General features: G+C 44.0%; 49 protein-coding genes (1 of these 49 running past the window's edge). 23 read left to right on the top strand and 26 right to left on the bottom strand.

Features of this window, described 5'->3' with window-relative positions; all coding sequences use genetic code 11:
• From aroC to A3G19_RS06335, 3 genes are all read left to right on the top strand, one after another.
• Positions 1 to 1,025, top strand: partial view of a chorismate synthase gene (gene aroC, locus A3G19_RS06345; protein WP_015654759.1) — the 3' portion only. 49 nt of this gene lie to the left of the window's left edge; only the last 1,025 of its 1,074 coding nucleotides appear in the window; the start codon falls outside the window, past its left edge; it ends in the stop codon at positions 1,023 to 1,025.
• 53 nt (positions 1,026 to 1,078) lie between these two features.
• Entirely contained in the window at positions 1,079 to 2,545 is a 1,467-nt protein-coding gene (locus A3G19_RS06340) for a PhoH family protein (protein ID WP_294871283.1), read from the top strand.
• Positions 2,546 to 2,640: 95 nt separating this feature from the next.
• Positions 2,641 to 3,159, top strand: coding sequence for an outer membrane beta-barrel protein (locus A3G19_RS06335; RefSeq protein WP_294871279.1), 519 nt, complete (start codon positions 2,641 to 2,643; stop codon positions 3,157 to 3,159).
• 99 nt (positions 3,160 to 3,258) lie between these two features.
• Here A3G19_RS06335 and A3G19_RS06330 read toward each other — a convergent pair whose 3' ends face one another.
• The 4 genes from A3G19_RS06330 to folE all read right to left on the bottom strand — a co-directional run bounded on the left by A3G19_RS06330 (position 3,259) and on the right by folE (position 7,487).
• Positions 3,259 to 4,233 carry an iron-sulfur cluster assembly scaffold protein gene (locus A3G19_RS06330; RefSeq protein ID WP_294871277.1) on the bottom strand — a complete coding sequence of 325 codons (975 nt, stop codon included), beginning with the start codon at positions 4,231 to 4,233 and terminating at the stop codon, positions 3,259 to 3,261.
• A gap of 11 nt (positions 4,234 to 4,244) precedes the next feature.
• The gene (locus A3G19_RS06325) at positions 4,245 to 5,459 is read right to left on the bottom strand and encodes a NifS family cysteine desulfurase (protein ID WP_294871274.1); all 1,215 of its coding nucleotides are present in this window, start codon (positions 5,457 to 5,459) and stop codon (positions 4,245 to 4,247) included.
• Between the two features lie 129 nt (positions 5,460 to 5,588).
• On the bottom strand, positions 5,589 to 6,896 hold the full coding sequence (gene fliI, locus A3G19_RS06320) for a flagellar protein export ATPase FliI (RefSeq protein WP_015654763.1): 1,308 nt from the start codon (positions 6,894 to 6,896) through the stop codon (positions 5,589 to 5,591).
• Between the two features lie 3 nt (positions 6,897 to 6,899).
• The gene (folE, locus tag A3G19_RS06315; RefSeq protein WP_015654764.1) at positions 6,900 to 7,487 is read right to left on the bottom strand and encodes a GTP cyclohydrolase I FolE; all 588 of its coding nucleotides are present in this window, start codon (positions 7,485 to 7,487) and stop codon (positions 6,900 to 6,902) included.
• A 152-nt stretch (positions 7,488 to 7,639) separates the two neighbouring features.
• Here folE and tig point away from each other — a divergent pair, with 152 nt between their 5' ends.
• From tig to A3G19_RS06285, 6 genes are all read left to right on the top strand, one after another.
• A complete protein-coding gene (gene tig, locus A3G19_RS06310) occupies positions 7,640 to 8,935 on the top strand; it encodes a trigger factor (RefSeq protein WP_015654765.1) in 1,296 nt (431 codons plus the stop codon).
• A 5-nt stretch (positions 8,936 to 8,940) separates the two neighbouring features.
• Positions 8,941 to 9,537 carry an ATP-dependent Clp endopeptidase proteolytic subunit ClpP gene (gene clpP, locus A3G19_RS06305; RefSeq protein WP_294871271.1) on the top strand — a complete coding sequence of 199 codons (597 nt, stop codon included), beginning with the start codon at positions 8,941 to 8,943 and terminating at the stop codon, positions 9,535 to 9,537.
• Between the two features lie 10 nt (positions 9,538 to 9,547).
• Positions 9,548 to 10,588: a diguanylate cyclase gene (locus A3G19_RS06300; RefSeq protein WP_015654767.1), complete on the top strand. Its 1,041-nt coding sequence runs from the start codon at positions 9,548 to 9,550 to the stop codon at positions 10,586 to 10,588.
• 7 nt (positions 10,589 to 10,595) lie between these two features.
• Positions 10,596 to 11,111, top strand: a complete 516-nt coding sequence (def, locus tag A3G19_RS06295; protein ID WP_294871268.1) for a peptide deformylase — start codon at positions 10,596 to 10,598, stop codon at positions 11,109 to 11,111.
• Between the two features lie 89 nt (positions 11,112 to 11,200).
• Positions 11,201 to 12,709 carry a YifB family Mg chelatase-like AAA ATPase gene (locus A3G19_RS06290; RefSeq protein WP_294871267.1) on the top strand — a complete coding sequence of 503 codons (1,509 nt, stop codon included), beginning with the start codon at positions 11,201 to 11,203 and terminating at the stop codon, positions 12,707 to 12,709.
• Between the two features lie 2 nt (positions 12,710 to 12,711).
• Positions 12,712 to 13,347, top strand: a complete 636-nt coding sequence (locus tag A3G19_RS06285) for an arylesterase (RefSeq protein WP_294871264.1) — start codon at positions 12,712 to 12,714, stop codon at positions 13,345 to 13,347.
• A gap of 7 nt (positions 13,348 to 13,354) precedes the next feature.
• Here the strand turns inward: A3G19_RS06285 and A3G19_RS06280 are convergent, their stop codons facing one another.
• Positions 13,355 to 14,434, bottom strand: a complete 1,080-nt coding sequence (locus tag A3G19_RS06280) for a YeiH family protein (RefSeq protein WP_294871261.1) — start codon at positions 14,432 to 14,434, stop codon at positions 13,355 to 13,357.
• A 159-nt stretch (positions 14,435 to 14,593) separates the two neighbouring features.
• On the bottom strand, positions 14,594 to 17,836 hold the full coding sequence (locus A3G19_RS06275; protein WP_294871258.1) for a DUF748 domain-containing protein: 3,243 nt from the start codon (positions 17,834 to 17,836) through the stop codon (positions 14,594 to 14,596).
• A 185-nt stretch (positions 17,837 to 18,021) separates the two neighbouring features.
• On the opposite strand from A3G19_RS06275, the gene A3G19_RS06270 reads away from it, so the two are divergent.
• The 5 genes from A3G19_RS06270 to A3G19_RS06250 all read left to right on the top strand — a co-directional run bounded on the left by A3G19_RS06270 (position 18,022) and on the right by A3G19_RS06250 (position 21,798).
• On the top strand, positions 18,022 to 18,354 hold the full coding sequence (locus tag A3G19_RS06270; protein ID WP_294871255.1) for a hypothetical protein: 333 nt from the start codon (positions 18,022 to 18,024) through the stop codon (positions 18,352 to 18,354).
• Between the two features lie 121 nt (positions 18,355 to 18,475).
• Positions 18,476 to 19,495, top strand: a complete 1,020-nt coding sequence (locus tag A3G19_RS06265) for a ribonucleotide-diphosphate reductase subunit beta (protein WP_294871252.1) — start codon at positions 18,476 to 18,478, stop codon at positions 19,493 to 19,495.
• Positions 19,482 to 20,216, top strand: a complete 735-nt coding sequence (locus A3G19_RS06260) for a nitrilase-related carbon-nitrogen hydrolase (protein ID WP_294871249.1) — start codon at positions 19,482 to 19,484, stop codon at positions 20,214 to 20,216. The genes A3G19_RS06265 and A3G19_RS06260 overlap by 14 nt, the downstream gene beginning before the upstream one ends.
• Positions 20,213 to 20,860 (top strand): protein-L-isoaspartate(D-aspartate) O-methyltransferase, encoded by a 648-nt coding sequence (locus A3G19_RS06255; protein WP_015654776.1) that lies wholly within the window; start codon positions 20,213 to 20,215, stop codon positions 20,858 to 20,860. The genes A3G19_RS06260 and A3G19_RS06255 overlap by 4 nt, the downstream gene beginning before the upstream one ends.
• Positions 20,857 to 21,798 carry an RsmB/NOP family class I SAM-dependent RNA methyltransferase gene (locus A3G19_RS06250; RefSeq protein ID WP_294871247.1) on the top strand — a complete coding sequence of 314 codons (942 nt, stop codon included), beginning with the start codon at positions 20,857 to 20,859 and terminating at the stop codon, positions 21,796 to 21,798. Before A3G19_RS06255 ends, A3G19_RS06250 begins: the two co-directional genes overlap by 4 nt.
• Here A3G19_RS06250 and A3G19_RS06245 read toward each other — a convergent pair.
• Together A3G19_RS06245 and A3G19_RS06240 are read right to left on the bottom strand one after the other, a co-directional pair.
• Complete coding sequence (locus tag A3G19_RS06245) at positions 21,793 to 23,775, bottom strand: NACHT domain-containing protein (RefSeq protein WP_294871244.1); 1,983 nt, start codon at positions 23,773 to 23,775, stop codon at positions 21,793 to 21,795. The genes A3G19_RS06250 and A3G19_RS06245 overlap by 6 nt on opposite strands.
• On the bottom strand, positions 23,762 to 24,907 hold the full coding sequence (locus A3G19_RS06240) for an ATP-binding protein (RefSeq protein WP_294871242.1): 1,146 nt from the start codon (positions 24,905 to 24,907) through the stop codon (positions 23,762 to 23,764). Before A3G19_RS06240 ends, A3G19_RS06245 begins: the two co-directional genes overlap by 14 nt.
• Positions 24,908 to 25,034: 127 nt before the next feature.
• Between A3G19_RS06240 and A3G19_RS06235 the strand changes: the two genes are divergently transcribed.
• Positions 25,035 to 25,496: a low molecular weight protein-tyrosine-phosphatase gene (locus A3G19_RS06235; protein WP_294871239.1), complete on the top strand. Its 462-nt coding sequence runs from the start codon at positions 25,035 to 25,037 to the stop codon at positions 25,494 to 25,496.
• Positions 25,497 to 25,547: 51 nt separating this feature from the next.
• Here the strand turns inward: A3G19_RS06235 and A3G19_RS06230 are convergent, their stop codons facing one another.
• From A3G19_RS06230 to purB, 3 genes are all read right to left on the bottom strand, one after another.
• Positions 25,548 to 25,919, bottom strand: coding sequence for a hypothetical protein (locus tag A3G19_RS06230; RefSeq protein ID WP_294871236.1), 372 nt, complete (start codon positions 25,917 to 25,919; stop codon positions 25,548 to 25,550).
• Positions 25,910 to 28,276: a ribonucleoside-diphosphate reductase subunit alpha gene (locus tag A3G19_RS06225; RefSeq protein WP_015654780.1), complete on the bottom strand. Its 2,367-nt coding sequence runs from the start codon at positions 28,274 to 28,276 to the stop codon at positions 25,910 to 25,912. The genes A3G19_RS06230 and A3G19_RS06225 overlap by 10 nt, the downstream gene beginning before the upstream one ends.
• 150 nt (positions 28,277 to 28,426) lie before the next feature.
• On the bottom strand, positions 28,427 to 29,755 hold the full coding sequence (gene purB / locus A3G19_RS06220) for an adenylosuccinate lyase (protein ID WP_015654781.1): 1,329 nt from the start codon (positions 29,753 to 29,755) through the stop codon (positions 28,427 to 28,429).
• A gap of 170 nt (positions 29,756 to 29,925) precedes the next feature.
• Between purB and A3G19_RS06215 the strand changes: the two genes are divergently transcribed.
• Positions 29,926 to 30,840 (top strand): RluA family pseudouridine synthase, encoded by a 915-nt coding sequence (locus tag A3G19_RS06215; RefSeq protein WP_294871233.1) that lies wholly within the window; start codon positions 29,926 to 29,928, stop codon positions 30,838 to 30,840.
• Positions 30,841 to 30,845: 5 nt separating this feature from the next.
• Positions 30,846 to 31,766, top strand: coding sequence for a pseudouridine synthase (locus A3G19_RS06210; RefSeq protein WP_294871231.1), 921 nt, complete (start codon positions 30,846 to 30,848; stop codon positions 31,764 to 31,766).
• Positions 31,767 to 31,835: 69 nt separating this feature from the next.
• Here A3G19_RS06210 and A3G19_RS06205 read toward each other — a convergent pair whose 3' ends face one another.
• Together A3G19_RS06205 and ruvC are read right to left on the bottom strand one after the other, a co-directional pair.
• Positions 31,836 to 33,560: a lysophospholipid acyltransferase family protein gene (locus tag A3G19_RS06205; protein WP_294871228.1), complete on the bottom strand. Its 1,725-nt coding sequence runs from the start codon at positions 33,558 to 33,560 to the stop codon at positions 31,836 to 31,838.
• Positions 33,561 to 34,154: 594 nt separating this feature from the next.
• Complete coding sequence (gene ruvC, locus A3G19_RS06200; protein WP_015654785.1) at positions 34,155 to 34,655, bottom strand: crossover junction endodeoxyribonuclease RuvC; 501 nt, start codon at positions 34,653 to 34,655, stop codon at positions 34,155 to 34,157.
• Positions 34,656 to 34,762: 107 nt separating this feature from the next.
• On the opposite strand from ruvC, the gene dnaA reads away from it, so the two are divergent.
• From dnaA to queF, 5 genes are all read left to right on the top strand, one after another.
• The gene (gene dnaA, locus A3G19_RS06195; protein ID WP_015652444.1) at positions 34,763 to 36,091 is read left to right on the top strand and encodes a chromosomal replication initiator protein DnaA; all 1,329 of its coding nucleotides are present in this window, start codon (positions 34,763 to 34,765) and stop codon (positions 36,089 to 36,091) included.
• Between the two features lie 195 nt (positions 36,092 to 36,286).
• Positions 36,287 to 37,354: a DNA polymerase III subunit beta gene (gene dnaN / locus A3G19_RS06190; protein WP_015652445.1), complete on the top strand. Its 1,068-nt coding sequence runs from the start codon at positions 36,287 to 36,289 to the stop codon at positions 37,352 to 37,354.
• Positions 37,355 to 37,522: 168 nt separating this feature from the next.
• Positions 37,523 to 39,838, top strand: coding sequence for a DNA topoisomerase (ATP-hydrolyzing) subunit B (gene gyrB / locus A3G19_RS06185; RefSeq protein WP_015652446.1), 2,316 nt, complete (start codon positions 37,523 to 37,525; stop codon positions 39,836 to 39,838).
• Positions 39,839 to 39,847: 9 nt separating this feature from the next.
• Positions 39,848 to 41,233, top strand: a complete 1,386-nt coding sequence (locus A3G19_RS06180; protein ID WP_294871227.1) for an EAL domain-containing protein — start codon at positions 39,848 to 39,850, stop codon at positions 41,231 to 41,233.
• Between the two features lie 38 nt (positions 41,234 to 41,271).
• Positions 41,272 to 41,661 (top strand): preQ(1) synthase, encoded by a 390-nt coding sequence (gene queF, locus A3G19_RS06175; RefSeq protein WP_294871224.1) that lies wholly within the window; start codon positions 41,272 to 41,274, stop codon positions 41,659 to 41,661.
• A gap of 47 nt (positions 41,662 to 41,708) precedes the next feature.
• On the opposite strand, the gene A3G19_RS06170 is transcribed toward queF, so the two are convergent.
• The 5 genes from A3G19_RS06170 to A3G19_RS06150 all read right to left on the bottom strand — a co-directional run bounded on the left by A3G19_RS06170 (position 41,709) and on the right by A3G19_RS06150 (position 49,351).
• Positions 41,709 to 43,634 carry a TonB-dependent receptor gene (locus tag A3G19_RS06170; RefSeq protein WP_294871222.1) on the bottom strand — a complete coding sequence of 642 codons (1,926 nt, stop codon included), beginning with the start codon at positions 43,632 to 43,634 and terminating at the stop codon, positions 41,709 to 41,711.
• A gap of 55 nt (positions 43,635 to 43,689) precedes the next feature.
• Positions 43,690 to 45,258 carry an ATP-binding protein gene (locus tag A3G19_RS06165; protein WP_015652450.1) on the bottom strand — a complete coding sequence of 523 codons (1,569 nt, stop codon included), beginning with the start codon at positions 45,256 to 45,258 and terminating at the stop codon, positions 43,690 to 43,692.
• Complete coding sequence (locus tag A3G19_RS06160) at positions 45,255 to 45,782, bottom strand: YfiR family protein (protein ID WP_294871221.1); 528 nt, start codon at positions 45,780 to 45,782, stop codon at positions 45,255 to 45,257. Before A3G19_RS06160 ends, A3G19_RS06165 begins: the two co-directional genes overlap by 4 nt.
• The gene (locus A3G19_RS06155; RefSeq protein WP_294871218.1) at positions 45,779 to 47,482 is read right to left on the bottom strand and encodes an EAL domain-containing protein; all 1,704 of its coding nucleotides are present in this window, start codon (positions 47,480 to 47,482) and stop codon (positions 45,779 to 45,781) included. The genes A3G19_RS06160 and A3G19_RS06155 overlap by 4 nt, the downstream gene beginning before the upstream one ends.
• A 111-nt stretch (positions 47,483 to 47,593) precedes the next feature.
• Positions 47,594 to 49,351 (bottom strand): GGDEF domain-containing protein, encoded by a 1,758-nt coding sequence (locus A3G19_RS06150; RefSeq protein ID WP_294871216.1) that lies wholly within the window; start codon positions 49,349 to 49,351, stop codon positions 47,594 to 47,596.
• Positions 49,352 to 49,476: 125 nt separating this feature from the next.
• Between A3G19_RS06150 and A3G19_RS06145 the strand changes: the two genes are divergently transcribed.
• Positions 49,477 to 50,196, top strand: coding sequence for a hypothetical protein (locus A3G19_RS06145; protein WP_015652454.1), 720 nt, complete (start codon positions 49,477 to 49,479; stop codon positions 50,194 to 50,196).
• Positions 50,197 to 50,272: 76 nt separating this feature from the next.
• Here A3G19_RS06145 and A3G19_RS06140 read toward each other — a convergent pair whose 3' ends face one another.
• The 8 genes from A3G19_RS06140 to A3G19_RS06105 all read right to left on the bottom strand — a co-directional run bounded on the left by A3G19_RS06140 (position 50,273) and on the right by A3G19_RS06105 (position 57,621).
• Entirely contained in the window at positions 50,273 to 50,737 is a 465-nt protein-coding gene (locus A3G19_RS06140) for a hypothetical protein (protein ID WP_294871214.1), read from the bottom strand.
• A 43-nt stretch (positions 50,738 to 50,780) separates the two neighbouring features.
• Positions 50,781 to 51,530 carry a UDP-2,3-diacylglucosamine diphosphatase gene (locus A3G19_RS06135; RefSeq protein WP_041192353.1) on the bottom strand — a complete coding sequence of 250 codons (750 nt, stop codon included), beginning with the start codon at positions 51,528 to 51,530 and terminating at the stop codon, positions 50,781 to 50,783.
• A 104-nt stretch (positions 51,531 to 51,634) separates the two neighbouring features.
• The gene (gene pstB / locus A3G19_RS06130) at positions 51,635 to 52,420 is read right to left on the bottom strand and encodes a phosphate ABC transporter ATP-binding protein PstB (RefSeq protein WP_015652457.1); all 786 of its coding nucleotides are present in this window, start codon (positions 52,418 to 52,420) and stop codon (positions 51,635 to 51,637) included.
• A 2-nt stretch (positions 52,421 to 52,422) separates the two neighbouring features.
• Positions 52,423 to 53,265, bottom strand: a complete 843-nt coding sequence (gene pstA, locus A3G19_RS06125) for a phosphate ABC transporter permease PstA (RefSeq protein WP_015652458.1) — start codon at positions 53,263 to 53,265, stop codon at positions 52,423 to 52,425.
• Positions 53,265 to 54,113, bottom strand: a complete 849-nt coding sequence (gene pstC, locus A3G19_RS06120) for a phosphate ABC transporter permease subunit PstC (RefSeq protein ID WP_015652459.1) — start codon at positions 54,111 to 54,113, stop codon at positions 53,265 to 53,267. Before pstC ends, pstA begins: the two co-directional genes overlap by 1 nt.
• A gap of 45 nt (positions 54,114 to 54,158) precedes the next feature.
• Positions 54,159 to 55,544 carry an HD domain-containing protein gene (locus A3G19_RS06115; protein ID WP_294871212.1) on the bottom strand — a complete coding sequence of 462 codons (1,386 nt, stop codon included), beginning with the start codon at positions 55,542 to 55,544 and terminating at the stop codon, positions 54,159 to 54,161.
• Positions 55,541 to 56,953, bottom strand: a complete 1,413-nt coding sequence (locus A3G19_RS06110; RefSeq protein WP_294871211.1) for a HAMP domain-containing sensor histidine kinase — start codon at positions 56,951 to 56,953, stop codon at positions 55,541 to 55,543. The genes A3G19_RS06115 and A3G19_RS06110 overlap by 4 nt, the downstream gene beginning before the upstream one ends.
• Positions 56,947 to 57,621, bottom strand: a complete 675-nt coding sequence (locus tag A3G19_RS06105) for a response regulator transcription factor (RefSeq protein WP_294871321.1) — start codon at positions 57,619 to 57,621, stop codon at positions 56,947 to 56,949. Before A3G19_RS06105 ends, A3G19_RS06110 begins: the two co-directional genes overlap by 7 nt.
• Between the last annotated feature and the right edge of the window lie 50 nt (positions 57,622 to 57,671).

Genomic DNA, 57,671 nt, shown 5'->3' with positions numbered 1-57,671 from the left:
ACGGCAAAGCGATCGGCTGTGTTCTCGACGGTGTCCCTGCCGGACTCGAAATCGATGAAGCGTTTATTCAAAGCGAACTCGATCGCCGCAAACCGGGGCAGAACGAGTTTGCTACCGCACGCAAAGAAGAGGATAAAGTTGAGATCCTCAGCGGCGTATTCGAAGGATTTAGCACCGGAACACCGATAGCGATGGTGATCTACAACACCGACCAAAAGAGCGGTGATTACAGCAATGTCAAAGATATTTTTCGTCCGGGTCATGCAGACTTTACCTATTTTCACAAATACGGTCTCCGCGACTATCGCGGCGGCGGACGCTCATCAGCACGCGAAACGGCGGCGCGCGTTGCGGGAGGAGCGATTGCGAAACTCATGCTCCGTTCTTTGGGGATCGAGTTTGCCAGCGGTATCAGTGCTATCCACGGCATCGAGGCACAAAGTCTGGATTTCTCGTATCCAAAAAACAGCCCTATCTATGCCCTTGACGCGAGCGTAGAAGAGGCTCAAAAAGCGGCAATTTTAACGGCTAAAAATGCTCATGATTCGGTCGGAGGCGTTGCTACGGTCAAAATTTCACATCTTCCTATCGGCTTAGGACAGGGGCTTTATTACAAACTCGATGCAGTGTTGGCAGAGGCAATGATGGGAATCAATGCCGTCAAAGCGGTCGAAATCGGCGAGGGAATTCACAGTGCTGAACTCCTCGCCAGCCAAAATAACGACCCAATCACTCCAGACGGTTTTAAAACCAATCACTCCGGTGGCATTTTAGGGGGGATGAGCAACGGGGATGATGTCATCTTGCGCGTTCACTTCAAACCGACCCCGTCGATTTTCATCGACCAAGAAAGTATCGATACCCATAATGAGTCTATCAATGTCTCTCTCAAAGGTCGTCATGATCCCTGCGTCGCTGTACGCGGTTCTGTCGTTGCCGAATCCATGGCGGCACTTGTCGTTGCCGATATGCTACTGCTCAACATGGGTTCAACAATGAACGGCGTAAAAAACTACTACGTATAAATATTTAAGCTTTCTTTCACTACCATAAAGAATTCCTATAAAAAGGGTTCTTTGTGCTGAGTACGACTCAAAACTGCTATCTCCTTGACACTTCCGTTATTTTAGATGATCCCACCAACATTTTACGAATCAGTGATGAAAATCACAACGGTATCGTTATCACTAACATCGTTTTGGCTGAACTCAACAGTAAAAAAGACGATATGCGCTCCGAAGCGGGCTTTCAGGCTCGGGAATTTTTCCGCCTTGCTGATGCTGCATGGGGCGAGCCGATCAGTTTTATAGAGCTTCCTGAGTGTGTTCGCAAGCATGTTGATATGGATGCATGTAAAAATGACCGTTACTACCGGTTAGCCCTCAATTATGATCGCTCCCTCCACGGAGGTGAGGCGAATCTCATCGACCTCTTTATCGTCCACCGTGAAAATTACCGTATATCTCACAATTTTTCAGAGCCGAAAGGGATCAACGATGCCAAAATCGGTGAAATTGCCGATGATTACGACCTCACCCTCCTTAGCAATGATATGTCGTTTCGTATTGCCGCAGAAATTCGGGGTATCCGTACCCAGAGTATCCGCAACAGCAGTGTCGAAGCACCGGAACAAATCGATTTTACTTACACGTATGAGTATGAAGAGACTCCGGCAATCCCTGAGGGTATCGAACACCATAATTTTGACCAAATCACTTTTGTCCAAAAGGCACTCAGCACCACCTCTGAGATGTATGAAACGGGAATCCAACGTCACGCATTCAGCTTCAATAACCAAATCGAGTGGTGTGATTTCGATCGACGTTTCGGGGAACACTTCAACGAAGAGTTTGTCCGTCCTCTGAATCTGGAGCAAAAGTTTTATTATGCGATGATGACCCATCCGCAAAACTATGTTAGCGTTGTCTCCGGTTCAACCGGATCGGGAAAAACCCTCGTTGCCCTCCAAGCTGGGCTGGAACTGGTCGAAGAGGGAATTGTAGAGGGGATCGTCTATGCCCGTAATACCGTGACTTCGAACGATCAGCAAGCGGAACTTGGATTTCGAAAAGGGGATGAGGAGCAAAAGCTCGGCTTTTTCATGTATCCCCTTTATGCTGCCGTCAACTTTACGATTGAGCACCAAAGCAAACGCTCCATCGATGCACGCGTCGAGTATACCGGCAATACAAACTCGGTGAAACGGGAAAACGCCACTGAAGTGTTTATGAAAAAATACAATATCGAGGTCATGGATATCGCCCATATGCGCGGTACTACCATCTCACGTAAGTTTGTTATTATCGACGAAGCACAAAACATGACCAATGCCACTCTCAAACTGATTGGAACCCGCATGGGAGATGAAACACGCCTCGTGGTCATGGGTGATCCGGGACAAATCGACCATCCGTTCCTCTCCAAACGCCGTAATGCATTGGTAAGTTTGCTCAATAAAGCACAGCACAACAACTTTATTGCAGGGATTCAGTTGCGACATACGATCCGTAGTCAGGTTGCGGATTGGTTTGATAAAAATTTCTAATAACATAAAAAAATGTAAAATACACTGTATTATTTAAGTTTCTTTCTGTTAATATTTGCGCAGCCAATTTATTGGACTATTTTTGGAGCAATTACATGAAAAAACTTGCATTACTTGGATTACTTAGTGTTGCCGTGATGGCCAATGAAAGCGGATTTTATCTCGGTGGTGATATCAGCAAAACGAAAGAGGAAGACAAAACATCAACCGGAGTCGTTTTTACCAATAAAAGTACAGCATATGGTGTTAATCTAGGCTACTATTTCGATGCAAATTCTCGGGCTTATGCATTTTACCAATACATCAGTAAAGGAGATTTTATTCAACCCACCGATGCTTATGGAGTAGGATATGATTATCTATTCGGAAATTCTCCATTAAAACCGTTTATTGGTGCGATTGTTGGGTATTCTATTTATAAAAATGGAAACTACAAACAAGACGGCCTTGCATATGGAGGGCAAGCGGGAATTGATTACAAATTAAATGATAATATTTCCTTAGACGCTGGATATCGTTATCTTTTCTCTGACTCTAAGTATGAAAGTGGTACTTACAAAGAAGAAACAACACATTTCCAAGCCTTCTTTGCAGGCGTGAATTACAAGTTCTAGTTAAATGTTTTTCCGTTCACCCTGAGCTCTCGTGCCCTATAGGGTATGTCGAAGGGTGAGCGTCCATGGTTCGACAGGCTCACCACGAACGAATAACAATCAGATTGGTAATACGCGGATTTTCTGTGAAAGTTTCTCTTTGAGTGTCGCTTCGATAGCGTACAATGTCCCCGTACTTGAACTCGCACAGCCGTTACAGGCACCCAAATAGCGAATATACACGTCGATATAATCAGGAGAATCCTTGATATCGATAACCTCCATATTTCCACCGTCCATAATCAAAAACTGACGAATTGACTCATCGACTACGCTGTCAATCGCTTTGATCTTTTGAACCAATGTCATCGCTTCGAAATCACCATGCGCTCCGGCATCTGCCGCATTACGCATTTTCTCCTCATCCATCTCACGACGAACATCGGCAAGAATATCCACAAGATAGTACTCTCGCGCTTCATGTCCGCCCGGTTTAATACACGATTTACAGAATCCGCCTGCTTTAGTGTAATCGGTCACTTGTTCAATGGTTTTGAGATCATTAAGCTTGATCACTTCACGAAGTGTTCCAAGACTGACGCGGGCACATTCGCACACGATAATCTCATCTTCAAAACTGCTCTCATCAACGCCGAGATAAAGTCCCGCCGCTTTTTTGATAACGTCGTACGCCATAACGGAACAGTGCATTTTTTGCGGCGGAACAGCCGGTATTTCAGGATCATCACGGAGTGATTTTTCGACATCAATATTGGTAATTTTAACCGCTTCTTGTACCGTCTTTCCGATACAGAGCTCTGCCATCATATCCGAACTTGCAATCGCCGTACCGCAGCCAAAACTTTTAAATTTTGATTTTACAATCGTATCAGTCGCAGGGGCCACTTCCCAATACAAACGAACGGCATCGCCGCAGCTCTCCGCTCCGAAATCGGCAACAATAAGCTTGTGTCCTGCCGCGTCACACTCCTCTTGAGTGATCTCCCCTTGATTGTTAGGGTTGTTCATTAATGTTGTTACTTTGTCAGAATACTGATCCCAAAGAGATCCGCCCAATAAATCGTTTTTTGCCATAATAGAATCCTTTAGTGATGTATTCCGCATGCGGTTGCTTCACCGCCGGCAGTGGGTTGTACAATTGCATACGAACTTGAAATAGCGCGTAATCTTAAAACGGCGCCTCTAAAACGCTCGATCACATAATCGATCTCCGCGTCTGTCGTAAAACGGCTGAGGCTCAAACGAATCCCCGTATGGGCTAACTCATTATCGGCACCGATCGCCAGCATGACCGTATTTGCTTCGAGATCTTCCGAGGCACAGGCCGAACCGGTAGAGGCACCGATGAGGGCATTGTTCAAATCCCACAGCATCCCCTCCCCTTCAACCCCGCGAATGGAGATCAAAATCGTATTCGGTGTTCGATTCTCGCGGTTCCCGACGACCATTACGTCACTGAGCCCTGAGAGTAGCGCATCTTCCAATCGATCGCGTTTAGCACGGATTGAAGCCATTTTTTCAGTGATATTCTCTGTTGCCAGCTCGATCGCTTTTCCCATCCCTACAATATAAGGGACATTGAGAGTACCCGATCGGCGTCCTCCCATATGTTCTCCGCCGTGCAACAATGGGGTAAGCGCTTCCGAATTGCGGATATACAAGGCTCCGATCCCTTTAGGACCGTGAAATTTATGGGCGGACATTGATAAAAAATCAACATGAACTTCTTGCATATCAACCGGAATTTTACCGACAGCCTGAACCGCATCTGTATGGAAAAGAACCCCTTTCTCTTTACAGATTTCACCCATCTCTTTGATCGGGAAGATCATCCCTGTTTCGTTGTTTGCCCACATGATGGAGACAAGCGCCGTTTTATCGGTAATGAAACTGCGAAGCGTATGGGCTTCAACAATCCCTTGATCGTTCACCGGAAGATAGGTTACTTTGACCCCTTGTTCCTCGAGGAATCTACAGGTAGAGAGGACGGAGGGATGTTCAATTTCACTGGTAACGATATGGTTTTTATCCCCGTTTACAATCTTATCAATCCATACCGATTTCAAGACCCAATTGTTCGATTCGGTAGCGCATGAGGTAAAAATAATATCATCTTTATCGCTCGCGTTAATCGCTTTGTACATCTGATTAATCGCTTTTGTAATCGCAGGGTGTGATGCGGTACCAAAACGATGCAGTGAGTTCGGGTTTCCGTAAATCTCACTAAAATACGGAACCATCGCCTCTACGACGGCAGGATCGACCATCGTTGTCGCGTTGTTGTCCAAATAGACTTGCATATAATGCTCCTATACTAGGGTTCTAAATAAAAGACTAATTTAGTCTTCTTTAACTTTTGGGATAATAGTGCAAACGACGTTATAGTAACCTTAAGGGTTTTTTATGTTTAGGAAGGCTTAAGGTATGTGTCAATTCCCCATCAACGCTATCATCTGATCAACCGTCTCATTAAAATCGCTTTTGAATTTTGCACCTTGGGATAGAAATGCTTCCATCTTCTCTTTTTTATTGATCGCCTCATCGAGCTCTTTATCGGTACCTTTGACATAGGCTCCGATACGGATCAGCATCTCATTCTCTTTTAAAAGTGTATAGAGGCGACGAAAACGGCGCACTGCGGCAAAATGTTCCGGCGAGATAATATCGTTCATTACACGCGATGCAGAGTTGAGAATATGGATAGGGGGATAGATCCCGAAATCGGTGAGTTCACGGGAGAGGACGATATGCCCATCGAGAATCGAGCGTGACTGATCGGCGATCGGATCGCTCATATCATCCCCCTCTACCAACACGGTGAAAAAGGCGGTGATCGAACCGTTCCCTTCCTCTTTTCCGGCACGTTCCATCAACTGCGGCAAGAGCGTCAACGACGATGGCGGATACCCTTTTGAGGTAGGAGGCTCACCCAATGCAAGACCAATTTCACGCTGTGCCATTGCAAAACGGGTTACCGAGTCCATCATAAACAATACATCGTGCCCTTGCGCTTTAAAATATTCCGCCACGCTCATCGCACTAAATGCCCCGTATTTTCGCATCAACGGCGAATCATCACTGGTTGCGACAACAAGGACGGTATTTTCGAGATTGCCTCCGAGAGATTTTTCGATAAATTCGGGAACCTCACGTCCCCGCTCGCCGATAAGGGCAACCACCTTGATGGGCGCATCGGCACCACGAACGATCATCCCCATGAGGGTCGATTTACCCACACCGCTTCCGGCAAAGATACCGAGTTTCTGCCCTTTTCCGCACGTGAGGAGTCCATCGATCGTTTTGACACCGACGCTGAAGGGCTCATCGATCATTCCTCGCTTCATTGCGGCAATAGGGGCTTTAATAATCGATTCGAGATGAGTCCCGGAAACAGGACCTTTACCGTCTATCGGATTCATAAAGGGATCGACTACCCGTCCGAGCAACGCTTCACCCACTTCGATCATCATACCGCTTTGATTCGGATAGACTTTATCCCCGGCTCGGAACCCTTCCACAAACCGAAAAGGGGTAATAAAAAAACGGTTGCGCTCTACCTCGCTCACCATCCCGAGTGCCTCTGCACCGCTGATCTCTGACACCATCAGCACCGTATCACCGATACTGACATGCAACCCCTCGGCAACAATAACCGTGGGGCTGATTTTGGTCACCGTACCGAATACGGTCGTCAATTTTTCAACCCCTAAACGACCGCGAAGTGCTTTGAGCGGCATGGTTTAGTAACGGTTCCCGCTGGAAGAGTTGATCAGGCTGAAAAACTCCATACGGGTCTTTTCATCTTTTTTAAATAATCCTCGTAACGCACTTGATGTCGTTGTAGAGCAGATTTTTTCCACTCCGCGCATCTCCATGCACATATGGCGCGCTTGGATCACCACCGCAACCCCTTTAGGCTCTACCGCTTCCATCAATGCATCGGCGATCTGCTCGGTCAACTGCTCTTGAATCTGCATCCGTCGCGCAAAGACATCGACAACACGAGGGATTTTGGAGAGCCCAACCACTTTTCCGTTCGGGATATAAGCAACATGGGCCCGTCCGATAATCGGAAGAAGATGGTGTTCGCACGTCGAATAAAACTCGATATCTTTGACCAAAACCATCTCATCGTTGCTGCTCGCGAACATCGCCGAATTTAAAATGGTTTGAGGATCTTCTTTGTACCCGCCGAACATAAATTCATACGCTTTCAAAACACGGCTTGGAGTTTTTTCCAACCCTTCTCGATTAACGTCTTCACCGACATAGCGAATCATCGTTTTGACCGCTTCTTCAAAGTTTTGTTGTTCATTTTCTTTTGACATCGGTTCTCTCATCGTTAAAAATATTGGTCATTAAACTATCTCTATTACTCTATCATTACTTTGCTTTTATTTTAATTCAGCGTAGCATTAACCCTTTTTGGATATTATTGCCACCATTTAGTCTAATATGAGACGTTAACAAAAGGGATTCAATGCAAATTACTACGAACAAAATTGACTCAGCCAACGCGAAAATCAACGCGGCTATCACTCGCGGGACAATCGATTCTAACATCGAAAAAATCGCTAATCAGCTCTCTAAAGAGGCAAAAGTTGCCGGTTTCCGTAAAGGCAAAGTACCGGTAAGCGCCGTGAAAAAGCAATACGGCGAACGCCTTGTTCAAGATGCGGAAGCACAAGCATTGCGTGATCTTTTAAGCGCTGGACTTAAAGAAATGGCCATCGCTGCGGATACACTCATCGGTGAACCTCAAATCGCTAAATTTGAAAAAAACGACAACGGTATCGATGTTGAAGTCATCATCGCAACCCGTCCTGCTATCGAACTCGGCGATTATGCGGCTATGGTTCCTGAAGTTGCAAAACCTGCAATCGATGATGCTGCGATCATGACCCGTATCGAAGAACTCGCATCTGCTCAAGCACCTCTCGTAAATGTTGATGAAGATCGTGCGTTGATTAGCGGTGACAGTGCATTGCTTGATTTCGAAGGTTTTGTTGATGGCGAAGCATTCGAAGGTGGAAAAGCGGAAGATTTCTCTCTTCGTCTTGGAAGCGGCCAATTTATCCCTGGATTTGAAGAGCAGGTAATCGGAATGAAAAAAGGGGAGGAGAAAACCATCGATGTTACCTTCCCTGAAAACTACGGCGGAGCAAAACTTGCTGGCAAACCGGCACAGTTCAAAGTGAAAATCAACGCAATCCAAGCGAAAGAAGCAGTAACTGTCGATGACGAATTGGCGAAAAAAATGCTTCCTGGATATGAAGATGCCAGCGTTGAAATGCTCAAAGAAAAAGTAAAAGAACAACTAGAAACCGAAGCAATGAGCGTTATGTACAACGACGACCTCAAACCTTCATTGATGGAAACATTCGTAACAGCATTCACGATCGATCTTCCTGAATTCATCGTTGAGCAAGAGATGGATATGGCATTGAACAAAAAAGCGCGTGAACTCAGCGAAGCGCAACTCGAAGAGCTCCGCAACGATGCTGAACAAGTCAAAGCAATGCGCGAAACGTTCCGTGACGATGCATGCCGTGCCGTTAAAGCAACCTTTATCGTAGACGCGTTAGCTAAAGCGGAAAACATCATCGTCAACGAACAAGAATTGATGCAAACCATTTACTACGAAGCAATGCAAATGGGTCAAGATCCTGCGGCAGTCTACAAACACTACCAAGAATCAGGCTACCTTCCGGCAATCCAAATGGCAATGATCGAAGATCGTGTTCTTAGTAAATTGCTTAACGATAAAATCAAGTAATCACGATGAGCTACATCCCTTACGTCATTGAAAAAACGGGGCGCGGCGAGCGCTCATATGATATTTATTCACGTCTTCTCAAAGACCGTATCATTATGCTTAGCGGTGAGGTAAATGATTCTGTTGCCTCTTCAATTGTGGCACAGCTCTTGTTCCTGGAAGCAGAAGATCCACAAAAAGATATCTATTTTTATATCAACTCTCCGGGGGGGGTTATCACCTCTGGAATGGCGATTTACGACACAATGAACTACATCCGTCCTGATGTGAGTACGATCTGTATCGGTCAAGCCGCATCAATGGGAGCATTTTTGCTCAGTTCAGGGGCTAAAGGGAAACGATATGCGCTTCCTCATGCACGTATCATGATTCACCAACCTCTCGGCGGTGCTCAGGGTCAGGCAACCGATATCGAGATTCAAGCCAAAGAGATTTTGCGCATGAAAGCGGAACTCAATGAGATTTTGGCAAAGAACTGCGGACAAAGTATCAAAAAACTCGAAAAAGATACCGATCGTGATAATTTTATGTCAGCCGCAGAAGGTGTAGAATATGGTATCATTGATGAAGTATTGATCCAAAAAGAAAAAGAAGAGAAGTAAAGGCTAAAATATGGCGAGTCTTGGTGATCTAAAACGCTCACAACGCCAAAAAAACACGATGGAGGGAGACTCCATCAGTGCCGGATCACTTGGCGATCCCACCAGTGATCTTGAAATTTTTTCCAAAGAAGTTTTAACCGCCCTTATCTCCGATAATCTCCCCCCGACCCCCAATAATTTTGCCCTCTATTTTGATCGTATCTTGGATGAGAAAAGCGAAAGCTTACGCCGCCAGATCGGATCAATTCTCGAGTTTGAAGAAGATGATCAAAGCGATAAGAGTATAGCCCTTGAAAAAACCCTCAAACAAGGTTTCTCCTCGGTCAAAAGTATTTTACAGCTCAGTGCAACACTCTACAAAAACATCTCTTTGATGGAGAAAATTTTGGAAAAACGGGGCGAAGAGATCAAAAACATCCCCTCACTAGCCGGGGCGAACGATCTCATAGCATCTTTAGGAAACGACGTCAGTAAACTCAGCGGTATCTTGAAAAAACAAGTAACCCACATGAAAAGCATTTATGAAGAGACCGCTACCATCGTCAAGCAAGTAGAAAATGAGACCATTTTTGATAATCAGTACGGTGTCTACAACAAACGTTACCTTATTGCCAAGCTTGAGCAAGAACGTAATCTCATCGATGAGTTTAAACACAAAAGTTCCCTGATTTTTGTCCGCCTCTCCCAAGAGACGGCAAATACGATGCAAAGCGAAAAAGCGCAGCAGCTTATGATTCGCACCGTTGCGCGCTTGCTCCTTAAAACTTCCAGACGCAGTGACATCGTTGCACATTTTGGTGAGGGCGTTTTTGCAATGGTCCTCAAACATACCGATATCGAAAGTGCCAAACGGGCTTCTGAGCGGCTTTACGACCTTGTAGCCTCCAGTAATTTTTTCCTCGCTGAGCAGGAAATTCAATTGCGTATCGCCATCGGTGTCGCAGAGCTCAAAGCATCTATCGGAGTTGATCAAACTCTCGTTTGCACGCTTAATGCTATGGAAGCGGCAGATCAGGATTCCTCAGCTCGTTATATGGTTTGCAATCAGTAAGGCCCCCATGATTCTCCCGATTATTACCTATCCGAACAAACAACTCAAAGTCCGCTCATCTGCAGTGGTCAATTTCGACGATCTTCTCCACCGTTTTTTGGATGATATGTTTGAGACCATGATGAGCTCCAACGGTATCGGACTAGCGGCTATTCAGGTAGCCAATCCCATCCGTGCACTGATTCTCTGTATCCCCGATGAAGAGGGAGAACAAAGCAAAGAGAATCTTATTGAGATTATTAATCCCGTCATTCATGATCCCAAAGGAAATGTCCTCTATCAGGAGGGGTGTCTAAGCGTCCCCGGTTTTTATGAAGATGTTGAACGCTTTGAAACCCTCATGCTACAGTATCAGAACCGCCATGGAGAACCATGTACCTTAGAGGCTAATGAGCTTTTAGCCATCGCCATTCAGCATGAAATTGATCATTTAGAGGGAAAACTTTTCATCGAAAAGCTCACCTATAACCGCCGCAAGAAATTCGAAAAAGAGTATAAAAAAGCCCTCAAAGAGAAAAAATAACGCTTAGATAAATATTGCGTTTTGCAATATTTATCGCTTGCTCTCACCTATTTGCTACAATATCCGTTAAATAATATTCTGGACTATCCATGAAACAATTACGGTGTGCTACATTTGAGGGGATTGACGCTGAGAGCGTCGAAGTACAATTCACTGCGACCAAAGGGCTGCCTGCTTTTAGTATCGTCGGCATGGCAAACACCGCCATCACTGAGTCCAAAGAGCGTGTCAAATCAGCTCTTTTAAGCAATGACTTTACGTTCCCACCTAAACGGCTCACCATCAACCTCGCCCCCAGCGATCTGCGCAAAGAGGGATCACATTTCGATCTCCCTATCGCTGCACTGATAGCACTGGGTAATTTTGAGGGAGATTTGTCGGAATGGTATGTATTTGGAGAACTCGGGCTGGATGGTAGTGTCACCGAAAACACCCTCCTCTACCCCATCATCCTCTCCCTCGCCAACCAAGGAGCCATCACTCGTGCCATCGTCCCCAACGTGAGCCTTCCGAAACTCTCTAAAATCCCTAACATCACCTTTTATGGAGTCGATACCCTGACTGACACCCTCAATCTGTTGCGTTCAGACACGCTCCCTGAAGCAAAAGCGCATCTGAGTACTTTCGATTTTGATCACTTGATCCACAACGAAAAAAGCTACTATTTTCACCAACACTATCCCCTCGATTTTATAGAGATAAAAGGGCAAGAACACGCCAAACGCTCTGCCCTGATAGCGGCGGCCGGAATGCATAATCTCCTCTTGGAGGGTTCTCCGGGGAGCGGGAAATCAATGATCGCTAAACGGCTCGTACACATTATGCCACCCCTCCATAACAACGAGATACTCGAATGTGCCAAACTCGAAATACTGGAGGGAAAAGAGCCGTCCTTTACCCCCTCACGCCCCTTTCGCTCCCCTCACCACTCCAGTACTGGGGCGAGTATCTTCGGCGGGGGAACCCATAAAGCGCAGATTGGAGAGGTAGGGTTGGCTCATGGGGGCATTTTATTCTTCGATGAGCTTCCACACTTTTCGAAAACCGTCCTTGAAGCACTCAGAGAACCGCTAGAGGACCGTCATATCCGTATCTCTCGTGTTAATACCAAAGTCACTTATGATGCCAATTTCCTCTTTGTAGCGGCTATGAACCCCTGCCCTTGCGGTAATCTCTTTAGCGCTACTACCGCCTGCCGATGCAGCGATCTCGAAATCAACCGCTACAAATCTCGTCTCTCCGACCCTTTTTTAGATCGTATTGATCTGTATGTACAAATGCACGCCGTAAGTGCAGAGGATAAATCGAGTATTAGCTCACATCAGCTTCACACCAAAGTACGCCAAGCTTTTTTACGTCAAAAAGAGCGGGGGCAAGAGAGATTGAACGGTGCGTTGAATGATGCGGAGATTGCCCGATACTGTCCTTTGAACGATGAAACGCAACAGCTAATCGATCAGGCGATAGGGAGATTCGGATTATCGTTTCGAGCGGTGAGTCGTGTTCTCAAAGTGGCTCGGACAATTGCCGATATAGAGGGAGAAAAAGATATAGAGAAAGCTCATTTACTGGAAGCATTGAGCTATCGGAAGCGCTGAATATGACATTAAACAGAATCTATGCGATTGTAGCCATATTACTGATCGGGAGCTTCTTATTTAATCGCTATTATAGTTCGCCTGAAGGAGCTAACAAACGTATCGAAAAAGAAGCCGTACTGCTCGCTTTTGGAGACAGTCTCACCTACGGGTACGGAGCTGATCCCACGGAGAGCTACCCCGCACGTTTAGAAGAACTTTTAGGGCGTAAGGTGATCAACGGGGGTATTTCGGGTGAATCTTCCGGAGAGGGCCTCAAACGGCTCCCTTCACTACTTCAAGAGTATAAGCCAAAGATTTTGCTTCTCTGCCACGGAGGAAATGACATTCTTAAAAAACAAGATATGCAAAAACTGCGTACAAATCTGGAGCAAATGATCCGATTGGCGCAATCTCAGAATATCGACGTCATTTTAATCTCCGTTCCGCAATTCGGGATTCTTCAACTCACACCGCCCCCTCTTTACGACGAACTAGCCGAAACATACCACTTAGCAATTGAAGAGGATATTCTTGCTGATATTCTTCATGACAACCGCTACAAAAGTGACTACATCCATCCCAATGCGCAAGGTTACCAAAAGATGGCGGAAGCTATTGAAAAGCTTCTACGCAATCATTATCTGTTTGAAAAGTAGAAGCTCATTAAAATGCAGCCACTACCCACATCGTAATAAAATATCCGCCGACAAGAAGCCATCCGAACATCGCTCCCGCCGTATAAAGCGGAGCGAGCCCCAACCCTTTAAATTTCGCAAAACGTGTCCCCATACCCAACGCCGTCATCGCCATGGTTAAAAGGAATGTATCAATCAGATTAATATTCTCAACGGCAGAAGCGATAAATGTTGCAATCGATTCTCCCACATGCTCAAGAGAGTATTGCTGTAATAATGAGTTGACACCAGCCATACCGACAAAATAAACGGCGAACCATGGAATCACGAGCTTTACGCCTCCCCCTGCACTGCCGCTTTTTTTAGCGGCATACGAGAGATAAATTCCCAGTACGATCAGCATCGGAGCAATCATGATAACACGGGTCATCTTAACGATCACCGCCGCATCTGCCGCATCTTTACCATACGCTCCACCGACCGCAACAACTTGTGCCACTTCATGGATTGTCCCGCCGACAAAGATACCGAACGTCTTATCGTCCATCCCCGCAAACACCCCTGCACTGTAGAGGGCAGGATAAAGAAACATTGCGATTGTTCCGAACAGTACAACCATCGATACGGCAATTGCCGCTTTATGCTCTTCGGATTTGAGGACCGGCTCGGTTGCCAAAACTGCCGCTGCACCGCACACCGATGCTCCTGCAGCGGTTAACATAGAGGTATCCCGATCCATTTTAAAAATCTTTTGTCCCAAATAAGTTCCGAGGATAAACGTAGTAGCGAGCATAATAAGCGACACCATAAACCCCTCCATCCCGACTTCAGCGATTTGCTGAAACGTAATACGGAATCCGTAAAAAACGATAGCGAAACGGAGGATTTTTTTACCCGAGAATGTAATTCCCCCTTCCCATACGGAAGGGATACGATTATGAAGGGTATTGGCAAAAAATATCCCCAGAACAATCCCCACAACAAGAGGGGATATCCCGAGATTTTTAACAACTGCCAAATCGGCGATCATCGTCGCAGCAGCAGCAAATATTGCAACAAAAAGAATACCGCTTAGGGTGTCTTTTCGCTTTGCGGGTGAAAACGGCATAATAACTCCTGTAAGTAATACACTTTAGCGGGCAAAGCCTGCCAAAGTCGCAAGGACACTTATGTCCTTTGCAATCCCCTAAAGCTTTCCGCATTAATGCGGAAGATTTCTTCAAAGTAAATATGACATTATAGGATGAATCACAAAATTCTCAAAATCTTACGGAACAACGATCTCTAAACGTATTGGAACGGCATCCGCATTCTCCCCTTTTATCCCTTCACTCTCTTTGATAAATAGGCGTTTTTCAAACCCCGGAGTTTTGATCAAATGAGCTCGGATTATCTGTGCACGCTGCTGTGCTATACCTTGAAGCTCTTGTGAGCTCAACGGCTGCAGAGGGATCAGCTTTTCGATGAGTGCCGCAGAATAATGGCGAACATAGGCCGCCTCTTCGGGATATTTCTCTTTGAGAGAAGCTCTGAGAGCTTTGAGCTCTTTTTTATCCAATGATTCCTCTGCCATATCTTCGAGTAATTCAAGACTGATTGCCTGTACCGAATCGATTTTCAGATCTTTATTGCGTTTCAACGTCGCTTGAACCAATTTTTTCGCTTTTAGGGCATGCGTATCCTGTACCTCATCCCATCCGCCGTACACATTGAGCGACAATTTAGGACGTTTGGAAAGCATTGTAATAATCTGATCGAGTTTTTCAACCTGCGGCGGCAAGAGAGTCGCAGAACCCGCTTCAAAATCGATAGAGGAGAGCTTATCGCTCTCGATTCCCAGCATAGAGCCTAAGAGTCTAAACGGTGAAGTGACCGCTTTGGTAAAGAGATTTCCGATCACCTGCCATACTACTTTGCCGTATTTAAAGTCAGGGTTATTCACATCCCCCTCGATGGGGAGATCGATATCAATGATACCCTCACTGTCTTCGAGCAATGCCACAACAAAACGCAGAGGCCACGGCGATCCTCCCTCTTTTTCGGCTCCCAATTCGATTTGTTTGATGACAACTCGATTGGCACTGTTTAGTTTCCCTTCGTCAATCTTATACCCAAGGTCCAAAAAGAGCTTCCCTCCATCGATCTTGTAACCTAAAAATTCAAGCGAGTACGGAGTGTACCCTTTGAGTTCGAGATTATCGAACGCTACTTTGATATCGGTGAATTTTTTGGGTGCTTTGGTGTTTAAACTTCCATCGATCTTGGCTAATCCGTACTGATCGACTCCTCCGCGCAGTTTCACAAACGTTCTGACATCTTTTGTGGTTGAAATCCCAAGAACTGAGCCTTCTAAATCGTGTATATACGTTTTAAACGGCAAAGGGAGCGATAGATCGCTAAAGGTGGCGCTACTGCCGCGAAGAAGAAGTTTGACAATATCGATTCCAAAAGGATTCCCCGATGTTTTCGTTGCATTGGATTCCGATTCGCTCTTTTTACTCAATGTCGAGTAGTTCAACACTTTTTTCGCATCAATCAGCGCATTAGTATAGAGCCCATCAATTGCCAGTTGATTAATCCGCAGCTGATTGGCCGGGTAAGTATAGACGAACGGTGTGGCACCGATGCTCTCCCATCCAAGCAGCACCGAATCATCCCGGGTATCATTGACGACCCAATCTTCCAATGCCACTTTTCCTCTGAAACCCGTTTTAGACGGATTATAATCATAATCAGCAGCTACCGAGAGTGTTCCACGACGCAGGGAGGCATAGGTGCTCGGTTCGATATACGGATCCACCAACGTTACGTCCAGCGCTTTTACGTTCACCTTCCCGTGAGCGCTCAAGGAAGAGCGTATCACCCCCCCACTAAGCTCCAGAGAGCTTTTTTGATTGATACGGGTGGAGAAAATCAGATCGTTTTTACGGGTTGGGTCACTTTCAAATCCTTTGAGATTCAGATGGAGTTGATCGAGATTCAGCGAGACACGACGTTTCGGTACCTCATCGATAAACGCTACCGATCCGTTGCTTAGATCAATCTCACCCACCCGGTACCCCCACGGTGCCTCACTCGAGCGTTCTGCAGGTGCGGACGATGCATACGCGTATCGCGAAAGATCGATAGAACCATCTGAGAGACGTTTCAGCGCGACACTGGCTCCGTCAAGAGAGAGTTTTTGAACCGTTGCAAATTTTCCGGCACGATCAAGCTCGATCCCATCAACTGCAATTGCCTCTAATCCCATCGCAAGTGCCTCATCCCTCTGGCGGGTTATCCGCAACGCATCGGTTGCAAGCGAGAGCTTTAGAAGCGCTTTTGTATCACTCGAAACACTCCCGCTGTGGAGACGAAGATTACTCAACACTGCCCGATAAGGTTCTCTCGGAGCGTTGTCACTCCACTGCACCACGGCGTTTTCAACGGCTACACCCCCAAGGGCAAAGGTCCATGGCTCACTCTCCGTTTCGTTTTCATCTTTTGGAAATGCTTTTTGAATGGCTTCAAGATAGCTCAGCCAATCGATTTTCCCCTCTCCGGAGCGCTCGGCCGAGAGATTGATTCCATCCAGTATGAGGGAACGTGCGTTAAATACCTTCTTAAGCGGCTGCACGTTCCCATCATTGAGCCGAAGCGTTGAGAGGGTAAAGAGATTACGCTGTTCCCCTTTGGGGATGATGCGGAGTTTATCGATTTCAAAATGGAGTTTTGAGAGTTCGGTCGCATTCACATCACTGCTGTCAAATCGGTAATCAAATCCGAATGCAGCGGAACCATCCGCCACTTCGATCGGAAACTTCTCTTTAAAATAGCGCCACGGCGTATAGAGTTTTCCTGAATCAAACGCCATACTTCCACCGATTTTCAGCGGAGACAGAGCATCGACTTTACCGCTTAGATCGATAAATCCCCCCTCATTGATTGTCGCATAAAGGCGCATTTTCCCCTCCGCACTGGAGAGATCTCGTAAATCAATATTATCGAGATTAAATCCGACAGGACCCAAATCGAGCGTGTACGCTTTCCCTTCGGCATAATCGCGATAGTTCAACGTCCCGTTTTTTAATCCGAAGTGCTTGATGATAAGCCCTATCGGTTCAGAAGATTTTTCAGCTTTAGGTTCATCGCTACCCAGTTCAGTAAGCCATTTGAAATTAAAATCCCCTCTTTCATCACGATGGAGCGCGATATGCGGTTCACTTAACGTAACCTCATTCACAACCCATCCCCCACGCCAAAGATACGCGAGAGGGTCTACATTGAGTGATAAACGCCCAAGCGCGAACAGGTCATGTTTTTGAGGGGTTTTGAAGGCAAGATTTTTCAACGTTAGGTGAAAGGTAAAGGGGTTAAAAGCGGCGGATTCGACCGAAAAAATCCCCCCTTTTGTAGCTTCTGAAACCTTATCGGGAACCATATTTTTGATTGCATACGGAACAGCGAAAAACCCTATGACAGCGTATAGGGCAACGACTCCTCCGATCCATTTTAGTGCCGGCTTAACCATATTGTTCTCCCAAAAAAATCATACATTCAAATCATAATAAATTATTGTATCACAAATGTTTTTTCAAGATAGCGGATTAAAAAACAAATCCTTTAGGATCGAAAAAAATAACCCGAAAACTTAATCATTTTTTTTGTTTTTCGGGAGTAAAGTTGTGGAAAATAGACCAAAAACGGAGGCTTAGGATGCAAGTTAGTTCCTATATCTTTCAAACTCCTTATTCACAACCGATGCAAGTAGGACGCCCCGATCCTGCGATGATAAAAGAACAAACCCAAAATACCCAAGAACAGCTCGATCAACAACAAAAAAATAGCACTGAGATTGTGGGTGCCAAATCAGAACAAGAGCAAACAGATGTTTTTATCAAATCATCCGCTATGTATCAAAACGACGAGAGTTACAGTGCTACCGCCCTCTCACTCCAAGATTATAAAAGCATTTCCAAAGAGGCTCAACGTTCTCAGAACATTACGGCTTACGTCAATAACAGCGGTAATACTTCAACCGAGGGCTAAACCTTTATCATCAGATAATGGCTTGAAACGTTTTTCCAAAAATATCTTCCCTACTTTTAGCCTACTTAAATCTAGTTTTCGACATAATCATCTACTTTATCTGCACACAGGGATAGCCGAAATGAAGCGTAAACAAATTTACAATCCAACCTCCACCGAACATGTAAACGATCGCCAGATTTTCGGCGGAAATCCTACCGGCATTTTCGAACTCAATAACATCAAATATCAATGGGCCTATAACCTCTGGGAGATGATGCTCAACAACACATGGTTCCCTAAAGAGGTCGACATGACCCGTGATGCGGTAGACTACAAATACCTCACCGAGATGGAAAAAACGGCCTACGACAAGGCTCTCTCCCAGCTCATTTTCATGGACAGCCTCCAAACCAACAACCTGATGGATAACGTGAATCCCTACGTCACTGCCCCTGAAGTAAACCTCATTTTGGTACGCCAAAGTTTTGAAGAGGCACTTCACTCTCAAAGTTACGCCGTTATGGTCGATTCGATCAGCCAAAACTCTGAAGAGATTTACGATCTCTGGCGTCGTGATATGATGCTCAAAACCAAAAATGACTCCATCGCCGCACGTTATAACGATCTTGCTAACGATCCATCAGAGAGTGCTTTTGTCAAAGCGTGTTTCGCAAACCAGATTTTGGAAGGGATCTATTTTTACAGCGGATTTACCTACATCTACACCCTCGCCCGTTCAGGGAAAATGCTCGGTTCCGCACAGATGATCCGCTTTATCCAACGCGATGAAGTGACCCATCTCGTCTTATTCCAAAACATCATCAACACCCTCCGACGCGAGCGTAGCGATCTCTTCACGGAAGAATTGCTCGAAGAAGTTTATGATATGTTCCGCAAAGCGGTTGAACTGGAAGTCGCATGGGGACAATACATTACCCAAGGACAAATTTTGGGGCTAACAAACGAAATCGTGGAACAATATATTCAACATCTTGCCGATAACCGTCTTACAGCTGTGGGAATGAAACCTCTCTACAACGTTGCTAACCCGATCAAATGGGTCGATGATTTCTCTAAATTTAACGACCAAAAAACCAACTTCTTCGAGGGGACAGTAACCAACTACTCCAAAGGAAGTCTCAGTTTTGACGACTTCTAAAACCCGTCCCATCGTCTCGCTGTGCTTTGAGACAAGTGAAGATTTTGTTAAAAATCTAGAGCGTCTCGAATCACTCATCGATCAATCCCCGCAAGATGCCATTATTGTCGCTCCCGAAGTAGTCTTGAGCGGTTTTGCGTATGACCGATTTGAAGAAGCGGCACAATTTACCGAAACGGCACTCGAAAAACTCCTCACATCTGTTGGCAATCGTCTTTTGATCTTTACCGCGATTACCAAAAAGGGCGGGAAATTTTACAACATCGCCTACGCCCTCCATAACTCCCAAATTCTCTACACCCAACCAAAAGCAAAACTTTTCGCACTGGGAAACGAACATAACTATTTTGAAGCCGGAAGAGAAGAGGGGATCGTCCCATTTCTCTTTGAGGGGATCAAAATCGGGATTCTCATCTGCTTTGAACTCCGCTTCAAGAGCCTTTGGCAACAGTTAGAAGGGTGCGATATTATTGCCATCCCTGCTCAATGGGGAAAACTGCGCAGTGAGCATTTCGTTACCCTTACCAACGCACTCGCCGTAATAAACCAGTGCTACGTTATCGCTTCTGACGCAGATAATACCGATACCAGCGCCATGAGCGGTATTATCACCCCTTTTGGCGGAGAGATACGCAATAACGGCTCCGAAATACTAACATCCCATTATGAAAGCCGTACCGTAGAGTCCATGCGACGCTACCTCAACATAGGAATACAATGAGCATCGATAAAATAACCGCAATTAAAACAACCCGTATGGCTGAAGAGATTACCAAAAAGTTTCCTCTGCGCCCTGTTATCAAAACCGCTATTATCAACACGAATCGAGAAGAGTTTGTCCCACTGGCGATGCGCCATAACGCCTACCGTCTCGATGCGCTCCCGATCGGCGCACAACAGTACATCTCCTCACCGCTGACGGTCGCAAAAATGACCCAATATCTAAGCCCCGAAGGGTGCGACAGCGTCCTCGAAATCGGATGCGGAAGCGGCTATCAGGCGGCCGTTCTTTCTCACGTTTTTCGCCGCGTTTTTACGATCGAGCGGATCGAATCGCTCCTTTTGGAAGCCAAAGAGCGTTTTCGCCATTTGCGCCTCGGCAACATTCACACCCGTACCGATGATGGTCAAAACGGATGGGAACAATACGCACCTTATGACCGGATTTTGTTCTCAGCATCCGCACGCATCATCCCCCAAAAACTCTTTCATCAGTTAGCGGAGGGGGGAATCTTGATCGCTCCGATCGATAAAGGACGCGAACAGGTGATTACCCGTTTCACGAAGCAAGGCGGTGTCATCCATGAAGATACCCTCGAAGTGTGCGATTTTGTCCCGGTACTTAACGGAGTGGTGCGCAAATGAGTCTCCCGGAAGCCTTTCGTGAGCGTTTAGAGAAAATTGTTCCGCAGGAACGGTTTGATACGATCGTCAAAACCTTTGATGCACCCAAACGGGTCACGTTTCGTTTTAACCCTCTAAAAACCTCACCTGAAGCACTCGAAGCCGAGCTGGAACACGAAGGGATCCCTTACGAGCGGGTAGGGTGGGAGATCTTATCGGGCGTTTATCGCATCGCTCCGGAGGATAAACTCCGTCTCACCCAAACCTCTGCTTTTTATGACGGGCATCTCTACATCCAAAACCTCTCCTCGATGATCGCCCCTGTTTTACTCGCGCCTGAACCCGAGGAGACCGTCCTCGATCTCGCCGCCGCACCCGGGGGTAAAACTCTGATGCTGGCAGGTATGATGGAGAATACCGGATGGCTCTCCGCCGTAGAGCTTCAGCGTGAGCGCTTTTTCCGCCTCTGCGATAATCTCAAACACCAAGGGGTAACCAACGCCCACACTTACATGACCGATGGCCGCAGTGTCGGGAAAAAATGCCCTGAAATGTTTGACCGAATCTTGCTCGATGCGCCGTGTTCCTCCGAAGCACGTTTCAAAACGCATGAACCCAAATCGATGAGCTATTGGAGTGTCCACAAAGTCAAAGAGACCTCCAAACTCCAACGCCGATTATTGCTCTCGGCGTTCGATGCCCTCAAACCGGGGGGCAAATTGCTCTATAGTACCTGTTCGTTTTCCCCCGAAGAGAATGAAAGCCCCCTTCAGCACCTCTTAGAGCGCCATGGAGACCGTTTAAAGACCATACCCCTCAGATTGCCCTTCGATAACGTCCAAAAGCCTCTGACGCGCTGGGGAAAAGAAATTTATGATGAACGGATACAAAACGCCGTCCGTATTTTGCCGACCGATACGATTGATGGGTTCTTTATCTGTTTGTTGGAGAAATTATAAATTTCCGTATTTCTCCTCATCCTCCTGAATCCGCTCCAACACTTCGTTCACACTCTCGGTGAGTTCGCTCCCCATCTTTTTGTATTCTTCATCCTCTCCCATCAAGTGCATTAGTGCATACCAAATTGGTTTATAAATGTCTTTAAAACCATACACTTCCATTTCAAAGAACCTCTTGGCTTGGTAGTATTGCTCTTTAGCAATGAGTGTTAACAAATACTCTTGATTTATTTTTTCTAAAATTTTTCCATCTTCTGTACTAAGCCATCTTGAGAAATTAGAAAAGCTTCGTTGATAATCCTCACATTTGAGTTCTATAAGCGATATTATGAGCCAAAGAGTTGGATCATTTTCATTCTGCTTTATAATATCTAATTCGTATAAATCTTTAATACACTGTGTTTTGTCATTGAAATTTACTATTTGATCAGAAAGAACATGAATGTTTTTAATTTGTGCCAATATTTTTTGTTGCATAGAAATAGACTTATATAGGCTCTGAGATAATTCATTCTTGTCTTTTAATTGTTTCAAAAGTATCAGTGCTTCATCTATTTTATCTCTTTTGATAAGTTGATTAATGTTTTTAGCCATCGCAAAATCTGATGGTGTAAGTTCTTGTACAAATTGCGATTGTTTTGCTTGTAAAAATTTGCTTGCTTCCATTTTCAATAGGTGTTCAAGTTCAATACTAATTCCAGCATGACTTAGTGCTTCTGTCATATGATACGCATGATTTGGACTAACTTCAGTTGTTTGTAACGAATCGATAAGTCTTTTCGCCCGTTCTTCCAGCTCCTCTTTCGAATACCATGATTCCAAAAACTTCACGAGCCATTCGACACGTTGACGATCTTTTTTCCGCCCGTAGCGCATCAGATACCAGATATTAAAAAATCGCTCTTTGATCTTGTAAATCTTGTTTTTTCCTATCGATTCGGATTCGACGATCTCGTATTTTTCGAGTTGTTTGAGCTGTGAGGAAATCGCTTTGCTCTCCAGTTTCGTCTTTTTAGCAACCTCGCGGGTGAGCATACCATCCCAATTCATTGCGATGGTGTGAACAATTTCCTGCAACTGCGGAGGCAAATCATCCATCCGGTGTTTATAGAGAGGTGTCACCTCATCGAGGATTTTGAGGAGATCATCAAAGGCATCCCCTCCGTCATCCATCAAAATATCAAACAGCATAACAAGTGTTCGCGGCACACCTCCCGTCAGCCGTCTCAGCGTTTCGATCCGTGCGGGATTAGTTCGGATGAGAGTCTCTATCTGCTCTTTTTGATCCTCTTTGGCAATAGCACGGAGAAACGTATGCGCTTCGGATTCGTTAAACCCGCGCAGTTTGATGATCTTGAAAAACTGGTAAAACGGTTTATCGTATTTGTGGTGTTGCTCCAACATATCGGTGGAGCCGCCGATGATACGGATCGATGATGAACTGAGCAAAATTTCACGTAGTCTGCGCTGTTCTTTGATGCTTAGTTTATCTATTAGTTCATCGATATTATCGATCAGCAACAGCAGTTTTTTCTCCGATTGCATAACGGTGTCTTCAAAGAGATTGAAGCTCTTTAGCTCATAATCCTCATCGTCGAAATGCCCTTCCATTTTGTCCAGTATATCGGGGAAGACATCTGGATAGATGCTTTGGAGATAATCGGCAACCTCTTCCCATAGTCGGCTAAGGGAACGGATTTGATACTGCTCTTCGGAAAATTTGACGGGTACAATACGCTCCGAGAGTTCGGGAGAATTTTTCACCTCGATCAATACCTTTCGCAATAACGTCGTTTTCCCCTGTCCCCGCTGACCAATGATAATGTAGTGCTGTTGCGGTACCGTATTGTTGGCTGATTTTATATCTTCGAATATATCGTTAAATATGTCCGTTCGGACGACAAAGCGCGATAAAAACTCTCGCTCTTCCATCTCATCGGGGGTGTATTTGTAGCGTGAGTAATTAGTTAGCGACATTGCTATACCACCACATTCGTAAAATTGGGGAGTTAAAACGGTATGTTTTCGGGTCATCATTGTTATTGATATAGCCATCATACACTAGCGTATGGACAATCTCTTTAGCTATATCGTGATCTAAATTATGCTTTGAAATCAGGTTAGTAATAGCAGATGATTTAATCGTCTGCTTGTCAGAAATGATATTCAGAACCTCTTTAGCAAAGTTATAACCTGAGGGTTCAAATGCCTCTTTGAGTTTGCTTTTCCAGTGTTCAAAATGGTTTTTATGCTGTAGAGCCGCTGTAATAGCACCATCTACACTTTCACGAGAAAGCATCTCTTTGTTTGTCTCTTGGATAATAAGCTGAATATAAAAAGGGATCAGCCACTCAATTTTCTCTAACAAATACGTAATAGCTTTATCATCTGCTTCTATCTCTTTACATAAAGCACGAGTGAATGCAAAAGCATCCTCAAACACCAAAGGAGGTATTTTTATACTGTTAAGATCATTGATCGATTTCGTCGCACCGATTCTTGCGACCACACTTTCTAATCCAATGGAACCTGCATATATAAACGTTACTTTTTCCAATATCTTAGGATTCTGTCGTAAGCTCCGTGCCGTTCGTAAAAATGATTCGGCTTGCTCTTTACTTTGGTATTTAATAATATTCTCTACCGCTTGAGCAAACTCATCTACCATGATTATGAGTTTTCTATCTATTTGTAATTCTGTTACAAATTTTTCAAATGCTGCTGCATAATCCAATGTTTTCCCATCACCGAATTCAATCCCTGATGTCGAAACTTTTTTGACTTTTCCAGCTAACTCCCGCAAAGATGCCGTAAATTTTGCTGTATAACGGTGTGTTTGACCGATAAATGTCTCGCTGGTAAGGGTATTAAAAAGCTTATGCCAAAATTCATGTTCATTATCCGCCGATTCAACATCGACAAATGCGACAACATACCCCTCACGAGGCTCGTCGTAAATTTTATACATAACAGATGTTTTTCCAACACGTCTAGGAGCCGCTATCAAAATATGCCCGCCTGATTCAATCGTGTCCCAAATACGATTTATCTCCGTATCTCTTGGCCAAAACTGTTCTGCACGCGCTACTTGTCCGACACATAATTGCATTCCAAGCTCCTTGACAAAATATTTATTGTCATTTTATCTGACAAAATATTTATTGTCAATAGATCTGATCTGATAGGCAACAATAATTATTTGGTTAAAATATGGAAAAAATCATAAGGCTCATATCATGAAATCGATCCTCTTCGTCTGTCTCGGCAATATCTGCCGCTCACCGATCGCAGAAGGTGTTGCGAGAAAGCTGATAGAAGAGGGCGCTCACACTATAGCGGTTGATTCAGCGGGGACAGGGGGTTCACATGTGGGAGAGGCACCGTGTGAACACTCCGTTACCGTCGCCCGTAATCACGGTATCGATATTTCACCTATTCGTGCCCGTCAGGTGAAAAAAGCCGATTTCAACGCCTTTGATCTGATCGTCGCGCTCGATTCATCCAACTATCGCGATCTCAAAGCATTAGGATGTCAGAATTTGGTGAAATTAGGCGATTACGGACATAATGGGGCGGATGTACCCGATCCGTACTTTTTTAACGGTTTTGAAGGGTTTGAGCATGTTTATACGATGATCGAATCGTGCGTGAATGAATTACTTCATTCGAGTCAAAAAGATAGTATTTCGTCATCTTGAACTCGATTCAGGATCTTAGATTGCGGATCAAGTCCGCAATGACAATATCACTTACCCGCTAAAGGGGAGTTCTTCGTATCCGAGTGAGGTTCCGAGGATATAAAACGGCGCCTCATCACAACGTCCGCTGTAACTGCCGATCGCTAACGCAGCGCTGTTAGGCGTTAGCTCCACCGTTATCCCCTCAGACATATCCAAACCACGTAGAACATTATCGCTCACGAGTTTGGCATCATTCACACCCTCGAGTCGAAACAGCACATCGATCCAGTCATAACCGCGCGCGATGTCCTGAACACTGAAGCGAATTTCTATCGAAGTAGGGGAGAGTGGGGTCAGAGAGTGGATTTGCCCCTGAGAGGCATTATCGATGCGATCGAGCAGGTTTTTGAGCGTTGAGGCGCTCAGGGGCTTTATTGGCACCCTTCACACTCCATCGAGCGGTCTGCCGTATCTTGCTTTTGCTCCGGTGATTGTGAGCGGAGATAGTAGGTCGATTTGAGACCCAGTTTCCATGCGAGCATGTAGATATCGTTGAGATATTTACCGCTGGCACGATCGAGGGTAATAAAGATATTGAGACTTTGCCCCTGATCGATCCATTTCTGACGGATAGCCGCCGCTTTGACGAGGATCGTTTGATCGAGATCATACGCCGGAGTGTAGTACCCCCACGTCTCAGGACTGAGTTTCGGTGCAACGACCGGAATAAGACCTGAGAGATTCTCTTCAAACCATTTGCGTTTGTAGATCGGCTCAATCGTCTGCGTTGTCCCCGTGAGGATCGAGATCGAGCTTGTCGGAGCGATCGCCATCAGGTAGCCATTACGCATCCCCTGTTTTTTAATCGTTTCACGAAGCTCGTCCCACTCATAATTCGGTGCAAACAATCCGCCGCGATCGACAAGGTTTTGCACCTCTGCCGTTGCATGATCCATCGGGAGTATTCCACGGCTCCATTTGGAACCCTCATACTCGGCGTAAGACCCTTTTTCGACCGCAAGGTTCGACGAAGCGAGAATCGCGTTATAGCTCACCGCTTCCATCACTTCATCGACTTTATCGAAGTGTTCCTGACTTCCCCATACGATGCGGTTCTCCGCGAGCATCTGCGCTTCACCCATCACACCCAAACCGATCGCACGGCTACGGAGGTTGGTCCGTTTGACTTTTTCCAACGGATAGAAGTTCAAGTCGATAACATTATCGAGGGCACGAATCGCAACCGGAACGATACGGTCGATATCCTCTTTGGTGTGAACACGTGAGAGGTTCACCGACGCGAGGTTACATACCGCCGTCGCACCGTCTACTTTCTCTTTTTCGACGATGTAGATCGGACGTCCTCCGAGAGAATCAAGTGCCGTAACTTTGTTCGCCGGTTTTTCGATCCCGCTGTCCACTTTAACGATCTCATCTTCTTCGAACGTGACAAACGAGCCGTCTTCATATTTAATTTTAATCAAATAGTGATTCGGCTGCGTATTTTGGAAAATTTCGGTACAAAGATTCGAACTGCGGATAATTCCGAAATGATCATTCGGATTGGCACGGTTCGCACTGTCTTTGAAACATAGGAACGGACTTCCTGTCTCAAAATACGAGGTCAAGATCTTTTTCCAAAGATCTTTCGCTTTGGTATGCTCTTTAATCACATTCGGATCTTGTTCAAGTTCGAGGTAACGTTTCTCAAACGCATCACCGTAAAGCTCACTGAGCTCTTTGACATCAAACGGATCGAACATCGTCCAGATACCGTCTTCAACGACACGCTTCATAAACATATCGTTGATCCATAGCGCCGGGAACAAGTCATGAGCACGTCGGCGCTCTTCTCCTGAGTTTTTCTTCACATCGAGGAAATCTTTGACGTCCATGTGCCACGGCTCGAGATAAACGGCGATAGCCCCTTTACGCGTTCCGAGCTGATCGACTGCGATAGCGATATCGTTGGTAATTTTCAAGAACGGTACGGTTCCGCCGGCGGCATTTTTATGACCGTCGATGAATGAACCCATAGCACGAACCTGCGTCCAATCCCAGCCGATCCCTCCGCCGAATTTAGAAAGCAATGCCATCTCTTTATAGGCATCAAAAATACCTTCGATATTATCCGGCGCAGAACCGATGTAACATGAGCTAAGCTGATGACGGTTTGTGCGGGCATTGGAGAGAGTAGGGGTTGCCATCATCACTTCAAATTTAGACATCATGTCATAGAACTTTTTCGCCCACCCCTGACGATCGCTCTCATTTTGTGCCAAGAACATAGCAACTGCCATAAACATATGCTGAGGAAGCTCGATCGGATCGCCTTGGCGATCTTTGATCAAATAACGGTCATACAATGTTTTAACGCCGAGGTAGTTAAATTCCAAATCACGTTCAGGAACGATGTACGTATCTAACTCCGCCAAATCGAATTTATCTCGCAGACCGAGTAAGATACGCCCTTCGGCTTCGCCACGCTCAAAATAACTCTGCAAAGAGCCGTAGCCGGTAAAACCGTTTACACGGTGGTAAAGGTCATATAAAAAGAGACGAGATGCTACAAACGTCCAATTAGGGGAATCGATATCGATCTTATCGACTGCGGTTTTAATAAGTGTGTGTTGAATCTCATTACTGTTAATACCGTCGCGAAACTGGATTTGTGCATCCACTTCCAATTCACTTTGCGATACGTTTACAAGACCTTTAACAGCTGCAGAGGTATATTTTTGAATTTTTGTAATATCCAACGGTTCGCGGCGTCCGTTACGTTTAACAATGGTTAGCATCTCTCTCCCTTAATAATCCGTCTATTTTAAATGCCAAAAGGTTACCCCCTTTGGATGATCTTTCCTCTTAACGAGTCAGACAATGTGGTGTATTATAATCACTCAATATTGTATTGTTTCTTATGTTGAAAAAAACTATTTTAATGATAATTATTTGAATACCCGTGCAAAAATTTTATCGACATTTTTGGTGTAATAATCAAAGTTGAAACATTCGCGGATTGCCTCTTCACTCAAACTTTCTCTTAGCTCATCATCTGCTAATAAATATTGTAAATAAAGGCTTTCCCCTTTTTCGTTGACGGCACTGTTTCCTTGCTGCAATCCTTCCCATACTTTCATCGCGTTGCGTTGAACGATACGGTAGGCATCTTCACGGCTTACCCCTTTGAGAGGAAGTTCGAGTAAAACACGTTGTGAGAAAACCAAACCGCCGGTGAGGTTGAGATTACGCATCATATTCTCAGGATACACGACGAGATTTGCGATAACACTGTTAAAACGGTGAAGCATGAAATCTGATGTGACAAAACTATCCGGCAACCAGAAACGCTCGGTAGAGCTGTGTGAGATATCACGTTCATGCCATAACGCGACGTTTTCCATCGCAGGGATAACATACGCTCTAACCATACGCGCTAACCCTGTGATATTTTCAGTCAAAATCGGATTACGTTTGTGAGGCATCGCGGATGAACCTTTTTGCCCTTTGGCAAAAAACTCTTCACATTCATACACTTCGGTACGCTGCCAGTGACGAACCTGTACTGCAAATTTCTCGATAGAGCTTGCCATCAAAGCAAGCGCCGAAGCTAAACGTGCATAACGGTCACGCTGAATAACCTGGTTAGATGCAGGAGCCGATTTAAGTCCTAACGCTTCACAGGTATATTCTTCGAGTTCTAACGGTGCGTGAGCAAAATTCCCCATCGCGCCTGAGACTTGACCGACGCAAATCACTTCCATGGTTTGTTCCAAGTTTGTCAAATGACGTGCCATCTCATCGTACCAAACCGCTAACACCAAACCAAACGTAATCGGCTCACCGTGAATTCCGTGTGAGCGTCCGACCATCAATGTCATCTTGTGTTCTTCTGCACGAACCTTGATCGATGCCATAACCATTTTAACGTCTTCAATAATCAATGCCAGTGAATCACGCATTTGCAAAGCGACAGCCGTATCAACCGTATCGGATGATGTCATACCATAATGGAACCAGCGACTCTCTTCTCCGAGCGTTTCCGAAACGGATGTGGTGAACGCGATCAAATCGTGGCGAGTAACCGCTTCGATCTCATCAATGCGTTCAACACTGAATCCTGCATTTTTTACAATCTTCTGGGCATCTTCATCAGGAATCAATCCCAATTTATTCCATGCAACGACTACCGCTTTTTCAACATCGAGCCATGCTTGATATTTTGCTTGGATACTCCATTTGGATTTCATCTCTTCTCTGGCGTAACGATCTACCATGCTATAACTTCCTTCTGTGCTAAAATGCGCTAATTAAATTAGACTTTTTTTATGTCCGTTCACCCTGAGCTTGTCGAAGGGTCTGTTCATGGTTCGACAAGCTCACCACGAACGGGACGTTCTCTACTGTATATATAAGTCTATCCAACCCTCCCTAAAAAGGAATTAAATTGCCCTTTGTCACCAAGCAACTTCACGCCCCGTCTCGTCAAAAAGCATTTCGTTTTTTAATGCAAGAGTTAGGGATACCTCAAAGCGAAGCACAACGTTTAATTGCCAAAGGGAGGCTTTCTCAAAACGGTGAAGTGATGGCAAACAATGCGGGGTTTATCGAAGGAACTTTTGATTTCATTTGTTTTGAACCTTTGACGTTAGGGTTAGAACCTGCGTTTGTCGAAGAGGAATTTGCCGTCTATGATAAACCCAGCGGTCTTCTCGTCCACCCGCAGAATCGTCACACACCTTATAGCCTCAACGATGAGATCAAGCACCGTTTCGGTCATGAGGCCAACATTACCCATCGGATCGATCAAGAGACAAGCGGTTTGGTTCTGGCCGCTCGAAATAAAGGTTCTGAACGTGCTTTAAAGATGATGTTTGAAGAACGCCAAATCACTAAGAAATATATCGCTATGGTTAAAGGTCATCTCAAAGAGCCGCTCGATATAGAGGAGCCTTTACTGCGTCGGGAAGATGCCAGCTCTATTATCCGCATGATCGTACGGGTTCATCCTGAGGGAAAACCGTCTCGTACCTTTATAAAACCTCTGGAGTATTTTCCCGATACCGATACGACTCTCGTCGAGGCTTCACCTTATACCGGACGTCAACATCAGATACGGGTTCATTTGTTCCACGTGGAACATCCAATCATCGGTGATCCGATTTACGGTCAGGATGAAAACGATGCCGTCCGCTTTTTAGACCGAGAGATGTCTGCAGAAGATCGATTTATCAATACGGGTGCATCACGACTTTTACTTCATGCCCATTCTCTTGAATTCATTTATGACAATATTCCTTACCACGTGATTTCAAAAGAAGATTTTATTTCTCAATGTTTTGATGCGATGAAAAAGAAATAATCGATATGCCTTTCATCACTAAAAAACTTCATTCACCTATTCGTCAAATGGCTCTCGCATTTTTAATGGAAGAACTAAATCTCTCGCGAAGTGAAGGACAACGTCTTATTGCCCGAGGTCGTTTATCTCAAAACGGTATTGTCATGTGCGATCAATTCGGGTTCATTGAGGGCTCTTGTGAGTTCATCTGTTTTGAGCCGTTATCGCGTGGATTCAAACCGATGTTTGTCACTAACGACTTTGCCATCTACGACAAACCGAGCGGTTTGAGTGTCCATCCGCACAGCCGTCTATCGCCGTATACCCTTAATGATGAGATCAAACATCAGTTTGGTGAGGATGCTAACGCAACACACCGGATTGATCAAGAGACGAGTGGCTTGGTTTTAGTGTCTCGACATAAAAAAAGTGAAACTGTTTTAAAAAAGTTATTCTCTGCACGTGCTATAAATAAACGATATCTTGCTATGGTAAAAGGTCATGTAGAAGAGATTATCGATATACAAGAACCTCTCTTTCGAATTGATCATCCGAATCTTCTTATCAGTATGGTGGTTAAAGTTGACCCTAAAGGGAAACCAGCCCATACTATTATTAAACCGATTCGTTACTTTCCTGAGCATAATATGACGCTCGTAGAGGCATCTCCATTGACCGGACGTACCCACCAAATACGAGTTCATTTGTTCCACGTGAAACATCCGATAATCGGTGATCCGGTGTATGGACCAGAGGAAAAGGACGTAGTACGATTTATAAAAAAAGAGTTGACACCCGAAGAGCGGTTAGAAATAGGGGGGTCAACACGGTTGCTTCTTCACGCACATTCACTTGAATTTGAGTATGAGAATGAGGTGTATAAGATAGAATCTGAGAAAGATTTTGTGCAAGAGTGCTTTGAGGCGATGGGGATTACATCTGATTAAAATATCCGTTCACCCTGAGCCTGTCGAAGGGTGCGTTCATGGTTCGACAAGCTCACCACGAACGAAACTCTATGCACAATTACTAATATATCGCTGTCGTTTCACCTCTTTAATTTTCCGAATATCCACCAAAATATACCCGTCAATACAGTTGTTAAAATCGCTATCAATCCCGAAATCCATAAAATGCACTCCACCCTCTTCGCATAATTCACTGTACTGTTTATAGAGGGTAGGAACCGATACGTCCAATGCTTTTAGATAGTCTTTTAAAACTCTAAAGTCCTCAGTATAGTTCTCGCCGCTAAACAATGCTTTAAACTCATTCTGGACGTATTCTGAGAGTTTATAGGGCGACTTTGCTCTAACCATAGTGTGGTCACTACCGAAATAAAGGGTATAAAAATAGACCAAAGCTTCTTGAGCATGTTTTGGAAAACTTCCCGAAATACTTACCGGCCCCATCATATATTTGACCTGAGGATTATGGCTGAGATATGCCCCAATCCCTTGCCATAGATAATCGAGTGCACGACTTCCCCAGTATTTTGGCTGAACAAAACTCCGCCCAAGCTCAATGGCATCTTCCAAAACTGCATCAAACTGTTCATTCATATCACACAAATCAGACATATAAAGACCCTCTTTGCCTAACCACGAAAGAATCCACTCACACTCACCGATACGATACGCTCCAGCGATCTCTAACGCCTCATCATCCCACAACACTAGATGATGATAATAGCGATCATACTCGTCGATGTCACGGGCATGACCACTCCCCTCTCCTACTTTGCGAAAAGAGTATTCACGTAAGCGACCTATTTCGTTGATGATATTGGGGGCATTCTCATGTTCGATCAAATAGATCTCTTTGTTATCACTTGTCATCCCTAGCAGTTCACCTTTTCTGAGTTCGCTTCGAAGTTCCTGACGCGATACAGGATGAGCGATAGAACACTCCGTTGGATAGATGCCGTGTTTTCCTTTAGCGATACGGAGAAGGTGTTTACGAAATAATTTTGCATGACGTTTTTCACTGATGTTAAAATCGCTCAGTGCTTTTTCACTCACCATCTCTCCAATCGTAAAATCAAATACGTGATTTCGTGCCGCAAATATTTCATGACTGAGAAGCAATCCCCCCAACGGTTTATAGATCCATGAAGCAGCGTAAAATAACAGACTATTTTTTCCTTTAATATGTATCGGAAGAATCGGAGCAGCATTTCGTTTGGCAAACTTTAAAAAGCCCCCTTTCCATGAACCCTCTTTTATCCCGAATAATCCCGCACGAGAAACTTCACCGGAAGGGAAAAAAATGACCGCTTCTTCAGCTTGGAGCGCATTATCAATTTGCCGAAGAGCATGTCTTGAGAGTTTATCATTGAAGTTATCCACACCAATCATATATTCTTTGAGCTGGGTAATCTCACCAAGCATGCGGTTGGCTACAATTTTCACTTTTTTGTCTTGACGCACCGAACAAACCATCTGTATCAAACACAATGCATCTAATGCTCCCAAAGGATGATTCGCAACAATAATCACTTTACCCATCGTAGGAATATTTTCGATTTGGCGATGAATCGTTTTATACGATACGTTTAAATATTCAAGGACCGCATCGATAAATACCAATCCGCTTTTCTCTTGATGAATTTCCATAAAGCGATTAATCGATTTTTCATGAAGAAGTAACCGTGTCATTCCTACTATCATTTTATTAATAATTGCAGGGTATCGAAATACTTTTGGGTATTCTTTTCGTAAAATAAATTCTGTACTAACCATCTTATGCACCTTTAATTAAGGAATACACTTATTCGTGTTTCTTATTTTTGAAACATTAAGGGATATCTGTTTCAATGTGATTACATTAGAGTTACAGTGCAATTACAACGCTTTGAATGAAAAAAATTATCAATTGATGTGAATAACTTTTTATAACAATGTTTTTATTCATTTTTGATACAGACAAAATTGTAATAGGCCCCTAAAATAGGGGGTTTAAGGTGGGTTGAAGAAATATGATTTCAGGGTATATTTAGATAAAAATTTTCTGAAATTATGAAGATTTTTAGCACTTTTTTTGTAAAAATGGCTATGACTTATTCACAACACGCTCACAGTGTGAATATTACACATTTTTGAAAAATTTTGATTTTTTTTTTCGGATTCAGAAATTTTTTAGGGGGATAACAGAGATAAACGCTTAAGCCTTTCATCAATCTGAAATTATTAAGGATCTCTAAGACTCTTTGGATACACTTCTGACTTAGCGACCCTCCTGGTGTGTTGGTCGCTATGTTATTCATTTTATTACGCCAAAGGAGCAAAGCCCCTTTGACTACGTTAACACTAAGTTTTCCTCAGCAGAAAGCTCATTCATTTTTTTGTTTTACTTTTTTGATTCATTTCTAATTTAACTCTTTGCGCATGGGTAATTGCTACCGCCATTGCATCGGTAATATCCAGAGGCTTAATCTCTTTCGTTATCCCCAATATCTGTTTTACCATAAATGCTACCTGCTCTTTGGCAGCTTTGGCTTTTCCCGTTAACGCTTTTTTGACTTGTAACGGTGTATATTCTGCAAACATTCCATGCTCTTGTAAAAGTTTGAGGGTAATCGCTCCGCGAAATTGTGCCAGCTTCAAAACCGTTTTAGGGTTATGGGCATAAAAGATATCTTCCATTGCTACTTCATTGATTGTATGAGCTTTGAATAATTGTTCTATCGCTTCGGCAACTTGGGGAATTTGATATTGAAGTTCTTCGGCTTTTATTTTAATCAAACCCGCTTCGATAAGACGTAATTTTTGTCCCTCTATCGCAACGATAGCATATCCACAGTTTCTCGTACCCGGATCTATCCCTAAAATATTCATAATTATTCCTATTCACAGGGTGAATGAATTTTATTCACCTCTTCTTTGAGGCTAATTATAGGCAAATATCGCTATTATTCACATCACTATTCACAGGGGTTGAGAAAATGAATTCGATCGGTAAACAAGTATTAAATGCTCTCAAAGGGGAGATCAATGAGATTGACTATCAGCGCTACATTAAACAGCTCACCTATGATGAAACGGAATCCAAAAGCAATCTCGCTATTTTTCGTGCCCCAAACGCGCTCATCGCAAACTGGGTACGTACCAAATTTGCCGATAAGATAGCTCATCTTTTCGAAATCAAAACCAATATCAAACCGACCGTTACGATTTTGCTCCAATCTTCATCAGCACCCTCATCAACTCAAAGTACAACCGTTCCTCAAAACGTGGAACGTCCCAGCGGTTCATTACTCAATCCTTCTTATACTTTTCAAAACTTTGTCGTCGGTGATTCCAATAATTTTGCCTTTATTGCCGCTAAAAATGTAAGTGAAAAACCGGGAATTGTTTATAACCCTCTCTTTATTTACGGCGGGGTCGGATTGGGGAAAACCCACTTGATGCAATCGGTCGGTAATGTAATGCTCGCGCAGGGAAAAACCGTTATTTATACCTCGGTAGAACAGTTTCTAAACGACTTTACCCGCCATCTCAGCAACCGAACAATGGATCGTTTCAAAGATAAATACCGCAAATGCGATTTGCTCTTGATCGATGATATCCAGTTTCTCAGCAATAAAAATCAGATTCAAGAGGAATTTTTTCACACGTTTGATGCACTGCGCAATGAAAACAAGCAAATCATTATCACCTCCGATAAACCTCCTAAAAAAATCGGAGGACTCGAAGAGCGTCTCAAAAGCCGTTTTGAATCGGGTTTAGTTGCCGATATTCAGCCTCCTGAACTCGAAACGAAAATCGAAATTATCAAGAAAAAATGTGAAATCAACCGCGTAAAACTTGATCGTGAAGTGATTAACTACGTCGCCACCATCATCGAAAACAACACACGTGAAATCGAAGGCATCCTCTCCAAACTCAATGCCTATTCACAACTGATGGGAGTTGATATCACCATCGAATTTGCCCGCAACGTTCTTAAAGAACAAATGGCCGAAAAACGGAGCAATATCACCATCGATCTTATTATGGAAATTGTTGCTAAAGAGCTTAACATTAAACCAAGTGAAATCCGTTCCAAAAGCCGTAACAGTAACATCGTTTATGCCCGCCGTATCGCTATTTATCTCTCACGTTCACTTACACCCAATTCAATGCCTCAATTGGCTCAATATTTCGGGATGAAAGATCACACCGCTGTCAGTCATACGATGAAAAAAATCCAAGAACTCATGAAAAATGATGAAGATTTTCGGGTCAAAGTCGAAGAGTTGTCTAATAAAGTATCCATCGCAACACCTGAATAATCTTTTTGTGTTTGTAAAGCCCTTTTAAAAAAGCTATAATTCGTACACAAGTGAATAGATGTGAATGAAAGCAAATCGTTTCATCACATTCAAAACTCAGGAGAGATGGGAGTTTATGGGCTGTTTTCACCCATTCACACCCCCTTATTACTAACTATTACAATTAATGCTTATAAATAATAATAGGAGTCGTTTATGAAAATCACCGTTGATAAGTCGGTTTTAGAAAATATCCTTCTACACCTTCAACCTTTTTTAGAAAAAAAAGATACATCACAAATCACTTCTCATATACTTCTCTCTACCGATGGTAGAACCCTAACAGCCAAAGCAACCGATTATGAAATCGGACTCTCTATTCACACTAACTCTGTAAGTGTAGAAGAACCCGGTTCACTCACCGCAAACGGTAAAAAACTTTTGGATATTATCCGTATTCTAAAAGATGAAGAAGTTGAACTGACTTTGGATAAAGATACCCTTCATATTCGACAAAAACGGTCAAACTTTAAACTCCCTACTTACAAAAGTTCAGAATTTCCTTCTTTTCCAACAACCGATGGAAAACCTAATATCGTTATTAACTCTCACGTATTAATTGAATCGTTGAAAAAAATCACCCCGGCAGCCGACACCAATAATCCTAAGTTTGAACTCAACGGTGCATTGATCGATATTAAAAGCAATCAAATCAATTTTGTTGCTACCGATACCCGTCGTCTTGCACTGGTTCATATTGACAGCCAAAACGATGCTGAACTCTCTATCATTGTCCCTAAAAAGGCGATTATAGAAATTCAAAAACTCTTTTCGGATAACATCGAGATTTATTACGACAATACACACCTGATTATCAAATCCGAGGACTCTTTGTTTTATACCAAACTGATCAACGGTAAATTCCCTGATTACAGCCGTATTATTCCAAGAGAGGCTCAACGCTCCATTATCTTGCCTAAAAGCGCTATAGTGACCGCTATTAAGCAAATAACGACTATTTCCAATGATCTTAAACTCACTTTCCAAAGCGATGCTATTTTGTTTGAGAGTTTAAGTGATGATAACATCGAAGCAAAAACAGCCGTTGAAATCGAAAATGGATTTGATACTCCGTTTATCCTCGCAATCAACAGCCGCTATATTTTGGATTTCTTATCTCAAGTCAATACAACTGAATTTACCCTCGAAGCCAATGAATCGAATCAGCCGTTTGTTCTCAAAGATGCAAATTTTAAAACGATTGTTATGCCGATCGTTATCTAAAAAATACTTCGTCATTCCGTGCTACGACACGGAATCTAAAATATAATATAGATCCCGTATCAAGTACGAGATAACAATCCTTCTTTCTTCTAATTCTTTATAAAACCTTCTTTTTAGTTTATCTTCGCTAAAATAAAGCATTAAACACGCTTAAAAGCTGGAGAAACTATGGAAAATTACGGTGCTAGTAATATTAAAGTCCTAAAAGGTCTCGAAGCCGTTCGAAAACGACCGGGTATGTACATCGGCGATACCGGTCATCGCGGGCTTCACCATCTCATCTACGAAGTCGTTGACAACTCGATCGATGAAGCGATGGCAGGGCATTGTGATACGATCACTGTAACCCTAACGAAAACCGGTACAGCAATGGTTAGCGATAACGGTCGCGGTATTCCGACGGATATCCATCCGGGTGAGGGGATATCTGCGGCTACGGTTGTTTTGACCGTATTGCACGCCGGAGGAAAATTTGATAAAGATACCTACAAAGTCTCGGGCGGTTTGCACGGGGTAGGGGTATCGGTTGTAAATGCCCTTAGTTCTGATTTGAAAATGACCATTTTCCGTGAAGGTCAAAGCTTTGAGCAAAATTTCAAATGCGGTATCCCTCAAGAGCCGTTAGCCGTAACGGGGACAACACGTAAACGTGGAACAACCATCGAGTTTTTTCCGGATCCTTCAATCTTTACCGAAACTATTATTTTCGATTACGACTATTTGGCAAAACGTTTCCGTGAACTAGCCTACCTCAATCCTCGTATTACGATTGTTTTCAAAGATGATCGTAACGGTGCGAGTAATACCTATCACTACGAGGGCGGTATCAGCCAATTTGTTACCGATGTCAATAAAAAAGTGGTGGTTGCTGCTCCGTTTGCATTCAGTGAAAAAATCGAAGATATCGAGATGGATATTGCCATCATGTATAACGACAGTTACGACGAAAAAATGTTCACGTTCGTCAATAACATCAATACCCCTAACGGCGGTACACACGAAGCCGGATTCCGTGCCGGATTGACCCGTGTTATCTCTAACTACAACAAACAAAACGGTAATGCCAAAGAGAAAGATATCCCTTTATCAGGAGAAGATGTTTCTGAGGGTCTAATTTGTGTTGTATCGGTACGTGTACCGGAACCGCAGTTCGAAGGTCAAACCAAAGGGAAACTCGGAAATACCTACGTTCGCCCATTGGTTCAAAAAGTAACTTATGAGAAACTGACCAAATATTTCGAAGAGAATCCGATCCAAGCCAAAGCAATCATCCAAAAAGCGCTAATGGCGGCGCGCGGACGTGAAGCGGCGAAAAAAGCGCGTGAGCTTACTCGTCGTAAAGACGCGATGACAGTGGGAACATTGCCGGGTAAACTCGCAGACTGCCAAAGCAAAGACCCTGCAATCAGCGAACTCTATCTGGTGGAAGGGGACTCTGCGGGCGGTTCGGCAAAACAGGGGCGTGACCGTGTTTTCCAAGCGATTTTGCCGCTGAAGGGTAAAATTCTCAACGTCGAAAAAGCCCGTTTGGACAAAATTCTCAAATCTGAAGAGATCACCAATATGATTACCGCGCTCGGTTGCGGAATCGGTGAAGAGTTTAACGAAGACAAACTCCGTTACCATAAGATCATTATCATGACCGATGCTGACGTCGACGGTAGCCATATTCAAACACTGTTATTGACGTTCTTTTTCCGATATTTACCAAAAATTGTGGAAAACGGCTATCTTTATTTGGCACAACCGCCGTTGTATCGCTACAAAAAAGGGAAAAAAGAGATTTACTTTAAAGACGATCGCGTTATGAATGCCTTTTTGATCGAAAACGGTATCGAAGCGCTGGAAGCGGAAGAGTTAAATGTCGGGGTGAATGATCTTGTTTCGTTCTTTAAAATGGTCGATCATTACCGCAGTACACTCGATGCATTGGAACGCCGTTATGCGCTTGTTGATTTGATTCGTTATTTCATTGAAAATCCGGATTTGATTGCATCGTCTCTTAGTGATCTTTATACCCACGTTGAAACCTTCTTGAACTCTAAAGGCTATAATATCCTCTCTAAAAGCGTCAATGACGATGATATGCACCTATTTGTCCAAACCAAAGAGGGACTTGAAGAACTTCACGTCAACGATGATCTGTTTGCATCGCCGCATTTTGCCGAAGCAAACTATATCTACCAAAAAATCCAAGATTGGAATTTGCCTCTCAAGGGGGATTTACTCGAATTGTTGACCCAAATTACCGATTATGCGAAGAAGGGTTCATACATTCAACGCTACAAAGGTCTCGGGGAAATGAATCCTGAACAGCTTTGGGAAACAACAATGACACCGGAAAACCGTGTATTACTACGTATTACGGTTGAAGATTCTGAATCTGCCGGTGAGTCGTTTAATCTCTTTATGGGTGATGATGTCGAACCGCGCCGTAACTACATCGAAACACACGCTAAAGACGTGAAACACTTGGATATTTAATCTGTATCCATGACCTATACTGAGCAAAAAGAGAGGGAACACCGTTTCGCATTAGCTTTGCGGATGGGGTTGCCGATCTTTTTTCTCAGTACCATAACCCTTTTTGCACTATTAACACGAAACTACACCACTGTTTCTTCTTTAATCATTTTATCAATTGCGTTATTGGGGATAATGGTCTATTTTATTTTCTATTTGATTTATCAAAGTACCAATGAAAATATTACCGATACGATTACCCATACTTTTACCCCGGAATATTTTTTTCGGCTGTTTAAAAAATCAATTTCCAAAAAAACACAAACCCTTGTTTTAATCAGTGTTGAAAATTTATGGTCGATCAATGAACGGTACGGGGTTAAAAACGGCGATAAGTCATTGCAAAATACCGTCATAAAACTGGACGATTTCTTTCGTGATAAGAGAATCGAAAAACTTCCGATATGCCGTTATAAGGGCGGTGATTTTTTAGTTTTTTTACCGGGCGAAAAAGAGCAATATGTTCCTCTTATCGAACTTCTTTTGAGCAAGTATCAAAATTATATTAATGATGACATTGAGATACGGCTTGAAGCGGTGATGATCGATTCACGGCTCTCCGATGATATCGAGTTGTTAGTAAGCCGTTTGTATGAACTGCATCATGATCGGGTCAGTTCGGAAAAAGAGGACATTTATTCGATTAACGAACTTGAAAATGAGATCATACAAGCCGTTGAAAAAAGACGCTTTTCGATCGGATTTTGGCCGGTATGCTGTGATGAATATGCCGTGTTTGATACAACCGTTAAACTGATTGATACCGAAGGACGCTTTATCCACCAAAGCCGCTATATCCCCGTATTGAACCGTTTGAATAAGATGCGTCATTTTGAGAGCGATGTATTGGAAAAAATCGGTTCTTTGTGCGATGATCAGAAACGAAACTTTGTGGTAACAATTTCTTCCGTTACCTTACGTAATCCTCACTTTTTTGAGCATGCACTCACCCTGTTTGAACGTTATCCGCAGGCTCGATATAAAATAACGTTGATGTTTGAAGAGAAAGAATATTGCCATCAGTTGGAGCGTTTTGCCCATCAAATTGCCCATTATCGAAAAGCGGGGTATAAAATCGCACTCGATCGTTTAGGGGGACATCACACGACCCTTTTGTATCTCAAAGAGCTTGAAGTCGATATCGTCCGTTTTGATCCTCTTTATACCCGCCATATCAAAGAAGCGGGATACCAAAACATCATTCAGGGGCTTAACCTGAGTGCTCACTTGTGCGGAGCTAAAACCTGGGTATCGATGATCGAAGATGAATATACCTATAATCTCGTTCAGTCACTAAAAATCAACTATCGGCAGGGAAATTATCTGGGTAGAATTTTAACACCGGAACAGTTATAAAACTGTCGATATTTAAAATAAAAGTAATAAGGAAAAATATGAAATACGGAGAACAAATCGTCGAAAATTTCGATATCGAAAAAGATTTTGAAATTTGGCCGAATCAACATGAACGCGATTATGTAATCAAAGTAACCCTGCCGGAGTTTACCTGCCTTTGTCCTCGCAGCGGATACCCCGATTTCGCAACGATTTATGTCGAATATACGCCGGATAAATGGGTAGCTGAACTCAAAGCCATCAAACTGTACATTAATTCGTTCAGAAACCGCCATATTTCTCACGAAAACAGTGCAAACGAGATCTATAGCACTTTCGAGTCAAAAATCGCTCCTAAGCGTTTAAAAGTGGTTGCAGACTATTTTCCTCGAGGAAATGTACATACGGTCGTTGAGATCGACAGCGAAAAGATGGAACGCTTACGTTAGAAACGGTGGAGTTTTCTCCCGCATCCGGAAGATGTGCGTGGCATCAGTTAAAACTTATAGGTGTAGGTGAGATTGGCGCTGCGTCCCCAATGATGGGGGATGGTATTGGTTCCATTGGTGTAGTTGAGATTGGGACTGTACACATCTTCATCCAAAAGATTGTCCAAATAGAGTGACAATAAGGAGTGACCCCGTTTTCCTATCCCCCACGTTTGAGCCGTATCGACCGATACGTTGGCGGTTAAAAGGTTATAGGCATCCGGCTCAGGATTAAGTGCTGAATTTGCTATGCTTTGATCGTTTGAGCTGCCGATATAACTGTTAAATACCGCGATATTCATCCCATGAAACCCGCTATAGGAACCGCCCAGCTTAGCCATCATATTGGGGGCAAACGTGGTGTCTTTTACTCCGCTGTTTGTTTTGTTGATCTGATAGCTGAAATTGCCGAGGATGTTGAAATCCTCATTTACTTCTACACGCCCCTCCATCTCTATCCCCTGAAAATGGACATTTCCCTGATTAGCAAATGTTGTCGGCGTTCCCGAAACCCTTACAATCAAATTATCAAGTACTGTATCATACAGGGCAATCGCATAGTATTGTTTCGGCGTTTGATAAATGAGCTGAGCATCATACGTTGCCACTTTTTCGGGATTCAGCAAGGGATTTCCTCTCAATGTCGGCGCATCGATTTTTGCTTCTTGGAGGTTTGGGGAACGGTACGCTTCACTGTAGAGGAGTTTGAGCCACCAGTTATTTCCGAATCCCTGAATAAATCCGGCTCTCTTGGAGAGATCGGTTTGGGTATCCTCAGGTTTGTTTAACTGAATTCCGGCGATGATTTTTTGTTTCGGAGAGAGCATATAGTCGATTTGGGTATAGGCACTTTTACTGTTCATTTCAGAATAAGGGAACCCGCTCTTGAACTCGGTTTCGTAATTTGAAGAGTTGGCGCCGAAGAGGAGATTGAGATCGGTGGCGATATTGCCGCGAACAATCATTTCCGCCATATCGTAGCGGTCTTTATAATGGTTGCGTCCGCCTGTTTCGCTGATTTGCCAATCAAACTCGCCCAAATTAACGGTATAGTTAAAAGAGGCATCCCATCCGCTCGTGATATCGTAGAGATATCCGACGTCGAGATACCCTCTTTTCTTTTCCATCGGCGATGAGGGGAGCTGAAAAGAGGAACCTCCGCTATCCACATCGTTATTCATTACCATTGCGTTGAGGGTGAATCCTTTGTATTTGCCGTTAATGACAAGGTTATCGCTGTTTTCACCTGAATCATAGGTTCCCGCGATGTGGTCCTTATCGAGAACTCCATTAATACTGTCGCCATTGGCGCGGATGGCATTGAGACCGATGTTAAGACTGTAATCAGCACCTCCAATCAATGTTGAGAGTTGAAGTTGAGTGCGATTAAAGCTCCCAGCCCCGATATCGATACGGGTTTCATTGATCGATTTTTGTGCGTCTTTGGTAACAATGTTGATGACCCCAGCCATCGCATTGGTGCCGTAAATAACCGATCCCGGACCTCGTATCACTTCGATATGATCGATCATCTCTAACGGAAATCCGAGATAAATATCGAAGTTAAATCCGCCGTCGGTTCCATCGTGTATCGGGCGTCCGTTAAGGAGAACCACCTCCCAACCTTCCTGATGGGCTCCGTTCATGCCGCGAATTGAGGTTTTATTATGGGGGCGCTGGTGGGAACTGAGTACCTGCATCCCGACAAGGCGATCAATGACATCGCGTAAATGTCTGGCACCGTATTGGTGAATCTCTTGAGAGGAGACTACGGTAATGACTCCGGGGGCCAAGTGCTGGCTTTCATCGCGGCGCGAAGTACTGGTGACTTGAATATTGAGAAGGTCCTCCAGCGAAAGAGGGGCTAATTCGGATTGGTCATCTGCTTGGAGAAGAGAGCAAGAAAGCACTGCCGTTAAAAAGATATTTTTCATGACCAACCTTTTTGGATAATATAATCTAATAATAACATTGACATCTTAAAATTCATTAAGCCTGTAAATGTTCACCCGATACACTCTGTTCCAATGGGAGGGTGAGGGTGAATGATGCACCTTTTTGGGTCTCAGAATTCAGGATAATTTTCCCCAGCAGTTTTTGGGTGATAAGATTGTAGACGATATTAAGTCCAAGACCAGTCCCCCCGGCATTGCGTTTGGTGGTAGTAAACGGCTCGAAAGCAGTTTTTTTAATTTTTTCATCCATCCCTGCTCCGTTGTCAGCATAGGTGAGGATCAGATTGTTTTCGTCTATTTGAAAACGGATCGTGATAGTTGCATCAAGAGTTGATTCATTAAACCCGTGCAGTAAGGAATTTTGGATGAAATTGCTGATAATTTGGGCGTATACACCGGGGTAAGATTTGATAACCAGTTTAGTATCCCCTTCGATATGTACGGTTACCGGTATTTTTTTAAGTTTGTTATGGAAAGTAAGGAGAATCTCTTCGAGATACTCGTACAGATTGAAGGTTTGTTTATCTTCCACGCTTTGGTCGACAGAAATACGTTTAAAACTGCGAATGAGATTGGCCGCTTGATTAACACTTTTGAGGAGCAGGTCTGCTGTTTCGTTCAATATGTTGAGTTTTTGCTCCATAAACGATTTTTTGAGGGTTCCCTCCTCTATTTGCCGCAGGAGCTGCTGAGTCTCTCTGACGATAATAGATCCCCCGGTAATTGCATTGCCCAAAGGGGTATTGACCTCATGGGCAACACCGCTGACAAGATTCCCCAGTGCGGCCATTTTCTCAGATTCTACCAGCTGAAGCTGTGCTTTTTTCAGTGTTTCAAGGGAGTCTTGAAGCTCTTGGGTTCGTGATGCCACCCTCGATTCCAAATGGGTTGTCAACGATTCGGTATCACTTAAGAGATGGTTAAAGGCATCGTACAAATAAGCAATTTCATCGTCCTTATCATGGGTGACACGAAGCGAGTAGTTGTTGTTTTGTGCTACCTCTTTGGCCGCTTCGGTTAATGTAAGTATCGGCTGGAGGATTTTTTTGCTCAACATACGTGACACCATGTAGACAAAAAGGAGTAATCCGAATGAAAAAATCGTGACCGATTTCACTAAATCCATAACAAAAGAGGTGATACGATCTGTTTTTCTCTCGATATAGAGGTAGCCTAAGAGTTGAGAATTTTGTTTAATTTCAAGTGTGGTTGAGAGTTTTTCAACATCCCATGGGAACCAGCCGGTGTTATCATAACGTGTTCCCAAAGGGAGATTGAGTTGTGGAATAGGGCGATGGTGGGGATTAAAAGAAGTGAGCGGTGTTTGGTCTGCGCTGTAGACGACAGCCAAAAGAACATGGCTGTTTTTACGGAGTGGGTTAATGTTGGTACTGATCCCCTGAACATCAAAAAATGCCAATGGAGCGGTTACCAAATCGACGACCAAATCAGCCTGCAATTGGCTTTCGTGAAGATAGGATTCTTTTTCATGGTTAATGTTGTACCACGATAGGAATATGGTTCCGAAAACAATGATGAAAAGGCTTGTAATGACCAAAGAACGGGTCATTTGCGAAGCGATGGAGGTGCAAATTACTCTCATTTTGATCCTCCGGTCGGTTCGATAACCGTGGCGAAATTGAGAAGTTTATAGCTAACGCTCAAATCGGCATTTTCCAAGTTACGCTGATTAATAAGGAATCGAAAGGAGTTGTTTTGCAAATAAAATCCGATCATCGCCCCCCGTTTCACATCGTCATCATCATCGCTGATCATTAAAACATTGTTTTTACGCAAAGTATTCAATAGGGCTTCATTCTGATGAGGCTTTGAACCGCGAAAATAGAGAATATGGCACTTTATCATCTCTTCGGAAGGGGTTCCGACCTTAAGAGGGATAACCTTGAGAGGATGGTTATTAAAGAGGCGTGATGAGTAGCTTTTTTGCAGGGTTTGGGCAAATGAATCATCATCATAGACGCAGATCGTATAGGACTCGATCGGTTTCGGCCACTGGATAAACATGGTAAAGCGCTCCAAATAAGCGGCTTTGATACTCTCTTCCGAAACGGCGAGCAACGAGGAGCCGTAGAAAAAGCAAAAAAGGGCGACGAAAAATTTTTTCATTGAACCAAGTCAGGTTTGGGTTCACCTATAAAGTACCCTTGCGCGTAATCGATCCCCATTGATTTGACGATTTCGTACACCTGAGAACTGTGGACAAATTCGGCTACGGTTTTTACCCCTATTTTATGGGTAAAAAAGAGAATCGATTCGGTCACTACCTGAGATTTCGTGTTAACATCGATATCTTTGATATAGGTTCCGTCGATTTTCACAATATCAAGGTCCAAATTTCCGAGTTGGGCGAAATTCGAACATTGAACCCCAAAATCGTCCAGACACAGATGATATCCCAGTGCGGTGAGCTCGTTGAGATGTTTTTCGGCGACCGGATTGGCTAAAATGCTGCTGTCTTCGAGAATCTCAAAATAAATTCGATCGACATCGATTCCGTATTGGGTACGTGTTTGTTCGATAAAGCGGATAAAATCGGATTCGACGAGATCCTGATCGGTGATATTAACCGAAAAATGGAGGGTATTGGTACTAAAACGTGCGCAGGCCTGTTCAAATACCCGTTGAGTTATTTGGTAGAGGAGACCGGCATATCTGGCAGTAGAGAGAAAGTGAAAGGGGGCATAGATAACCCCGTCATGTTCGAGTCGCACGAGTGCTTCATACTTGGTAATCTCTCCGCTTTTACAATCAATGATAGGTTGATAATAGGCAATCAGCTTGTCGTTATCAAGAGCGTCTTTGAGCCATTTTGTCCATTTGGTATTATCTTTGATTTGCTGGATAACAGCCAAACCGTCTGAGTAAACCTGTATCCGGTTTCGGCTCATTTTTCGTGCTTCGCGCAGCGCGATTTCAGCTTTTTGGATCATATTCCCCATGTCTCGTTCAACGACACCCATGGTAACATTGACCCGATGCTCAATGGCATTGATGAGAAAAGAGTGTTTGGTGATGGTATTTTGGATGCGCATAACCTCTTTTTGGACATCCTGAATCTCTTTATGGGCTGTTAATACGGCAAATATATCAGCTTCAAGGCGATAAACACTACATGCGGGACAGGAAGAATTGTGTAAAATTTTTCCAAACTGCAACAGCATCTGATCCCCTACATCAAACCCGTATACGTCATTGATCATACTGAACGCATCAATATTCAGCAAAATCAGCGACATAGGTTCGTCAGTATCGAGATCGTAGTTGAGCTTGACGCGATTTCCCAGTCCGGTCAGGCTGTCGGTTATAAGGGCAGCATAAATCTCATTCTTTTTATTCAGAAGCTCAATAATCTGTTTGTATTGCGAGAGGGCACTTCGGACCGTGGTGTAGAGCCGATCGGTTGTCAGCTCTGTTTTTTCTTTGTAGTCATTGATGTCATAATGATCGATGACGTACCGCTCCGGTGCCACACCGGGTTGTCCCGTTCGGATGATAATTCGTACCATCGTATTATTAAAGTGGTAGCGGATGGTTTCGACAAGATCCAGACCGGCCGTTTCGCTCTCCATGACGACATCAAGCAAAATGATTGCAATATCATCATGTTTCTTGATAAGTTCAGCTGCTTCAGCGGCACTGTAGGCGGAGAGAAAACGGAGCGGTTTGCGTTCATAGGTAAAATCGTGAAGGGCTAATTTTGTAAAGGAGTGAACTTCGGCATCGTCATCGACGATCATTACCGTCCAGGGTGTTTCGGATAATGCCTCTTCTTCTTCGGGGGCGAATAAAAGTTCATCATCCGACATTCTTTTCCCCTCTTTTTTTAATTTAGTTTTCTTTTATTAAAATAATAGCACATTATAATACAGAATTAAAGAAAGCGGGAAAAAATAGTCTTTCTTCACAAAACGTACAGGTTAAAGCTCTACGATACTTAGATGATCGGGTGATTTTTTTGCTATTTTCTTCTCTTGGGCAAAAAGTCGCTGAAGATGTTCGCCGCTGAGAAGATCGGAGTTTTTTTGAATTCGGATCACAACCGCACTGACGGAGAGAAGTTTATACTCTTTACTATTGCCTTCTCGGTCTTCGGCAATGATACACCCTCTCTCGCGATCTTTAGTTTCGTAAAAATCACGGACATTGTCAATAAATTTATGAATGAGCAGTTCCACCTGAGTGCATACGGATTTAAAGGTTGTAGACTCATTTAACAATGCTCCCATAAAAAAGTCATCCCCACCTATGTGTCCTTTAAAAAATTCGGGTGAGAGGACTTTGTGCATCAGTTCGGCAAAAAGCAAGATAACACGATCCCCGTTGCGAAAACCGTAATGGTCGTTATAGGGTTTAAAATGGTCAAAATCGAAATAGACAACAATAGCTTCCTCAGGATTTTCGAGGATATTAGCGATGTATTCGTTGATTCTAAAGTTGCCCGGAAGTCTTGTCAGAGGATTTTCATCACGAGCACGGATAAGATTGCGTTCATGGATAACATCGATCATATCGCGTGCACTGAGATAGCCGATATAACGGGATGATTCGACAACTAAAACACCCGGTGCATTTTCAGAAAGGGAGAAAAGTTCTATTATGGTTTCCAATGGCATTTTGATATCAACGACGGGGATCGGTTCGATATAGGTCTCTAATACAGAGAGGTTGGAAGAGCGGTTTTGGATCAGAGAACGTCCGAAAGGGGAATAAATGACCGATTTAAGGCGATGCTCATGAATAATACCCTGAGGATGGTGCATCGAATCAACAACCGGCACCAAGAAAAGTTTATCATCTTCTTTGAGCAGATCAAGGAGCGCCTCCATCGAATCACCAATAATAATCGGTTTGAGGGATTCGAGACGTTTAAGAATAATGTTTTGATCTTCTTTGTGTCGAAGATCTCGTGTGGAAGATTCCATAATATGAGGGTATTTGATCTCTATTTTGGAAGCGTCAATTGTAGGGTGTTGAACGAAATAACCTTGTACCATGTGAGCACCTATCTCTTTGCAAACGAAAAGTTCCTGATTGTTTTCCACCCCTTCAGCAATAACTCTGCATCCCATGAGAGTTGCCAGTTGAACCATATTGTGGGCCAGTAGTTTCTTTTTAGGGTCTTTGTTAATCGAACTCAAAAAAAAGCGGTCGATTTTGATAATGTTCGGCGTACAGTGATAGAGGAGTTTATACCCAGATTGGCCGATTCCGAAATCATCGATCGCAATACAAAAGCCTTCATCGCCATAGTGGTTCATCAATTTGGTAAAATGGTCTAAATTGACGATTTCGTTATGTTCGGAGAGCTCAAAAACAATACTCTTTTGATCGAGTCCGTAACGTCTGAGAATTCGGGAGGTATTTCCTTTTGAAAAGTCGGTCATCTCCAATACTCGATTATCGAGATTGTAAAAAAGTTTCAGATTCTCAAAGCCCGCAATAGTGCAAAATTTTTCAATCACTTTCTCACGCAAACGAAGATCGAAGGTATAGAGGATGTTTGCTTCGTAAAGGTGATCAAAAAAAGCTTCGATCGTGACAAATCCTAAAACATCGCTTCCCCGTAAAAGGGCTTCAACACCAAAACTGATTCCGGAATGGATATCGACAATCGGCTGAAAGGCAATATCCAAGACATCAAAATAACGTTCGTAAAAGGGGTGTAGAGGTTCCATTCGACAAGTATAGAATTTAAGGATTTCAAATCGGTTACAAATAGGCTCCATGGATGGTTTGAACGGTAATTTCACGGTAATCAGAATGATTTATAGTACGTAAAAATCTCTATTCAGGATTAAAAATGAAAAAAATGTTTTTACTCATACCTGTGGGTTTGATCGCTGTGGGCGGTTTTATGTTATTGAGCTCGCAAAGCAGTGCGCAACAAAGCATTCCAAAAGCGATGGAGGTAACGTCAAAAACGCCGGAACAGTTGTTTTCGTTAAGTCAAAACTCATTGAGTCTCATTTTACGGCATGGAGATAATAAAGCAATTTCTACTCTTGAATCATCTACGGAAGAATTAGAAAAAGTATTGCCGAAATACGAAAAACAAGGGCTTAATATCGATAAGCTTGAGAGATTGATAGTGACGTATAAAGAGGACAGCAGGGTTCTGAGCCAAACAGCGCGACCGTTATCGGACAAACTTCACGTGTACGATACATATGAAGAAGAGAATGAAGAAAAATTTTTCATTGCAATCAAACAAATCGGCCTTTATGAGCTTAAAACCGATTACAATAAACTGTGCCGAATACGGCTTGATTATCTCAAAGAACCCTCCGCCGAGTTAGAAGAAAAATATCGATTGGGCGCAAAGGCTTTGACGCAGATGATCCAAGAGTTGTATCTTGATGATGCGATTGAAGACCCTTTGTATGCTTACATTGATAATCATAAAAACTATTTTGAGACGGTAAGCAAAAATTATCAACAAGCGGGAATGGAGCGCGTCCATCGAGTGCGTCAAAACAGCTATGCGATTAAAACCGAACTTCAGATGCTCCCTTCCCTTTAGAGGGTTGCAGATCGTCTCCGGCGCGTAATCTTCTTTTCCTCTGATCTATTTTCGTAATCGTGGTGCTGTAAATAAATTAACGGGATTGTTGTTGAATGTGTTCTATTTCTCGCACTATTTTGAAAAGATCATAGGGGGATAGTTCATTGGGTTTGAACTTTTGTATCGGCTGCAGGGCAGTGATATAGTGCTCAAAACACGATTTTCGGCTTCGCTGCATCAGTTTATGGGCATACCCTAAATCATCCGCATTGCTTTTGGAGCAAAACCACCGTTTGCTATCATGCAATCCCAAACGAAATACTTGCGAAAAGATAATTCCCATCCAATCATACGTCGTCCCATTTTTTTTGATTTGCCGCCGTTCTAGCCGTTCAACAATCTCTGTGGGTAAAACGATTCGACACATCTCCCAATCGTTTTGGGATATCTCTAGGGCATCGAGCCGAGATATCAGACTAGAGCGATCGTTGGAGTGATAAAAACCGTCGCTTCGACCAAACTCAGAGTGCGAATAGGGACTTTTTGTCCACATTCTCACAAGCTGATCCCTAAAATTCCCCGGACCCTTGTAAAAGACGATATTAATGGTTTTGGTCGTGTTCATAAATCTCAAATCTTCCATCATAATGTTCGACGATAGCGGTGCAGGATTCAACCCAATCGCCACAGTTGAGATATTCTATGTTGTTGATAAGGCGCATCTCGGCGTGATGGATATGCCCGCAGATAACCCCGTCATAACCGCCATCATCGGCGTGAGACGATAGTATCTCCTCATAATCGGTTATAAAGCTCACCGCTTGTTTGACACTTTGTTTGGCCATTTTTGAAAGGGACCAATAGTGGTATTTTCCGAACCATCGGCGTATGGTATTGATCGGGCGATTCAGACGAAGCATAAAGAGGTAGCAGCGATCTCCTAGATGGGCAACCCATTTTTTGGTCATCGTTACGGCATCAAACATATCCCCATGCACTACAAGATAGCGTTTCCCGTTGAGAGCGAAATGTACTTTTTCGTGGGTGATCGTGATATTATCCCCCATTACCATCGGCAAAAATGAGCGTAAAAACTCATCATGATTGCCGATGATGTAGTGGACTTTGGTCCCTTTTCGGGCTTTGCGGAGGATTTTTTGGAGGACATCGGATTGTGCTTGGCTCCATCGCCAGTTGCGGCGCAGTTCCCATCCGTCGATGATGTCGCCGACGAGATAGAGGTTTTCACATTCGATATTTCGGATAAACTCTAAAAGTCGATCCGATTGTGCGTCGCGTGTTCCGAGATGGAGATCCGAGATAAAAACGCTTCGATAGTGCAATTCATTCATAAGAGAAAGTGTAAAGAAGGAGAATTACCCAAAAGATACAGAGGAATTACTAAAAGATTACAGGAGAAGATGAAGAGAGGAAAAGGTGGAGCAAAAGCTCCAAATCAACCGAATTTGCCGGTGATGTACTCTTGGGTGAGCTTCTCTTTCGGGGTGACGAAGAGTTCTTCGGTATGCCCGAGTTCTACCAAATCTCCCAGATACATAAATCCGGTGTAATCACTCACACGCGCGGCTTGCTGCATGTTATGGGTAACGATGATGATCGATACGCGCTCTTTGAGCTCGATTACGAGTTTTTCGATCCCCTGAGTCGAGATCGGATCGAGTGCAGAGGTCGGTTCGTCAAAAAGCAATACTTCGGGCTCTACCGCGATCGCACGAGCGATACAAAGACGTTGTTGCTGACCCCCTGAGAGACCGTTTGCATCGTGTTTAAGACGATCGCTGACTTCTTTCCAGATAGCGGCATCTTGGAGCGCTTTTTCTACACGTCCATCCAGCTCAGTTTTATTTTTAATCCCTTGCAAACGCATACCGTACGCGACGTTGTCATAAATTGACATCGGGAATGCGGTCGGTTTTTGGAAAATCATCCCGATTTTGGTGCGCAGATGGATCAAATCTTCTTTTGGATCGAGGATATTACGTCCTTCGAATTCGATTTCACCCTCATATTTATTTCCCGGATAGAGATCATGCATACGGTTGAATGAACGAAGCAGTGTTGTTTTCCCGCAACCGGATGGTCCGATGAGAGCCGTAACGGAATGTTTGGCAATCGGCATGGTCACTTTTTTCAAGCTTGGTGCAGCGGCACCTTTATAGGTAAAGTCAAAATTGCGAACCTGGAGTGCGCACTCTTCTTTGATATCGATAATACTTGCCATAGTTATTTCCTTTTTCCGGCTAATAAAATAAGTCGTCCGATGATATTCAGACCCAAAATAAACATCGAGAGGATAAAGGCGGCTGCCCATCCAAGCTGCTGCCAGTCATCATAGGGACTGATCGCATAGTTAAACATGGTAACCGTCAGTGAAGGCATCGCTTCGTTCAGGTCTGTCGTGAAAAAGTTATCATTAAACGAGGTAAAGAGCAAGGGTGCAGTTTCGCCTGCTACGCGGGCAACCCCGAGGAGTACCCCCGTCAAAATCCCCGCTTTTGCACCTCGGTATACGACGTCCATAATCACTTTGTATTTCGGAGCACCCAGAGCGAACGCCGCTTCGCGCAATGTTCCGGGGACGAGCTGAAGCATATCATCTGTGGTTCGCAAGATGATCGGGATCATAATGATCGCCAATGCGATAGCTCCCGCCCAAGCACTAAAATGCCCCATCGGCATGACGACAACCGCATAGACGAAAGCACCGATGACGATAGAGGGTGCCGACATCATGATATCGGATATATCGCGGATCGTATGGGCGAGTTTAGAGTTTTTACCGTATTCGCTCAAGTATGTACCCGCCATAATCCCCAGAGGAACTCCTATGAGTGTAGCTAGACCCACAAGGATCAGCTGACCGACAAGGGCATGTTTGAGACCGCTATCTTCGTATCCCGGAGGTGAACCTTCGTAGATGAAGATATTCCAGTTCAGCGCATCGATCCCTTTCATCATTAGGATTCCGAGAATCCAAAATAAAAATCCTATGGCAATGACAGCACTAAGGGTGGAGAATCCAAGTGCCAATTTATTGATGATTATACGTTTTTGAACGGCGGTCATTAGGCTTTTCTCACTTTACGTAAAAAGTAAAACTTTGCGATAGCGATGACAACGAAGCTCATAATAAGCAATGTCAATGCCAATCCAAAGAGGCTGGAGAAGTAGAGTGAACTGTCCGCTTCGGTAAATTCGTTGGCTAGAGTTACCGGAATAGAGGTCGTTGGGTCCATAATGGAGCTTGGGGTGTGGTGAACATTCCCCATAACAAAGGTTACCGCCATCGTCTCACCGATCGCACGACCGAGTGCCAAAATGAGTGAACCGATAATCCCCGCCTTAGCGTAAGGGATGATAACGTCTTTGATAACATCCCATTGGGTGCCGCCGAGCGCGTAAGCGGACTCTTTAAGGATATCGGGGGTGGTGTTCATTGCATCACGGGTAACGGCTGCCATAAACGGAAGAATCATGATCGCTAAAACGATCCCGGCTGCCAAAAGACCGATCCCCATTCCTCCGAAGATATCGCGCAAGATAGGGACAAAGAAAAACAGACCCCACATACCGTAGATGACCGACGGGATCGCGGCAAGGAGTTCAACGCTGACACCGAAGAACCCTTTGATTTTGTCATGGGCAATTTCACTCAGGAAAATTGCGACACCGATTGCGACAGGAATTGCGAGAAGCATTGCCAAAAAAGTGGAAGCGACGGAGCCGAAAATCGCTGCGTACGCACCGAATTTATCGAGGTTCGGTGCCCACTCGTCTTTGGTAATAAAATCGAGTCCAAACGTCTGCATTGCTTCGGTCGACTGATTAAAAAGGACCACAAATATCCACGCAACGATGAAAAGGATCAACAAAGCGCTGAGTCGGGTCATGTTTAAGAAGATTTTATCAATCATGCCAAGCCTTACCTAGAAAATATGCGCAATTTTAGTGCAGGATGATTACAACATTGTTACCAAGTGGACTTTTGTCCATGAAATAGCCTCTTCTCGAGTGAAAAAGAGTTGACTCAATTGTGCCTCGTAGGCGGATTCTAAAATTGTTTTAAATGCTTCCGAGGGAGCTAACCCCAGAGCGATAAGATCTCGCCCTAAAACTAAAGGAGGGGGGGCGGAGTGTAAAACTCCCAGAGCGGATGAACGTTCATAAAGCCATTCTCCCGCTTCAAATGTTTTGGGTATTGTACCGTTAAACGAGCGTCCGAAAAAATCGGCTTTGGCAATTTTTATCAAGTCATCGATGCAAACATGGGTACTGAGATGGAGTATATCGGTGTCGTTGGCCTTACATCGATAGAGTTTACGAGGCCAACCGTGGTAGCGAATCAAAGGTAAAATAGCTTCAATCAGGGTTTTGTCTTCCGTAATTTTTTCCAACCAATGACGAGCGATATCGACGCCGATTTCAGCGTGTTTCGGAGCGTTTAAAACCCCCTCGACGGTGATGGTGGTATCGGGTTTGCCAATATCGTGCAATAACATCGCTAACATCAATATGAGGTCACTCCGCCATTCTCCGAGACGCATTGAAGCCATCGTATCGAGTGCCATCAGCGTATGGTTCCAAACGGAACCCTCAGGATGCGAAGAGGTCTCTTGAGGGGTAGATTCAAAACGATCCAATGGTGAGAAAAACGGGAGTCCCCCCATCTCTTTTAATAACGTCATTCCGATAGAGGGGCGGTTACTGCGAAGAAGGAGCTTTTTGAACTCTTCAAAAATTCGCTCTTTGGGGAGTTCTTGGAGAGCGCCTTCGGTGATCATCTTCTGACATAGGGCTAACAGTTGTTTGTCACATGTGAGTTCAAAGCGGGCAGCAAACTGAACGGCGCGTAATATTCGCAGAGGGTCATCTACAAAGGTTTGAGGATCGACACATCGGAGCTGTTTGTACTTTAAATCCTCAACCCCGCGATAAGGGTCGAGTAATGTTTGGGTGATGGGGTCGTAACCGATGGCATTGATGGTAAAGTCACGACGGCGGGCGGCAGTGGCAAAATCAAGATCACTAAACCATGTCGTCTCAAACCCTTTGTGACCAAACCCTGATTTGGATTCGGTACGCGGCGGTGAAAAATCGATCGAATATCCCGCATAGGTGAGCTTAAGAACACCGAAGCTTTTACCGTAAACCCCGAGCTTTCCAAACGGTTTGAGGAGTGTTTCGAGTGAATCGAGGGAGGTGACACCGTAGAGCTCGATATCCAGATCATGCGTGGGGTGTCCACTAAAATGATCGCGGACAAATCCTCCGACAATAATAGGTTTGATCCCCTTGGATGAGAGATGCTCTACTAAATACATCAAGGGGGGAGATATCGGGATCATTTTTTGGTTATTTTCTTTTGTTCGATCAGATTGGCGAGAGAAAAACTAAAGGTTGAACCGACCCCTTGCGTACTTTCGATACGCAGTTCAGTATCATGCAGTTTGAGGATATAGCTGACGATGGAGAGTCCTAATCCCATGGAATTATCCCAGCGATTTTTTTGGACGCGGTAAAATTTAGAGGTAATTTTGTCCAGTTCGGATGAAGCGATACCGATCCCCTTATCGCTGATACTGACTGTTGTATCGGTAAGGGTAACGGTAACCTCTTCCTCGGAGTATTTCAAAGCGTTGTCGATCAAATTAGTAAGGATCAGCTCTATCATCGTTTTATCGGCAAATACGGTTTTGGATATCCCGACATAACGGATGGATCGATCGGAATATTTGGCCTGTAAGATTGAAATGGAGTCCAAGCAAACATCGGAAAGTTCAAACAAGGTGGGTTTGATGGAGAGATCGTTGTTTTCCAGTTTCACTGAGAGGGCGAGACGGTCTAACATTAGGGTTACACGATGGGTATTGGAGAGGATTTTGTCTAAAAACTTCTCTCGAATTTTCGGATCGAGCGAGAGATCATCATGGAGGGTTTCGGCGTAACCCATAATCGCGGCGATCGGGTTTTTAAACTCATGGCTGATGGCGGAGAGGATATCGTTTTGCTGTTTGTTGATGAGACGAAGTTTGGCGGTGTGTTTGCGCTTTTGTTTGTCTCGGTTATTGAGCTTTTTAACCAAGTTTTTGAGCATGATGGAAATTTGCAGGAACTCTCTAAAATATTCGGGCTTCAGAACTGCACGATAGTTTTTAGCCGATATCTGATCGAGATAATTGGTAATTTGCAGAATATCAAAGCGCGCTTTTTTGGAGATTTTATAGGCGATAATGAGGGCAAGGATGATCAACGCGCCAAATGCCCCCACGAGTTGAATCCAAAGCGCATAAAAATGGTCCATTACCCCCTCTAAACTCATAGCCAGACGGATATAAAATGTTTTATCGGGAGTATTGATTTTATGGGCAACGTAGATAAAATCGGTTTTAATGGTGTTTGAATAGCGAACTGCTACCCCATAAGGTTCGGTCATTGCATGCATCACTTCGACGCGACCTGCGTGGTTTTCCATCGTCTCTTTATCGGCATCGCTTTCAGCGATGACCTCTCCTGATTCATCGATTACGGTAACACGGAGAAAGGTTCTTCCCGCTGCCTGTGCGACAAAACGGTCAAAGTCTTGAGTTGTTGTGAGGAGTGGTTCGAGGAGATTGATATTTTCGATCAGCCGTTCTTCTCCGTCGTGAATAATCATCGATTTGAGGGTAAAGTAGCTAATCAGTGAGGCAACAAAAAGTGCGGCAATAAAGAGACCTAAAACATTGAGGAAAAAGAGCTGATGAATTCTTAGCACAGTGTGTAACCAACTCCCCGTACAGTTTTTATGTATTCTTTTGACTTATCGGGGTCGATTTTTTCTTTGAGGCGATTGATTGCAACGTTGACGGTACGATCTTGATACACTTCATCGCCGCCCCATACGTGTTCTAAGAGGTAATCGCGTTCAAGCACGACGTTTTCATTCACGATCAGAGCATGGAGGAGATCAAATTCGAGTTTGGTGAGTTCAACAGGGGTTGTGTTGATAGCTACGGTACGAGCTGCGAGGTTGAGAGAGATGTCACGGTAGGTGAGATTCCCCTCGGCAGAGAGTTTCTTAGTACGGCGTAAAATCGCTTTGACCCGTAAAATCAGCTCTTTCATACTGAAAGGTTTGGTGATGTAATCATCCCCACCACGTTCAAACCCCTGCTCTATCTCTTCGTCTTTGTGTTTTGCACTGACGAAAATGACGGGAGTTTGGATACCCCGTTTGCGAAGTGATTCGACAAACTCGCTCCCCTCGGCACCGGGGAGATTACGATCCATGAGGATGAGATCGACTTTCTCTTCTTCGAGGACATTGACGACGTGTTTAGTATTGAGAAATCCGATGGTCTCGTACCCCTCTTTTCCTAAGTGATACTCCATCAGTTCCAAAATATCCTGTTCATCTTCGACAATCAGTATCAGCGTTTCCACCAGTAACCTCTTTAGGGTAGATTTTGAGTAGGTAAACATCTGCAGACTAA

It is taken from the genome of Sulfuricurvum sp. RIFCSPLOWO2_12_FULL_43_24, from assembly GCF_001829605.1.
In the GTDB taxonomy this organism is placed as follows: Bacteria; Campylobacterota; Campylobacteria; order Campylobacterales; family Sulfurimonadaceae; genus Sulfuricurvum.
The sequence above is the reverse complement of the archived record's forward strand: the minus strand, read 5'-3'. Positions and strand labels throughout refer to the sequence as shown.

What these genes read in the sequence shown, in the direction of transcription:
- A3G19_RS06335 (WP_294871279.1), top strand. Translation starts at nt 2,641, where the DNA reads ATGAAAAAACTTGCATTACTTGGATTACTTAGTGTTGCCGTGATGGCC.
- A3G19_RS06330 (WP_294871277.1), bottom strand. Translation starts at nt 4,233, where the DNA reads ATGGCAAAAAACGATTTATTGGGCGGATCTCTTTGGGATCAGTATTCT.
- A3G19_RS06325 (WP_294871274.1), bottom strand. Translation starts at nt 5,459, where the DNA reads ATGCAAGTCTATTTGGACAACAACGCGACAACGATGGTCGATCCTGCC.
- fliI (WP_015654763.1), bottom strand. Translation starts at nt 6,896, where the DNA reads ATGCCGCTCAAAGCACTTCGCGGTCGTTTAGGGGTTGAAAAATTGACG.
- folE (WP_015654764.1), bottom strand. Translation starts at nt 7,487, where the DNA reads ATGTCAAAAGAAAATGAACAACAAAACTTTGAAGAAGCGGTCAAAACG.
- tig (WP_015654765.1), top strand. Translation starts at nt 7,640, where the DNA reads ATGCAAATTACTACGAACAAAATTGACTCAGCCAACGCGAAAATCAAC.
- clpP (WP_294871271.1), top strand. Translation starts at nt 8,941, where the DNA reads ATGAGCTACATCCCTTACGTCATTGAAAAAACGGGGCGCGGCGAGCGC.
- A3G19_RS06300 (WP_015654767.1), top strand. Translation starts at nt 9,548, where the DNA reads ATGGCGAGTCTTGGTGATCTAAAACGCTCACAACGCCAAAAAAACACG.
- def (WP_294871268.1), top strand. Translation starts at nt 10,596, where the DNA reads ATGATTCTCCCGATTATTACCTATCCGAACAAACAACTCAAAGTCCGC.
- A3G19_RS06290 (WP_294871267.1), top strand. Translation starts at nt 11,201, where the DNA reads ATGAAACAATTACGGTGTGCTACATTTGAGGGGATTGACGCTGAGAGC.
- A3G19_RS06285 (WP_294871264.1), top strand. Translation starts at nt 12,712, where the DNA reads ATGACATTAAACAGAATCTATGCGATTGTAGCCATATTACTGATCGGG.
- A3G19_RS06280 (WP_294871261.1), bottom strand. Translation starts at nt 14,434, where the DNA reads ATGCCGTTTTCACCCGCAAAGCGAAAAGACACCCTAAGCGGTATTCTT.
- A3G19_RS06275 (WP_294871258.1), bottom strand. Translation starts at nt 17,836, where the DNA reads ATGGTTAAGCCGGCACTAAAATGGATCGGAGGAGTCGTTGCCCTATAC.
- A3G19_RS06270 (WP_294871255.1), top strand. Translation starts at nt 18,022, where the DNA reads ATGCAAGTTAGTTCCTATATCTTTCAAACTCCTTATTCACAACCGATG.
- A3G19_RS06265 (WP_294871252.1), top strand. Translation starts at nt 18,476, where the DNA reads ATGAAGCGTAAACAAATTTACAATCCAACCTCCACCGAACATGTAAAC.
- A3G19_RS06255 (WP_015654776.1), top strand. Translation starts at nt 20,213, where the DNA reads ATGAGCATCGATAAAATAACCGCAATTAAAACAACCCGTATGGCTGAA.
- A3G19_RS06250 (WP_294871247.1), top strand. Translation starts at nt 20,857, where the DNA reads ATGAGTCTCCCGGAAGCCTTTCGTGAGCGTTTAGAGAAAATTGTTCCG.
- A3G19_RS06245 (WP_294871244.1), bottom strand. Translation starts at nt 23,775, where the DNA reads ATGTCGCTAACTAATTACTCACGCTACAAATACACCCCCGATGAGATG.
- A3G19_RS06240 (WP_294871242.1), bottom strand. Translation starts at nt 24,907, where the DNA reads ATGCAATTATGTGTCGGACAAGTAGCGCGTGCAGAACAGTTTTGGCCA.
- A3G19_RS06235 (WP_294871239.1), top strand. Translation starts at nt 25,035, where the DNA reads ATGAAATCGATCCTCTTCGTCTGTCTCGGCAATATCTGCCGCTCACCG.
- A3G19_RS06225 (WP_015654780.1), bottom strand. Translation starts at nt 28,276, where the DNA reads ATGCTAACCATTGTTAAACGTAACGGACGCCGCGAACCGTTGGATATT.
- purB (WP_015654781.1), bottom strand. Translation starts at nt 29,755, where the DNA reads ATGGTAGATCGTTACGCCAGAGAAGAGATGAAATCCAAATGGAGTATC.
- A3G19_RS06210 (WP_294871231.1), top strand. Translation starts at nt 30,846, where the DNA reads ATGCCTTTCATCACTAAAAAACTTCATTCACCTATTCGTCAAATGGCT.
- A3G19_RS06205 (WP_294871228.1), bottom strand. Translation starts at nt 33,560, where the DNA reads ATGGTTAGTACAGAATTTATTTTACGAAAAGAATACCCAAAAGTATTT.
- ruvC (WP_015654785.1), bottom strand. Translation starts at nt 34,655, where the DNA reads ATGAATATTTTAGGGATAGATCCGGGTACGAGAAACTGTGGATATGCT.
- dnaA (WP_015652444.1), top strand. Translation starts at nt 34,763, where the DNA reads ATGAATTCGATCGGTAAACAAGTATTAAATGCTCTCAAAGGGGAGATC.
- dnaN (WP_015652445.1), top strand. Translation starts at nt 36,287, where the DNA reads ATGAAAATCACCGTTGATAAGTCGGTTTTAGAAAATATCCTTCTACAC.
- gyrB (WP_015652446.1), top strand. Translation starts at nt 37,523, where the DNA reads ATGGAAAATTACGGTGCTAGTAATATTAAAGTCCTAAAAGGTCTCGAA.
- A3G19_RS06180 (WP_294871227.1), top strand. Translation starts at nt 39,848, where the DNA reads ATGACCTATACTGAGCAAAAAGAGAGGGAACACCGTTTCGCATTAGCT.
- queF (WP_294871224.1), top strand. Translation starts at nt 41,272, where the DNA reads ATGAAATACGGAGAACAAATCGTCGAAAATTTCGATATCGAAAAAGAT.
- A3G19_RS06170 (WP_294871222.1), bottom strand. Translation starts at nt 43,634, where the DNA reads ATGAAAAATATCTTTTTAACGGCAGTGCTTTCTTGCTCTCTTCTCCAA.
- A3G19_RS06165 (WP_015652450.1), bottom strand. Translation starts at nt 45,258, where the DNA reads ATGAGAGTAATTTGCACCTCCATCGCTTCGCAAATGACCCGTTCTTTG.
- A3G19_RS06160 (WP_294871221.1), bottom strand. Translation starts at nt 45,782, where the DNA reads ATGAAAAAATTTTTCGTCGCCCTTTTTTGCTTTTTCTACGGCTCCTCG.
- A3G19_RS06155 (WP_294871218.1), bottom strand. Translation starts at nt 47,482, where the DNA reads ATGTCGGATGATGAACTTTTATTCGCCCCCGAAGAAGAAGAGGCATTA.
- A3G19_RS06150 (WP_294871216.1), bottom strand. Translation starts at nt 49,351, where the DNA reads ATGGAACCTCTACACCCCTTTTACGAACGTTATTTTGATGTCTTGGAT.
- A3G19_RS06145 (WP_015652454.1), top strand. Translation starts at nt 49,477, where the DNA reads ATGAAAAAAATGTTTTTACTCATACCTGTGGGTTTGATCGCTGTGGGC.
- A3G19_RS06135 (WP_041192353.1), bottom strand. Translation starts at nt 51,530, where the DNA reads ATGAATGAATTGCACTATCGAAGCGTTTTTATCTCGGATCTCCATCTC.
- pstB (WP_015652457.1), bottom strand. Translation starts at nt 52,420, where the DNA reads ATGGCAAGTATTATCGATATCAAAGAAGAGTGCGCACTCCAGGTTCGC.
- pstA (WP_015652458.1), bottom strand. Translation starts at nt 53,265, where the DNA reads ATGACCGCCGTTCAAAAACGTATAATCATCAATAAATTGGCACTTGGA.
- pstC (WP_015652459.1), bottom strand. Translation starts at nt 54,113, where the DNA reads ATGATTGATAAAATCTTCTTAAACATGACCCGACTCAGCGCTTTGTTG.
- A3G19_RS06115 (WP_294871212.1), bottom strand. Translation starts at nt 55,544, where the DNA reads ATGATCCCGATATCTCCCCCCTTGATGTATTTAGTAGAGCATCTCTCA.